We start from the raw sequence: 56,817 nt of genomic DNA, 5'->3' as shown, positions 1-56,817 counted from the left end.
CCGCGACGACGCGCATGGAGTCGCCGCTCGCCGCCGCCCCCGCCCCGGCGGCGCCGTTCGCCGCCGCCTCCTTGTCGTCGGCGGTCACCTGGAACGGCCCGGGGTCGCCGTCGTACCCGGGCCCGGGCTTCGCACCGCCCCGCAGGGAGACCCGCAGGGTCAGCGGCACGGTCCCGTCCCCGTACTCCTCGGCCAGCGCCGGGCTGAGCGTGGCCGACAGGTAGTACCAGCCGGCGAAGCGCATCCCGCTGGTGGCCTCGTCGTACGAGGTGCGGTTCTCGTGGGCCACCGGCCGCAGCGCGTCGAGCGCCAGCGTCGACTGCTTTCCGTCGTAGCTGAGGGTCTTCTCGTCGACGTGCCCCAGCGCGGGGTTCTCGAGGGAGAGGATCAGGGCGTTGCCGATGTACTCGTCGCTCGCGGCGCTGCTGCCGAGTTCGGCGCTGGCGAAGAGCTGCTGCCCCCAGTCGACGGGCACCCGGTAGAAGAGCGTCTGCCCCGGCCGGATGTCGGACCGCCACTCGCCCTGCTCCAGCGAGGTGGCGTCATGGACGCCGGAGCCGCCCTGCCGCGGCTTCGGGCCGCCCGTGGGCGGAGCGGGCGTGCCGGAGGCCCAGGCCTCGGGGAGTTCGGTCGGTCCGGCCTTCTTCAGGACCGGCTCCGTGACGTATCGGATCTCCAGGCCCCAGTCGTCCGGGCTGGAGGTCGCCTTCCCCTCCCGCTCGACGAGTACGTAGTGGGCGCCCGCGCGCTGGCAGGTGGAGCTGTCGGCGTTGATGACGCGCCGGGCGTAGGCGGCGAGCGGCCTCGTGTACTCGGCCGAGGTGAAGTTCACCTGCTGGTAGCCGCACTCGGTGCCGGAGCCGTCCTGGAGGCTCACCTTGAAGCCGTCGCCGTACTCGACCTTGCCGCCGGTCCTGGGAACCGCGACCACGGAGACGTACGCGTTCCGCTTGTCGTCCAGGTCGACCCGGTAGTAGACCTTGCCGTCCTTCTTGAGCGTGTCGCGGTAGGTCTGCCCGGTGTTCAGCTGCGCCGCGTCGGAGCTCGAAGCGGCCCCCGCGACCTGCTGGGCCGCGCTGTCGAAGGTGTAGGGCGGGAAAGTGCTCCCCTCGGCCGCGGGCGCCTGCCCCGGCATGCCCGCGAGGGCCCGCCCCGGCACGCCCGCCAAGGCCTGCCCCCGCACGCCGGCTCGCGCCTGCCCCGGTACACCCGCCGAGGCGTGTCCCGGAACGCCCGCCACGGCCTGCCCCGGCGCCATCGCCAGCGCCTGTCCGGGCACCGTCGCCATCGCTCCCACCGCCGCGGCCGCCGTGAACAGGGCCCCCGCCCTCCGGCCGATGCCGGCCTGCGTCTTCACGCGCTCCTCCTCTTCGCTCAAGCAAGTCGACAATGTGCTCAGGCAAAGCGAAGCCCCGGCCCGCTCACGCGCGGCCGGGGCTTCACCCACTGACGGTCTTCGTCTCACACACCCGAACCTGCGGGCACGGAGTCGGTCGCCTCCGTCCACAGATCCTGCTCGGCGCGATCCGCCTGGATCTGGCGGTACACGAGGAGCCCGCCGATGGCGGCCAGTGCGACCAGGAGAAGCTTCTTCACCGCGCGACCTCGTCTTTCGTTGACGTAGGAGACTTCTGACGCCCACTCTACACATCGACCGATACCGATCGGTGACCTGTACGAGCTTCAAACCTCTCTTCGTCCCGGGAAACGAAAATCGACCCGGACGGAGGAACCGTCCGGGTCGATCGACACTGTGGGGCTAACAGGATTTGAACCTGTGGCCTCATCCTTATCAGGGATGCGCTCTAACCAACTGAGCTATAGCCCCGCCGCGCTCTGCGGTGTATGTCCCGCGCGCTGACTCCTGAACATTAGCGCACGTGGGGGCCAGTCCCAAAATCCGTTCCCGGACCGGCCCCGCGCGTCCTACTCGTCCTCGGCGAGCGTGAGCTCGACACCGCCCACGAAGCCGGCCGAGAGGTTGTAGATGAACGCGCCCAGCGTCGCCAGCGCGGTCATCAGGACCACGTCGATCACGGCGATCACCGAGGTGAACATCAGCACCCGCGGCAGCGAAAGGAACGACTGCAGGTCGAAGCCGTTGGACTCGTTGGAGCCCGTGGCCTCGCTGATCGTGCCGCCGACCGTCGAGAAGACGCCCATGGCGTCCATGACCATCCACAGCACCGCAGCGGCGACGATCGTGCAGATGCCCAGCGCGATGGAGAGCAGGAAGCTCACCTTCATCACCGACCACGGGTCGGCCTTGGCCACCCGCAGCCGCGCCTTGCGCGTACGGGGCGTCGTGCGGGCCCCCGTACGCGGCCGGCGCACGGCACCGGTCTGCCCGCCCGCAGTGCCGCCCGACGCCGGAGCGCCGTACGCCTGCGGCGGGTGGTAGGGCCCGCCCGGCTGCTGCGCACCCGTGCGCTCGCCGGGCAGCGGCCCGTTGTAGCTCTCGTACGAGGACTGCTGCCCTCGAGTGTCCGTCACCGCAACCCCCTGGGAGTCCGTGGCGGGGCCACGGGCGCCGTTCGCTCCAGCACCAGCAGAAGCTCCGGCGGCCGCCGATCCGGCGCCCGTGGCTCCACTCACGCTCTTACTCCTCGTGCTCCCCGGCCGAGGGCTCCGTGCCCTCGACTGCCTCGGTCTCGACCACCACGGTCTCGACCACCGCGGCCTCGGACGCCTCCACGGCGTCGTCGGCGTCATCGACGTCGTCGTCGCTGCCTGCCTCGGCGTTCCGTGCGATGCCGACGACGGCATCGCGCTTGCCCAGGTTGATCAGCTGGACGCCCATGGTGTCACGGCCGGTCTCCCTGACTTCGTTGACTCGCGTGCGAATCACACCGCCGGACAGCGTGATGGCGAGGATCTCGTCCGTCTCCTCGACCACCAGCGCGCCCACGAGCGAGCCACGGTCCTCCACGATCTTGGCGGCCTTGATACCGAGGCCGCCACGACCCTGGACGCGGTACTCGTCGACGGGGGTGCGCTTCGCGTACCCGCCGTCGGTCGCGGTGAAGACGAACGTACCGGGCCGGACGACATTCATCGAGAGCAGTTCGTCGTCCGCGCGGAAACTCATCCCCTTGACGCCCGAAGTGGCGCGTCCCATCGGGCGCAGCGCGTCGTCCGTGGCGGTGAAGCGGATCGACTGCGCCTTCCTGCTGATGAGCAGCAGATCGTCCTCGGCCGAGACCAGCTCGGCCCCGATCAGCTCGTCGGCGACGCCCTCGGCGCCGTTGTCGGTCTCCCGGAGGTTGATCGCGATGACACCACCGGAGCGCGGCGAGTCGTAGTCCTTCAGCGCGGTCTTCTTGACCAGACCGGCCTTGGTGGCGAGCACCAGGTACGGCGCGGCCTCGTAGTCGCGGATCGCCAGGATCTGGGCGATCTGCTCGTCCGGCTGGAAGGCGAGCAGGTTGGCCACGTGCTGGCCGCGCGCGTCCCGCCCCGCGTCGGGCAGCTCGTACGCCTTGACCCGGTAGACCCGGCCCTTGTTCGTGAAGAAGAGGAGCCAGTGGTGGGTCGTGGAGACGAAGAAGTGGTCGACGATGTCGTCCTGCTTCAGCTTCGTGCCGCGCACGCCCTTGCCACCGCGCTTCTGCGAGCGGTAGTCCTCGGTCTTCGTCCGCTTCACGTAGCCACCGCGCGAGATGGTGACGACGATGTCCTCCTCGGCGATCAGGTCCTCGATGGACATGTCACCGTCGAAGGGCACGAGCTTGGAGCGGCGGTCGTCACCGAACTTCTCGACGAGCGCGGCCAGCTCCTCGCTGACGATCGCGCGCTGGCGCTCCGGCGAGGCCAGGATCGCGTTGTACTCGTTGATCTTCGCCTGGAGCTCGTCGTGCTCGGCGACGATCTTCTGGCGCTCCAGGGCGGCGAGCCGGCGGAGCTGCATCTCCAGGATCGCGTTGGCCTGGATCTCGTCGATCTGGAGGAGGTCCATCAGGCCCCCGCGCGCGACCTCGACCGTGTCGCTGCGCCGGATGAGCGCGATGACCTCGTCGATCGCGTCGAGGGCCTTGAGCAGACCGCGCAGGATGTGGGCGCGCTCCTCGGCCTTCCGCAGCCGGAACTTCGTCCGGCGGACGATGACCTCGATCTGGTGCGTCACCCAGTGGCGGATGAACGCGTCGAGCGAGAGCGTGCGGGGCACGCCGTCGACGAGCGCCAGCATGTTGGCGCCGAAGTTCGTCTGCAGGTCGGTGTGCTTGTAGAGGTTGTTCAGCACGACCTTGGCGACGGCGTCGCGCTTGAGCACGATGACCAGGCGCTGACCGGTACGGGACGAGGTCTCGTCGCGGACGTCGGCGATGCCGCCGACCTTGCCGTCCTTCACCAGGTCGGCGATCTTCTGCGCGAGGTTGTCCGGGTTGGTCTGGTACGGAAGCTCCGTGACCACCAGGCACTGGCGGTTCTGGATCTCCTCGACCTCGACGACCGCGCGCATCGTGATCGAGCCACGGCCGGTGCGGTACGCCTCCTCGATGCCCTTGCGGCCGACGACGAGCGCGCCGGTGGGGAAGTCAGGGCCCTTGATCCGCTCGATCAGCGCGTCGAGGAGCTCCTCGTGGCTGGCGTCGGGGTGCTCCAGCGCCCACTGGGCGCCGGCCGCGACCTCGCGGAGGTTGTGCGGCGGGATGTTGGTCGCCATGCCGACCGCGATGCCGGCGCTGCCGTTGATCAGCAGGTTCGGGAAGCGGGCCGGCAGGACCGTCGGCTCCTGGTTGCGGCCGTCGTAGTTGTCCTGGAAGTCGACGGTCTCCTCGTCGATGTCCCGGAGCATCTCCATCGACAGCGTCATGAGCTTGCACTCGGTGTACCGCATGGCGGCGGCCGGGTCGTTGCCCGGGGAACCGAAGTTGCCGTTGGAGTCGACGAGCGGCATGCGCATCGACCAGGGCTGGGCGAGGCGGACGAGCGCGTCGTAGATCGAGGAGTCGCCGTGCGGGTGGTACGTACCCATGACGTCACCGACGACGCGGGCGCACTTGTAGAAGCCCTTCTCGGGCCGGTAGCCGCCGTCGTACATCGCGTACAGCACGCGACGGTGGACGGGCTTGAGGCCGTCCCGTACGTCGGGCAGCGCGCGGGACACGATGACGGACATCGCGTAGTCGAGGTACGAGCGCTGCATCTCGGTCTCGAGCCCGACGGGCTCGATCCGCAGTACGGGCTCCTGGTCTTCGGTGGTGCCGGGAGTGATTTCGTCGGCCATTGCTGGTCGTCAGTCCTTTCGTACGGTCAGCTGAGACCGACTCAGATGTCGAGGAAGCGAACGTCCTTGGCGTTCCGCTGGATGAACGAACGGCGTGCCTCGACGTCCTCGCCCATCAGCACCGAGAACAGGTCGTCGGCCTGCGCGGCGTCGTCCAGGGTGACCTGGCCGAGTACGCGGTGATCGACGTCCATGGTGGTGATGCGCAGCTCCTCGGCGTTCATCTCGCCGAGACCCTTGAAGCGCTGGATCGAGTCCTCCCTGATCCGCTTGCCGCTCTGCTTGCCCAGCTCGACGAGCGCGTCCCGCTCGCGGTCCGAGTACGCGTACTCGAAGTCGTCCCGGCCCCACTTGATCTTGTAGAGCGGCGGGCGGGAGAGGTAGACGTGACCGGCCTCGACCAGCGGCCGCATGAAGCGGAAGAGGAAGGTCAGCAGCAGGGTGTTGATGTGCTGACCGTCGACGTCGGCGTCCGCCATCAGGATGATCTTGTGATAGCGGAGCTTCTCGATGTCGAAGTCCTCGTGCACGCCGGTGCCGAAGGCCGAGATCAGGGCCTGGACCTCGGTGTTCTGCAGGATCTTGTCGATCCGGGCCTTCTCGACGTTCAGGATCTTGCCGCGGATCGGCAGGATGGCCTGGTACATCGGGTTGCGGCCGGACTTGGCCGAGCCGCCGGCGGAGTCACCCTCGACGATGAAGATCTCGCACTTGGCCGGGTCGTTCGACTGGCAGTCGGAGAGCTTGCCCGGCAGCGACGCCGACTCCAGGAGGCCCTTGCGACGGGTCAGGTCGCGCGCCTTGCGGGCGGCCACGCGCGCGGTGGCGGCCTGGATCGACTTGCGGATGATGTCCGCGGCCTCGACCGGGTTGCGGTCGAGCCAGTCGTTGAGGTGCTCGTAGACCGCCTTCTGGACGAAGGTCTTGGCCTCCGTGTTGCCCAGCTTGGTCTTGGTCTGGCCCTCGAACTGCGGCTCGCTCAGCTTGAGCGAGATGATCGCGGTCAGACCCTCGCGGATGTCGTCGCCCGTGAGGTTGTCGTCCTTCTCGCGGAGCAGCTTCTTGTCGCGCGCGTACTTGTTGATCAACGAGGTCAGCGCCGCACGGAAGCCCTCCTCGTGCGTGCCGCCCTCGTGGGTGTGGATGATGTTGGCGAAGGAGTAGACGCCCTCGCTGTAGCCGCTGTTCCACTGCATCGCGACCTCGAGGGACAGGCTCTTGTCCTTGTCCTCCGCCTCCAGGTCGATGACGGTCGGGTGGACCAGCTCGCCCTTGCGCGAGTTGAGGTACGTCACGAAGTCGACGATGCCGCCCTCGTAGTGGTACTTCACCGTGCGCGCGGTGGGCTCGGCGGCCTCCGCCTCCGGGTCGTCGGCTCCGACCGTGGCCTTCGCCGAGTCGCGCTCGTCCGTGAGCGTCAGGGTGAGGCCCTTGTTGAGGAAGGCCATCTCCTGGAAGCGGCGCGCGAGCGTCTCGAAGGAGTACTCGGTGGTCTCGAAGATGTCGGGGTCGGCCCAGAACGTGACCGAGGTACCGGTCTCGTCGGTCGCCTCGTGCTGCGCCAGGGGCGCGGTCGGGGCGCCCATCTTGTAGTCCTGGGTCCAGCGGTGGCCGTCCGTCCTGATCTCGACGGAGACCTTGGTGGACAGGGCGTTCACGACCGACACGCCGACACCGTGCAGACCGCCGGAGACGGCGTAGCCGCCGCCGCCGAACTTGCCGCCCGCGTGCAGCACGGTGAGCACGACCTCGACGGCCGGCTTGCCCTCGGAGGCCACGATGCCCACGGGGATGCCACGGCCGTTGTCGACGACGCGCACGGCGCCGTCGGCCAGGATCGTCACGTCGATGGTGTCCGCGTGCCCGGCCAGGGCCTCGTCGACGGAGTTGTCGACGACCTCCTGCACCATGTGGTGCAGACCGCGCTCACCGGTCGAGCCGATGTACATGCCAGGGCGCTTGCGCACGGCATCCAGGCCTTCGAGGACCTGGATATTGCTGGCGGTGTACTGGTTGTTCTCGTTGGGGTCGCCGGAATCGGCCACGAAGCGCCCTTTCTGGCACAGCACAGGCCGTTCTCCGGGCATGCGGGAGCGGCTGCGTCATTCGACTTGTTCCGCAGGGTGGCGGGATTGTCTCCCAGTCTACCGGTAGCGCCGACAGTCATGGGGGTTTGCCGGTGCCTGAGTCCGCATGTGCCGCCCTGGGCGGGAGCGAGACGACTCCCCATATCCGGATAGGGGCTTCAGAGCCCCCTGACGGCCACCCAGCGCTTCGACCCGTAGCGCGGCGTGGACACATCTCCCGCCCTTGTCGCGGGCATGCCAAAGTCTCGGTCGAGGGCCTGTGATCGGCAGGCCGGAACGGGTGGGCACGACGCCACCGGGCCCCTTGGCTGAACCCGCGCCGACGCGACCCGCTCGCCGGCGGCCGGGCCGACCGGCGCTCTAGCCGTACGTGTCTCCCGGGCCCACGGACCCCGGCGCCCGCAGCGGCCCGTACCCGCGCCGCGGCGCCCCCGGCCCGAGCACCTTGATCACGCGCACCGTCCCGTGCCCGAGGTCCTCGTTGAGACGGGCCACCAGGCGGGGCGCGAGCAGCCGCAGCTGCGTCGCCCAGGCCGTCGAGTCGCACTGCACGGTGAGCACGCGCGCGTCCGGCTCGTCGTCGAACTTCAGCGGTACGCAGTGCTTGGCCAGGTCCTCGCCGACGATCTGCGGCCAGCGGCCCATGACTCCGCCGACCGCGGCCGGCGTCTCCCAGCCCCGCTCGGTGATCAGCCGGTTGATCGCCGCGCCGAGCGCCATCGGGTCGCGTCCGTCGGCGCGTGCGCCGGAGCGCAGTCCGCCCCCGCGCCGGGCCTGCTTCTTCTGCTGGGCGGCCGCGCCCTTGGCCTTGGCCTGCTCCTTGGCGGCCCGCAGCGCGACCCGCGCGAGGTCGACACCCGAGGACTCGGGCACCGAAGGCTTGTCCACAGGCTGGGGAAGGTTTTCGTCGCTCATACGCGCTCCACCGTCCCTCCGGCCACCTCGTACCGCGTCCCCGCGAGGACCCCCGGCACGTCGTCGTCCACCGCGGCCGTCACCAGGACCTGCTCGCCGCCCGCCACCAGCTCCGCCAACCGCTCGCGCCGCCGCGCGTCCAGCTCGGCGAAGACGTCGTCGAGGACGAGGACGGGCTCGTTGCCCTCGGACCGCAGCAGGTCGTAGGAGGCCAGCCGCAGCGCCAGCGCGTACGACCAGGACTCGCCGTGGCTCGCGTACCCCTTGGCGGGCAGGTCTCCGAGCTTGAGGAGCAGTTCGTCGCGGTGCGGTCCGACCAGCGTGACGCCCCGCTCGATCTCCTGCTTGCGCACCTCGGCGAGCGCGGCGAGCAGCTGTCCGTACAGCTCCTCGCGGGTGTGTCCGGTGCCCGGTGCCGACGGCCGGTACTCCAGCAGAATCGGTCCGCCGCCGGGTGCGAGCTGCTCGTACGCCTTGTCGGCCAGCGGCTGCAGTACGGCGATCAGGTCGAGCCGCTGCGCGAGCAGCTCGGCCCCGGCCCGCGCCAGGTGCTGGTCCCAGACGTCGATCGTGGACAGGTCCATGCCGCGGCCGCCGTGCCGCCGGGCCATCGCGGCCGACTTCAGGAGGGTGTTGCGCTGCTTGAGCACGCGCTCGTAGTCGGAGCGCACCCCCGCCATGCGCGGCGTACGCGCCGTGATCAGCTCGTCGAGGAAGCGCCGGCGCTCGCCGGGGTCGCCCTTCACCAGGGCGAGGTCCTCGGGCGCGAACAGCACGGTCCGTACGATCCCGAGCACGTCACGCGGCCTGACCTGCGACGACCTGTTGATACGGGCACGGTTGGCCCGGCCGGGATTGAGCTCGAGCTCGATCAGCTGGGAGCGCTCGCCCTGGGTGACCGCGGCGCGGACGACCGCGCGCTCCGCCCCCATCCGCACCAGCGGGGCGTCGGAGGCGACGCGGTGGCTGGAGAGGGTGGCGAGATAGCCGACGGCCTCGACCAGGTTGGTCTTTCCCTGGCCGTTGGCGCCGACGAAAGCGGTGACGCCCGGGTCGAGCGGGACCTCGACCCGGGCGTAGGAGCGGAAGTCGGCCAGCGACAGATGCGTGACGTGCATGGTGGAACGCCGACCTTCTCCCGGCGGGCTGTGCACCGCCGGGTGCACAGCCTGTGGATTACTTCTTGGACTCGACCGCGTGGCCACCGAACTGGTTGCGCAGCGCGGCGATCATCTTCATCTGCGGGGAGTCGTCCTGCCGCGAGGCGAACCGCGCGAACAGCGACGCGGTGATCGCCGGCAGCGGTACGGCGTTGTCGATGGCGGCCTCGACGGTCCACCGGCCCTCGCCGGAGTCCTGGGCGAAGCCGCGGAGCTGGTCCAGGTGCTCGTCCTCGTCCAGCGCGTTCACCGCGAGGTCCAGCAGCCAGGAACGGATGACCGTGCCCTCCTGCCAGGAGCGGAAGACCTCACGCACGTCGGTGACGGAGTCGACCTTCTCCAGGAGCTCCCAGCCCTCGGCGTAGGCCTGCATCATCGCGTACTCGATGCCGTTGTGAACCATCTTCGCGAAGTGGCCTGCGCCGACCTTGCCCGCGTGGACCGAGCCGAACTCGCCCTCGGGCTTGAGCGCGTCGAAGATCGGCTGGACCCTCGCCACGTCCTCGGCCGAACCGCCGTACATCAGCGCGTAGCCGTTCTCCAGGCCCCAGACGCCGCCGGAGACGCCGCAGTCGACGAAGCCGATGCCCTTGGCCGCCAGCTCCTCGGCGTGCTTCTCGTCGTCCGTCCAGCGCGAGTTGCCGCCGTCCACGACGATGTCGCCGGGGGAGAGCAGTTCGGCCAGCTCGTCGATGGTGGACTGGGTCGCGGCACCGGCCGGAACCATGACCCACACGACGCGGGGCCCCTTGAGCTTGCCCACAAGCTCTTCGAGGCTGTGGACATCGGCGAGGTCCGGGTTGCGGTCGTATCCGATGACGGTGTGGCCTGCGCGGCGGATGCGCTCACGCATGTTGCCGCCCATCTTGCCGAGACCGACGAGACCGAGCTCCATCAGAGATTCCTTAAGCGTCGTGTGCGGTTTACCCGGGTCCGAGCCTACGCCCGGACCCGGGTGCACACCTGTGGGGTCAGCCGCTCAGGCGACGCCCCCGATCAAGGCGTCAGCCGCTCAGACGCACCGGCATGATCAGGTACTTGTAGGCCTCGTCCGCCTCGGCGTCCACAGCGGGCTTGCCGCTCAGCAGCGCCGGCTTCGTGGAGGTCGTGAAGGAGAGCTGGGCGACCGGGGAGTCGATCGCGCTCAGACCGTCCAGAAGGAAGGTCGGGTTGAAGGCGATCGAGATGTCGTCGCCCTCAAGCTGCGCGTCGACCCGCTCCACAGCCTGTGCGTCGTCGCTGGAACCGGCCTCCAGGATGAGCACGCCCTGCTCGAAACTGAGGCGGACCGGGGTGTTGCGCTCGGCGACCAGGGCCACGCGCTTGACGGCCTCCACGAAGGGGGCGGTCTCGATCACCGCCACCGAGTTGAACTCGGTGGGGAAGAGCGTCCGGTACTTCGGCAGATCGCCTTCGAGCAGCCGGGTGGTGGTGCGACGGCCCGCGCCCTCGAAGCCGATGAGGCCCTCGCCCTTGCCGGAGCCGGAGAGCGCCAGGGTGACCGTGTCGCCACTGGTGAGCGCCTTGGCGGTGTCCAGGAGGGTCTTCGCGGGCACCAGGGCGACCGCGGAGGCGTCGGGGGACTCCGGCTTCCACAGGAACTCGCGGACCGCGAAGCGGTAGCGGTCGGTGGAGGCGAGGGTGACCGTGTCGCCCTCGATCTCAATGCGCACACCGGTGAGGACGGGCAGCGTGTCGTCACGGCCCGCGGCGATCGCCACCTGCGCGGCGGCGGAGGCGAAGACCTCACCGGGGACGGTGCCGGTCGCGGTGGGCATCTCCGGCAGCGCCGGGTACTCCTCCACCGGCAGGGTGTGGAGGGTGAAGCGGGAGGAGCCGCAGACCACGGTCGCCCGTACACCGTCTGTGGAAATCTCCACCGGACGGTTGGGGAGGGCGCGGCAGATGTCGGCGAGCAGCCGGCCGGAGACCAGGACGGTGCCGTCCTCCTCGACCTCGGCCTCGACGGAGACCCGTGCCGAGACCTCGTAGTCGAAGCTCGAGAAGCTCAGCGCGCCGTTCTCGGCCTTCAGCAGAAGGCCCGCGAGAACGGGAGCCGGCGGACGGGCCGGGAGGCTGCGGGCCACCCAGGCCACCGCCTCGGCAAGTACGTCGCGCTCCACCCGGATCTTCACCGGAACCGCCTCCTGCTTGTTGCTGGCTCTTCGTCGACTGCGGGAACCAGTCTGACGTACGCCGCAGACACTCGGTGCTGCTCGGGGTCAAGTCGCGACGAGAGCGCGTCGGAGCTCCGGCGCCGAGTTGTGCACAGGCCCCACTTCGAAGCGGATTCCTAGCTAACTCTAAGTGGGAGTAGTAGTAGGGCCTGTGGAAACGGTGGATAACGTCGTTTTCGCAGGTCAGACCCGATTTTTTGTCCACTGCGCCTGTGGGCGGAGCCGGTGGACAACTGGGGTTCTCTGTGGACACCCGAAAGTTCTGCACACCCGGTACACAGGCCATGGGGAGTTCTCCCCAGCGCTGTCCCCAGCTTTACCCACGTTCCCCACAGCCCAATCGTCCTCCTTGGTGTGACGGCTTTCACTCGACGCGGTGAGAGGGGGTGATTCGTTGCCGAACAGTGGACAGGGGTGTGGAGAAGCTGTGGGCAACGGACCCCTCCCTGTGGGCGGCCGGTGGACAACCGGCAGGGCCCCCTGTGGACGAAAGATTCATCCACAGCCTGTGGAGATCTTTTACCAACAATTCCACAAGGGTCTGACCTGGGGTGATGACCTGTCACCAGGTCGGCCTGTGGACACAATCCGGATAACTCGACAGTCCCCACCCTGTGGACGGGAGATCATCCCCCAATCTGTGGAGAACCCGCCACCGGAACGGCGTAATCGAACACTTCCGTCGGCGTACAGGTCCCCGGGACGCTTCCCGAACGTCTCCGGAGTGCCTCTCGGACCCCTTCTGGGAGGTTCCGGGAGCGCCTTCCGGAGGTCTCGCAACGGCTCCTGGGGTCCCTCGGGGCGCCACAGGGGACCTCAGGAGCACCTTCCAGAGGGCTCTCGGAAGCACCCGGGAACGACTGAGGGCGCCCCGGGAGGTGTCCCGGGGCGCCCTTGGCCGGCCGTTGCGGCGTGGCTCGGAAGCAGGAGGAGCGGGCTCGCGGAAGAGCCCGCCGAGCTCGTTCCGTCAGCCGTTCTTGATGCGGTTGGTGAGTTCGGTGACCTGGTTGTAGATGGAGCGCCGCTCGGCCATCAGCGCGCGGATCTTCCGGTCCGCGTGCATCACCGTCGTATGGTCACGGCCGCCGAACTGCGCGCCGATCTTCGGCAGCGACAGGTCCGTGAGCTCGCGGCACAGGTACATGGCGATCTGCCGGGCCGTCACCAGGACGCGGCTGCGCGAGGATCCGCAGAGGTCCTCCACCGTCAGCCCGAAGTAGTCGGCCGTGGCCGCCATGATCGCCGGCGCGGTGATCTCCGGCGACGAGTCCTCGCCACCCGGGATCAGGTCCTTGAGGACGATCTCGGTCAGCCCCAGGTCCACCGGCTGCCGGTTGAGGCTCGCGAAGGCCGTCACCCGGATCAGCGCGCCCTCCAGCTCACGGATGTTCCGCGAGATCCGGGAGGCGATGAACTCCAGCACCTCCGGCGGGGCGTTGAGCTGCTCCTGCACCGCCTTCTTGCGGAGGATCGCGATGCGCGTCTCCAGCTCGGGCGGTTGCACATCGGTGGTGAGGCCCCACTCGAAGCGGTTGCGGAGCCGGTCCTCCAGGGTAACCAGCTGCTTGGGCGGCCGGTCCGAGGAGAGCACGATCTGCTTGTTCGCGTTGTGCAGGGTGTTGAAGGTGTGGAAGAACTCCTCCTGCGTCGACTCCTTGCTCGCGAGGAACTGGATGTCGTCGACGAGCAGGATGTCCACATCGCGGTAGCGCTTGCGGAACGCGTCGCCCTTGCCGTCGCGGATCGAGTTGATGAACTCGTTCGTGAACTCCTCGGAGCTCACGTACCGCACGCGCGTGCCCGGGTAGAGGCTCCGCGCGTAGTGACCGATCGCGTGCAGCAGGTGGGTCTTGCCGAGGCCCGACTCCCCGTAGATGAAGAGGGGGTTGTACGCCTTCGCCGGCGCCTCGGCCACCGCGACGGCGGCCGCGTGCGCGAAGCGGTTCGAGGAACCGATGACGAAGGTGTCGAAAAGGTACTTGGGGTTCAGCCGCGCGTGCTGCTCACCGGGGGCACCGGCGCCCTGCTGGGAGGAACCGTGGCCGCCGCCCGGTCCGCCCCCGGGACCGCCCGGCCGGGGACCGGGACGGGCACCGTGGTTCTGCGGGTCGGGCAGCTCGGCGCGCCCGGGCCGCTGCTGCTCGTAGCCGCGGGGCGGCTCGTCGTAGCGCGACTGCCGGGACTGGTCGGGACCGGTGTACGGAGCGCGCTCCTGGTAGCCGCCCATCCGGGGCTGCTGCCAGGACAGGTCCTCCTGGGTGCGCGGCCACGCGCCGGGGTCGGGGCGCTGCTGCGAGTAGTCCGGGTAGGCCGGGCGAGCGGTGGGCAGGCCGTCGTCGGACATCGGCCGGTGGCCGTAGCCGTCGTACTTCTCGTACTGCTCGGGCTGGGAGCGCTCGTCGTAGCGGGACTGCTGCGACTGCTGCGACTGCTGCACGGGCGGCGCCGGCGGAGTCGGCTCACCGACGGAGTCGTCGACGGTGATCGCGATCCGGATCGGGCGGCCGCACTCCCGGCTGAGGGTCTCGCTGATCAGCGGGGCGAGCCGGCCCTCCAGGACCCGCTTGCCCCACTCGTTCGGCACGGCGAGGAGCGCCGTGTCCGCGACGAGGGCGAGGGGCTGGCAGCGCTCGATCCACTGCTTGTCCTTGGGCTCGATCCCCTGCTGGCCCTCTGCGAGGAGGTGCTCCAGGACGCGTGGCCACACTGCGGCAAGATCGGCAGGTACGTCAGCCACAGGGCACGCTTTCTCGCAGGTCCCCCGATGGTGTGGATCTCGGGGAACGGTGGGTCGATGTCCGTGAGGACGGGTCCGGGCGGACAGGAGAGGACAGAACGGAAAAGAATGTGGAGTCCATCCACGGTAGTCGCGGCGGCTGACGTGGTTCAAGTTGTTGTCCACAGCCTGTGCACAATGGGGGGTGGCGACAAGTCGGTTTGACCGGATGGCGTAGCCGCGCGTACCGTAACCAGGTCGAGTTGTCGATGGCTGCTGCCGCCTGCCTCCGATGGGCAAAGATCACGGTCTGTGATCGTGAAGCGGTGCACTCGGGCGTATTGCGAGCTACTCGTGGGCGCACGGTGACAGCCAGGCGATGTCCCGCCATCTACGAATCATTTCTGGAGCCCCCGAGTGAGCAAGCGCACCTTCCAGCCGAACAACCGTCGTCGCGCCAAGACCCACGGCTTCCGCCTGCGGATGCGTACGCGTGCCGGCCGAGCCATCCTTGCGAACCGTCGTTCCAAGGGTCGCTCTGAGCTGTCCGCCTGATCTGCCTTAACAGGTCATGACGTGCTGCCTACCGAGAATCGGCTGAGGCGGCGCGAGGACTTCGCAACCGCGGTACGCCGAGGTCGCCGGGCCGGTCGCCCGCTCCTCGTCGTCCATCTACGCAGCGGTGCAACGGACCCGCACGCGCCTGGGGAGAGCGCTCCCCCGACGCGTGCGGGTTTCGTCGTGAGCAAGGCCGTAGGTGGTGCGGTCGTACGTACCCAGGTGAAGCGTCGTCTGCGGCATCTCGTCCGCGACCGCCTCACCGAGCTGCCCCCCGGTAGCCTGGTGGTCGTACGGGCGTTGCCCGGAGCCGGCGACGCCGATCACGCACAGCTGGCCCGAGACCTGGACGCCGCTCTCCAGCGGCTGCTGGGAGGGGGCGCGCGATGAAGTACCCGCTGCTGGCTCTCATCAAGCTGTACCAGTGGACGATCAGCCCTCTTCTGGGGCCCGTCTGCCGGTACTACCCGTCGTGTTCCCACTACGGATTCACGGCCATCGACCGGCATGGCGCGATCAAGGGCACGGCCCTGACCGCCTGGCGGATCCTGCGGTGCAACCCGTGGTCGCCCGGCGGTGTGGACCATGTCTCCCCGCGGAAGCGCCCTCGCTGGCACGAAATGCTGAGGAACGCGCTGCGTGGCGACAAGGGCGGGTCCACCGCCGAGACGAGCCCGGCCGCCGAGACCTCGCCCAATGCTCAAGGAGCCTGATTAGTGGACACGATTGCCAGTCTGTTCAGCTTCATCACCTGGCCCGTTTCCTGGGTCATCGTCCAGTTCCACAAGGTGTACGGGGCGATCTTCGGCCCAGACACGGGCTGGGCCTGGGGCCTGTCCATCGTGTCTCTCGTGGTGCTGATCCGTATCTGCCTGATCCCGCTGTTCGTCAAGCAGATCAAGTCGACGCGGAACATGCAGGCGCTCCAGCCGAAGATGAAGGCGATCCAGGAGCGCTACAAGAGCGACAAGCAGCGTCAGTCCGAAGAGATGATGAAGCTGTACAAGGAGACGGGTACCAACCCGCTCTCCTCGTGCCTTCCCATCCTGGCGCAGTCGCCGTTCTTCTTCGCCCTGTACCACGTGCTCTCCTCGATCGCCTCGGGCAAGGAGGTCGGCGTCATCGACGGACCGCTGCTCGCCAGCGCCCGTCAGGCCCACATCTTCGGTGCCCCGCTGGCCTCGAAGTTCACGGACAGCGCCGCTGAGGTCGCCGCTCTCGACGCCTCGCTGACCTCGGTCCGCATCGTCACCGCGATCATGATCGTCATGATGTCGGCCTCGCAGTTCTTCACCCAGCGTCAGCTGATGATGAAGAACGTCGACCTCTCGGTGAAGACCCCGTACATGCAGCAGCAGAAGATGCTCATGTACATCTTCCCGGTGATCTTCGCCGTCATGGGCATCAACTTCCCCGTCGGTGTCCTCGTCTACTGGCTGACCACCAACGTGTGGACCATGGGCCAGCAGATGTACGTGATCAACCAGAACCCGACCCCGGGCAGCAAGGCTCAGGACTCCTACCTCCAGCGCCTCCTGAAGAGCATCACGCAGCACGGTGAGGTCCGCGGTCGCCGTCGCAAGACCATCGTCAAGGTGATCGTCGCCAAGAGCACCGCCGACCGCAACGAGAACGAGCGCCGCTTCTTCTCCGGGCTGACCAAGGCCGGCTTCGCCGCTCAGGCCGACGGCACCGTGATCAAGAGCGACACGATCGAGGCCGAGGCCGAGGGCGGTGCCGCCGCCAGGCGCCAGCAGCCCAAGCGTCAGAGCAAGGCCCAGCGCCAGGCCGCCGCCGCTCAGCACACCCTGGCGAAGGACACCGAGGAAGACTCCGAGCCGGCCGTCGTAGAGGCGCCCACCACCTCGCTCGAGAAGAAGCCCCAGGGTCCGGCCAAGACCGCTGCGAAGGGTGAGTCGAAGGACGAGGAGGGCGACAAGCCCGCGCGTCCGAGCCGCGCCAACTCCGGAGGCTCCCGCCAGGGCAAGTCCGGTCAGCGCAAGGGCCAGCAGCGGCCCAAGCACCCGTCCTCCAAGAAGTAAGCCTCGCCGAAGCAAGAAGGAGTCCATCCGTGACGGAAGGCACCATCTCCGCCGCCGCCGAGGGTGGCGACACCCTGACCCGCCTGGAGCAGGAGGGTGAGATCGCGGCCGACTACCTCGAGGGTCTGCTCGACATCGCCGACCTCGACGGCGACATCGACATGGACGTCGAGGCGGACCGGGCCGCGGTCTCGATCATCAGCGACTCCAGCGGCCGTGAGCTGCAGAAGCTCGTGGGCCGCGACGGCGAGGTCCTGGAGGCGCTCCAGGAGCTGACCCGCCTGGCGGTGCACCGGGAGACCGGTGACCGCAGCCGTCTGATGCTCGACATCGCCGGCTTCCGTGCCCAGAAGCGCACCGAGCTCGCCGAGCTGGGCGCCAAGGCCGCGGTCGAGGTGAAGTCCAGCGGCCAGCCGGTCAAGCTGGACCCGATGACGCCGTTCGAGCGCAAGGTCGTGCACGACGCGATCGCCGCCGCCGGTCTGCGCAGCGAGTCCGAGGGCGAGGAGCCGCAGCGCTTCGTCGTCGTGCTCCCGGCCTGAAGCCTCACGTAGTGTCGGCCCCGTCTGTTCGCAGGCGGGGCCGATCTTTGTCAGCCTGATAGTCAGCCACCACAGTGCGCTTGCACGCGATGCGTGCGGTACGGAAGGACGGTTCCCGTGACGGAGGCAGCGGAGCTCCCCGAAGCTCCGGAGCAGGCGCGGACAGTCTTCGGTGAGTACTTCCCGGAGGCCGTGCGGTACGCCGAGCTCCTCGCGGACGCGGGTGTGAAGCGAGGCCTGATCGGCCCGCGCGAGGTCCCGCGACTGTGGGAGCGCCACCTGCTGAACTGTGCCGTCCTCTCGGAGGTCGTCCCCGAGGGCGTCACCGTCTGCGACGTGGGCTCGGGCGCCGGTCTTCCCGGTATCCCCCTGGCCCTGGTCAGGCGCGATCTGAAGATCACGCTCCTGGAGCCGCTCCTCCGCCGGACGAACTTCCTCCAGGAGGTCGTCGAACTGCTCGGCCTCGACCATGTGACCGTCGTCCGTGGACGCGCCGAGGAGATGCTCGGCAAGGTCCCGCCCGTGCATGTGGTCACCGCTCGCGCGGTGGCACCGCTCGACCGGCTGGCTGGCTGGGGAGTCCCCCTGCTCCGCCCGTACGGCGAGATGCTGGCGCTCAAGGGCGACACCGCGGAGGAGGAGATCACCGGTGCTCGCGCCGCCCTCTCCCGGCTCGGCGTGGTCGAGACCTCGGTGCTGCAGGTGGGCGAGGGGATCGTCGACCCGCTGTCCACCGTCGTACGGGTGGAGGTCGGTGAGAGCCCGGGTGGCGTGCGATTCGCCGCCAAGCGAGCCAAGGCCGCCCGGACGAGCAAGACCCGTCGACGCCGCTGAGCGTCGCATACGTACCATTTCGGAGTGTCGAACGGTCCCGGCTGGGCGGCGGGGGCATGGTGTTTCACGTGAAACGTCGCTCACTGCTGCAGGGGATCATCAGCCGCGGTCGCGCGGCTGCCGCGCCCCGGGACCGTCGACCCCGTGTGAATCCACCCGCGAGGGTTACGGAGATGTCCACAGAGGTGGATTCACCCACAGAACCACCGGCCTCGCTGGTTCACGACCCCGAAAGCATGGCAGGCTCTTCCCATCCCGAGCCTGAAGCCGAGGAGAGTGAATCCTTGCGGTCCGACGCCAACATCGCGGGACCGATGACCGATCCGGTCCCCGGTCCCCGAACCGAATCGGTCGGGGAGGATGTTTCACGTGAAACACCGCCCCCGATGGACGACACCCCCATTGGTCGTGCTGCCCAGCTGGCAGTAGAGGCCCTGGGTCGTGCCGGTGAGGGACTTCCCCGCCCGGCTCAGACTCGCGTGATGGTGGTTGCCAATCAGAAGGGCGGCGTGGGCAAGACGACCACGACGGTCAACCTCGCCGCCTCCCTCGCCCTGCACGGTGCTCGGGTCCTGGTCATCGACCTGGACCCACAGGGCAACGCCTCCACCGCGCTCGGCATCGACCACCACGCCGAGGTCCCCTCGATCTACGACGTCCTCGTGGACAGCCGGCCGCTCTCCGAAGTGGTGCAGCCCGTCATGGACGTCGAGGGCCTCTTCTGCGCCCCCGCCACCATCGACCTTGCCGGTGCGGAGATCGAGCTGGTCTCGCTGGTGGCCCGTGAGAGCCGCCTGCAGCGCGCGATCCAGGCCTACGAGCAGCCGCTCGACTACATCCTGATCGACTGCCCGCCCTCGCTGGGTCTCCTCACGGTCAACGCCATGGTGGCCGGAGCCGAGGTACTGATCCCGATCCAGTGCGAGTACTACGCGCTGGAGGGGCTCGGACAGCTTCTGCGGAACGTTGACCTGGTACGGGGACACCTCAACCCCGCGCTCCACGTTTCGACGATCCTGCTCACCATGTACGACGGACGGACGAGGCTCGCCTCGCAGGTCGCCGACGAGGTGCGCACCCACTTCGCCGAGGAGGTGCTGCGGACCAGCATTCCGAGGTCCGTCCGCATCTCCGAGGCGCCCAGCTACGGGCAGACGGTCCTCACCTACGACCCGGGCTCCAGTGGTGCGCTGTCGTATCTCGAAGCGGCCCGAGAGATCGCCCTGCGGGGGGCCGCCGTGCACTACGACCCGCAGCACGCCCATGTAGGGCACCCGAACAACCAGCACCAGCGCAGCATGTCGGAGGGGATCCAGTGAGCGAGCGACGTAGGGGACTGGGGCGTGGGCTCGGTGCGCTGATCCCCGCTGCTCCCCAGGAGCGGCAGGCCTCGGCGGCCGGCGTAGGGGCGGGCCTGGCCTCTTCCGGCGCGGTACCTCCCCGGGGCTCCGACCGTGGGGTGGCCGCAGCGAAGCTGGCGACGCTCCCGCAGAGCGCGCAGTCCCCGGAGTCCGCGCCGTCGCGGACCGAGGCCGCGATCCTGCCGGAGCCCCCGGTCGGGGCGTATTTCACGGAGCTTCCGCTCGCGGCCATCGTGCCCAACCGGCACCAGCCCCGTGAGATCTTCGACGAGGACGCCCTGGCGGAGCTTGTCGCCTCCATCAAGGAGGTCGGCCTGCTGCAGCCCGTGGTGGTGCGCAAGATCGATGACGAGCGCTACGAGCTCGTCATGGGCGAGCGTCGCCTGCGGGCCTCCAAGGAGGCAGGGCTCCAGCGGATCCCCGCGATCGTCCGGGAGACGGACGACGAGAAGATGCTCCTGGACGCGCTCCTGGAGAACCTCCACCGTGCCCAGCTGAACGCGATCGAAGAGGCTCACGCCTACGAGCAGCTGCTCAAGGACTTCGGCTGCACCCATGACCAGCTCGCGGAGCGGATCGGGCGTTCCCGCCCGCAGATCACCAACACGCTGCGTCTCCTGCACCTCTCGCCGTCCGTGCAGCAGCGGGTCGCCGCCGGAGTGCTGTCCGCCGGTCACGCCCGGGCCCTGCTCGGTGTGGACGACTCGGAGGCCCAGGACAAGCTGGCCTACCGGATCGTCTCGGAAGGCCTCTCGGTGCGTTCCGTCGAGGAGATCGTGAGGATCATGGGATCCGAGGAGCCCGCCGGTGCGGTCAAGCCGAAGGGCCCGCGTGCGGGCGGACGCGTCTCGCCCGCGCTCACGGACCTCGCCTCCCGGCTCTCCGACCGCTTCGAGACCCGGGTGAAGGTGGACCTGGGGCAGAAGAAGGGCAAGATCGTCGTCGAGTTCGCCTCGATGGAAGATCTGGAGCGGATCCTGTCGACCCTGGCTCCCGGCGAGGGACGGGTCATGGACCAGAAGAACGCCGAACAGGACACGGAAGCCTGACCCCTTCCGCTCCTGAGGCCGCCGAGGGCGGGCCGTGCTCCGGTTTTCACCGGAACGCGGTCCGCCCTTTGCCTGTGAGCGGTGTCGTCCCGATGGGCCGATCGATACGATTCCAGGAGGCGTATCCATGCTCGGTGGCGAGGGAAGTGAGGAGCGGCTGTGGGGCGTCGGCTCGTACCGCTCACGCTGGACAACCTGCCGGACCTGCCCAAGCGGTGTCGCTCCTGCGTCTTCTGGGAGCTGGACCCGGTCAGCGGAGAAGCCGCGGTGAAGGCAGGGCGTTCGGAGCCGGAGAAGGAGGCCTGGATCTCGGGCGTCCTTCTGGAGTGGGGTTCGTGCGGCCGGGTGGTCTATGTGGACGACGTGCCGGTCGGCTACGTTCTCTACGCTCCCCCGGCCTATGTACCGCGTTCGACGGCCTTCCCGACGAGCCCTGTGGCCGCCGACGCCGCGCAGTTGATGACGGCGTGGATCATGCCCGGCTATCAGGGGCAGGGGCTCGGCCGGATGGTCGTGCAGACCGTCGCCAAGGATCTGCTGCGGAGAGGCTTCAAGGCCATTGAGGCGTTCGGAGACGCCCGGTGGAAGGAGCCGGCCTGTGTGCTGCCGGCCGACCATCTGCTCGCGGTGGGCTTCAAGACGGTGCGCCCGCACCCGGCCTTTCCGCGGCTGCGCCTTGAGCTCCGGACGACGCTCTCCTGGAAGGAGGACGTCGAGCTGGCCCTGGACCGGCTCCTCGGCGCCGTACAGAAGGAGCCGGCCCTGAGGCCGCTCTGACGTCTGGACACAAGAACGGCCCGCCCCGTGGAGGGGCGGGCCGTTTCTGTTTCACGTGAAACGCTGCTGCTGTTTCACGTGAAACACGAGGCGATCGTCAGGCCTTGGTCGCCTCGACGAAGCCCTCCAGGTCGCGGAGGATGGCGGCCTTGGGCTTGGCGCCGACGATCGTCTTCACGACCTCGCCGCCCTGGTAGACGTTCAGCGTCGGGATGGACATGACGCCGTACTTGGCAGCCGTGGCCGGGTTCTCGTCGATGTTGAGCTTCACGACCTCGATCTCGCCGTGCTCCGCGGCAATGGCCTCGAGGGACGGGGCGATCTGGCGGCACGGGCCGCACCACGCCGCCCAGAAGTCCACCAGGACGGGCTTGTCGCTCTTGAGGACGTCGTCTTCGAAGGAAGCGTCGGTCACAGTCTTCAGGGCCACAGCGGCCTCCTTGATCTCGCGGGGTGTGGGGTGAGGAGAGACGTGGGTCAGACCGCGGGGGTCTCGGCCAGCTTCTCGCTGTCGGCGAGGGCGGCCAGGAAGCGCTCGGCGTCGAGCGCGGCGGAGCAGCCGGTACCGGCGGCCGTGATGGCCTGGCGGTAGGTGTGGTCGACGACGTCGCCGGCAGCGAAGACACCCGTGAGGTTGGTACGCGTCGACGGGGCGGCCACCTTGAGGTAGCCCTCCTCGTCGAGGTCCAGCTGCCCCTTGAAGAGCTCGGTCCGCGGGTCGTGGCCCACGGCGATGAAGAGGCCGGTGACGGGCAGCTGACGGGTCTCGCCGGTCTTCGTGTCGCGCAGGGTCAGGCCGCTGAGCTTCTGCTCACCGTGGATCTCGGTGACCTCGCTGTCCCAGGCGAAGGAGATCTTCGGGTCGGCGAAGGCGCGCTCCTGCATGGCCTTCGAGGCGCGGAGGCTGTCCCGGCGGTGGACGATCGTGACGGACTTGGCGAAGCGCGAGAGGAAGGTGGCCTCCTCGATCGCGGTGTCGCCGCCGCCGACGACGGCGATGTCCTGGTCCTTGAAGAAGAACCCGTCGCAGGTGGCGCACCAGGAGACACCGCGGCCGGAGAGCGTGTCCTCGTTCGGGAGGCCGAGCTTGCGGTGCTGGGAGCCGGTGGTGACGATGACGGCCTTGGCGCGGTGCACGGTGCCGGCGGTGTCGGTGACGGTCTTGATGTCGCCGGTCAGGTCCACCGAGATGACGTCGTCGGGGACCAGCTCGGCGCCGAAGCGCTCGGCCTGGGCACGCATGTTGTCCATCAGGTCCGGGCCCATGATGCCGTCACGGAAGCCGGGGAAGTTCTCGACCTCGGTCGTGTTCATCAGGGCGCCACCGGCGGTGACGGCACCTTCGAAGACCAGGGGGTTCAGCGACGCTCGGGCGGTGTAGAGCGCAGCGGTGTAACCCGCGGGCCCGGAGCCGATAATGATCACGTTACGGACGTCGCTCACGGGTTTCTTCCTCGTCTCTGCAGACTGCCACTGCCTACGGGGGCGGTCGTCTCGGTCACTCTCACCCCACCCAACGGATCCTAAGGGGCGTACATTCCCGAAACCGCCGCGCGGCGCCGTGGCCGGACGGGAAGGGGGTCAGGAGCGTGGGTAGGTCTCACTGAACAGGAGAGTGGCGGCCGGGCTTTCGCTGCCCGTGCCCTTGTCCGCGCAGGAGGCGTCGAGCACATAGGCCTGGACCCGGGTGCCGTCCGCCGGATCGGTCAGGACGAGCAGATAAGCGGGTGCTCCCCGGTACTCGCCGCGCTCGTGACCGAGCACCGCGTCGGTGCGGCCCGTACCGGCGAGGACACAGCTGGGGACGGCTGCCGCGTCTCTGCTCCGCTGGGTGGGCGTGCTCGCCTCGGCGGACATCGACTCCGGTCCGATTCCCCGGGGCGTTCTGGCGGTGCTTCCCTCGGTGAGGAGAGCCTGGACCCGGTCCTCGACCGGTGCACCGGAGAAGGGGCTGAGGGCCGCCCCGGCAGCGGTGTCGGCCTTCTGGGTCTCGGCAGTGCCACCGTCCGCGGTCAGGTTGCCCGCCTGGCTCAGGTAGAGGCTCGTTCCGAGGACCACCGCGCCGAAGGCGGCACCGAGAGTGGAGAGCAGAGCGATCCTGCGGCGGCGAGGCCTCCCGGCCCGGCCGGGGCCCGCAGTGGCGCTGGGCCGACCGGCAGGGCGATCCGCGACCTGCTTGGGCGGGGTGCGGGGAACCCTCTCGGACGGGGTGCGGGATGTTTCACGTGAAACAGGGGTGTCGCTCTCCGGCGTGGTGGCGGCGAGGAGGGCTTCGGCGGCGAGGGCGGCGTCGATCCGGCCGGCGATCTCCGCGGGCATGCGGGGCGGTCCGGGGAGGGTGCCGAGGAGGCCGCGGATCTCCTCCAGCGAGGACCGGACGTCCGCACAGAGGGAACAGCCGTCCACGTGCCGACGGACGTCGGCGGAGCGGGTCGGCGAGAGGAGCCCCTCGGTCAGATCGGAGATCTCCGAGACGTCCGGGTGCTGTGTGGTGTTGGCCTTGCCGGCCGTGGAAGTCACGTGCGCCCACCTCCGCCCTTCACAGCGGCTGGATCAGTCGGTCCGGTATCCGTCGGTCCCGGCACCGGTGGGACGGATGCCCCCGGCGTCCGGTTCCTTCCCCCGTCGGAGGCCTCGTTACCCGCGGTGTCGGCGCGCAGATGAGTGACCATCGGAAGCAGTCGTGCCCGCCCGCGCGCGCAGCGGCTCTTCACGGTGCCGGTGGGAACGCCGAGGATACGGGCCGCCTCCGCGACCCGGTATCCCTGCATGTCCACCAGGACGAGGGCGGCGCGCTGATCGGCGGGGATCTCGGCGAGGGCGGCGAGGACCTCGCGGTGGAGGTCCTGGCGCTCCACGGGTGCTTCGGCCGACTCGTGGGGATCGAGGAGCTGCTCGAAGCGGTCGGTGTCATCGACGGGCGAGGTCCTGCGGGAGGCCGTCTTGCGCGCACGGTCGAGGCAGGCGTTCACCGTGATGCGGTGAAGCCAGGTGGTGACGGCCGACTGACCGCGGAAGGTGTGGGCGGCCCGGAAGGCCGAGATGAGGGCGTCCTGGACGGCGTCAGCGGCCTCCTCGCGGTCCCCCAGGGTGCGCAGGGCCACGGCCCACAGCCGGTCGCGGTGGCGCCGCACGAGCTCACCGAAGGCGTCGGGGTCCCCGGCGACATGACGGGCCAGAAGGTCGTCGTCCGTCGCGGTCCGGGGATCGTCAGCCGCTGGTGCCACGGTTCCCCTCCTCGCTCGGCAGCCGTGCAGGCATTCAATCCGGTCCGTGCCCGGAAGTAAATGAGCGCCGAGCTGGGCTCGGCGCTCATCAACGGTGTGTTCGGTGGCTAGGGAGTGGTCCCCTGGAATGACAGGTTCGTGATGGCCTGCTTGAAGCCGGCCCCGAAGTACTGGTCACCGCTGGAGTACGGCACCGAGGTCATCCAGAGGAGCACGTAGCGGGTCTTGACCGGTGTCGTGGTCTCCGGCTTGGCCGTGGAGTCCGAGGTCTCGACCGTGGCGATCTTCTTCATGGAGTCCAGGCCACCGGAGGGCGACAACGAGTCCGCCGCGTACAGGGTGATCGCGGTGTTCGGCCCGCTGTAGCGGAGCCCTATGGAGGCGGACGAGACGTTCTGCTCGCTCCCGAGGTCGTAGACGATCCCGACGCCCTGCTTGTACGGCGCCAGGACAGGGCCGCCGACGAAGGTCTTGGTGCGCCAGTACGAGGAGCTGTCGCTGTCGTAGGTGTTGCCGACACCGTCGGGGTTCTGCGGCAGACCGTCGGGGGCGTACTCCTCGGCCGACCGGATCGTGAGCGGCTTGGGCGGCTCGGGCTTCTCGTCGTCGACTGTCGGTGCGATGTCGGTCGGCTTGGTCGTGTTGTCCTTGCCGAGGAGCCGGTCCGCGATCTGCCAGCTGCCGAGGCCGAGGGCGGCGATGAGGAGGGCCGAGACGGTCCACTTCAGCACCTTGCCGGTGCGACTCTGCAGCGGAGGCGGCGGGACGACCACCGGCTGGGTGACCGCCGGGTGCGACTGGGGACGCCCGTACGAGCCCTGCTGGTAGGTCGTGCGCTGGTACTCCGGCGGCGCGGCGAACTCCGGCTCAGGCGGCTTCACCCGGGGCATCGCGGCCACGGCCTTGGCCAGCTCGTCGGGAGTGGTGCAGGGCGGCTCCTGGCGCGACGCGGTGGCCCCGTCGTTCGCCAGGGCGCGCATGGCGATCTCCGAGAGGCCCCGGTGGACGCCGGCGCGTACCTGGTCGGGGGGGAGGAGTCCGACTCCCTTGGGGAGCCCGGAGAGGCCGTAGGCGTCGCTGTCGTACGGCCAGCGCTGGGTGAGCGAGGCGTACAGGAGGGCGCCGATGGCCTCGGTGTCGCTGCGCTGCGGACGTTCGGCGGTGATGCCGCGCAGGGCGGCGTTCACGGCCAGGCCGCGGATCCGGTACTGGCCGGTGGAGCTGCGCAGGACGGCGCTCGGCGTGAGCCGGAGATGGGCGAGGCCTTCGCGGTGCGCGGCGGCCATGGCCTGGGAGACCTGGCTGACGAGCTGATAGGCGTCGTGGGGCTCCAGCGGGCCGGCCGCGAGCAGCGTGGTCAGTTCGGTGGAGTCGGGCAGCCACTCGTGCACGACGTATACGAGGTCGTTCTCCTCGACGGCATCGAGGACCTGCACGAAGCGCGGGTCACCGAGGAGTGCCGAGGAGCGCGCCGCGGCCAGGACCGAACGGGCCCTGGGATGGTCGGCGGGCAGCAGGTGGACCCCGACGGCACGCCGAAGTTTCTCGTCGACGGCCCTCCAGCTGCTGAAGCCGTCCAGACGGGTGACGCACTCCTCCAGCCGGTACCGCCTGGCCAGCTTGTGGCCGCTGTGCAGCTCCGGAGCCGTGATGGAGGGCTGTTCGCCGCTCTGTCGTTCGACCGCCTTCTTCTCCGTGGCCTCGGCGGACGTGTCCGCCGCCTTCTGCTTGTCCGCCACCCCGTCGGTCGCGGCCGTACCCGCCTTGGCGGTCAGCGGGTCGCCACCGCTGTTGTCGGCCACGTCGACGGCAGCCGTGCTACGTTCCGCCACCGTCGTTCCTGCCTCCCCATCCGTTGCGCCACATCCAACAGCCAAGCCAATTGTGCCCACAGTCGGACGCTATGCACGACACGCGGTTCCCCCCGATGGTTGTGCGGGGCCCGTCGGTTCAGCGTCCCAGACGTCCGCGCACCATGCCGACCAGGGTGTTCAGCTCCGTGATCCGCATGCGCTTGGCCGCGACGAAGAAGACACCGAGGAGGGCCGCTCCGCCGACGAGCAGGGCGACGAGCGAGCCCAACGCCCCCTCGCCGAGGAGCTTCAGCAGGCCGAAGCCGACCGCGCCGGAGACGATCGCGGCAGGGACGGAGGCCATGCAGAGGCGCGCGTAGGTCCGCAGGACGTGGGTGCCGTCGAGGTCGCCGCCCAGCACCTTGCGGAGGCGGCGCCACGCGATGCCGACACCGACGGCGTAGGCGAGCCCGTACGAGGCGGCCATGCCGACGACGGCCCACTGGGCGGGCAGGACGATGTAACAGATCGTCGAGGCGGCCGCGTTGACGGCGGCGACGATGACGGTGTTGTAGAAGGGCGTCCGGGTGTCCTCGTAGGCGTAGAAGCCGCGGAGGACGACGTACTGGACGGAGTAGGGGATCAGTCCGAGGCCGAAGGCCATCAGGATGAAGCCCATGCCCTGGGCTGCTTCGATGCCGCTGGAGGCGTAGAGCAGAGTGCACATCGGTACGCCGAGCGCCAGGAAGGCGAAGGAGACCGGGACGATCGCGACCGCCGAGTTACGCAGCCCCTGCGAGATGTCGTCCCGGACGGCGCCCGGGTCGTTGTCGTGGGCGGCGCGGGAGATCCGCGGCAGCAGCGCGGCCATGACGGAGACCGTGATGATGGCCTGCGGCATGCCCCAGATCAGCTGGGCGTTCGAGTAGGCGAGGAAGCCGGCACCGTTCTTCCCGGACTCCTCACCGGCGGCCGTGGCGAGCTGGGTGACGACCAGGACGCCCGCCTGGTTGGCGAGGACGAAGAGAACGGTCCACTTGGCGAGCTTGACCGTCTTGCCGAGTCCGTGGCCCTTCCAGTCGAAGCGGGGGCGGAAGCGGAAGCCGGTCTCACGCAGGTACGGGATCATCGCCAGGGCCTGGACGACGAGTCCGAGCAGCGTGCCGATGCCGAGCAGGCGGATGCCGTCGTCCGGGATGGTCTGCACACCCATGTGGGACTCGGCGGAGGTGCCGTAGACCCAGATGAACAGGCCGAAGGTGACGATCATGACGATGTTGTTGAGGACCGGGGTCCACATCATCGCGCCGAACTTGCCGCGGGCGTTGAGGATCTGACCCATCACCACGTGCACACCCATGAAGAAGATCGTGGGCAGGCAGTAGCGGGCGAAGGTGACGGCCACGCTGTTGGCAGCGGCGTCGTCGGCGATGGTGTTCGACATCAGCCGGATCAGCACGGGCGCCGCGAAGACGGCGAGGACCACGATCGCGCCGAGCGCCACCATGACCAGGGTGAGCAGACGGTTGGCGTAGGCCTCGCCGCCGTCCTCGTCGTTCTTCATCGAGCGGACGAGCTGCGGGACGAAGACCGAGTTGAGGCCGCCGCCGACGGTGAGGATGTAGATCATCGTCGGCAGGGTGTAGGCGATGGTGAAGGTGTCACCGAGCAGCGCCGCACCGAGGGCGCCGGTGATCACCAGGCTGCGGACGAAGCCGGTGAGCCGGGAGACCAGGGTGCCGGCCGCCATCACCGCGCTCGACTTCAGGAGCCCGGAGGCGCGGCCGGACTTCTTCGGGGCGGGGGCGGGCATGGGGTCCGGCTCCGGAGCGGGCGGGGGTACCTGGCCGGGCGTCTGCTGGTCCCGGTAGAGGTGGGCGAAGGCGTCCGTCTCGGGCTGCTCCTCGCCGGCGCGGGTGACGAGGTCGTCGACGCCGGTGAACTGGACCGTGCGCGCGTCGTCGCCGTACGGCAGGTGGCGCGAGGGGCCGTCGGGCTCCGGCGCCGGGGTCTGGGCCCACACCCGCGGGTCGGGAGCGTGCTGGGGCGTCGCGGGCTGCTGGTAGAGCGGCTGCGGGTCCGGGTAGGTGCCGGGCGGGGGCGGCGGGTGCGCGGCGCGGTCGTAGAGCGCCTCGGTCACCGGGTCCTGCGCGGACAGGTCCTGGGCCCGGTACGGGTCATGGGTGTAGGCGTCCTGGACGTAGGGGTCCTGGACGTACGGGTTCTGCGTGTAGGGGTCCTGTGCGTAGGGGTCCTGGCCGTGCGTACCAGGGGCGCCCTGCTGCGGGGGCGGCACCGGCGGGTAGCCGGAGCCGGAGGGTGCCGCGGGCGTCCCACCGGACGGCGCGGTGCCGCCCGCACCCTGGCCGCGGTCACCGTCATACGGCGCGTTCATGGTTACCCCACCTCATCGTCCCCGGCCGACCGGCCACGACATCGCTCAACGGTCCACTTTCTCACCCGCGCCCGACGGGTCGCCGCTTCCGCGCCCGGTGTCCGGGGTCGGGTCACTCGGCTGCTCGGGTTCGCCCCCGTCGGGCTCCTCCGTGGGCACCTCGGCCTCCGTCCCCGGCTCCGCGTCCGTCTCCGCCGCGTCCGCCGCGTCCGCCGCGGTCTCCGCCTCCACCGCTTCGGCCTCGGCGTTCCGGGCGGCCACCCGCTTGCGAGCGCTGTACATCCGCACACCGGCCAGGACGAGGAGGAGGACTCCACCCGCGATCACGAGCATCACCGTGGCGGTGATCTCGGAGACCTTCACGGTGAAGGTCATCGGCTGACCGTACGGGGTGCCGTCCTCGGTGTAGAGCTGAGCCGTCATCGGCACCTGGCCGTTGACGCTGGCGGACGCGTTGAACTTCACCGACTGGCTGTGGCCGCCGCTGATCTTCACGGGCAGCTCGGCGCTCGCCTCGCCGTTCAGGTTCAGTCGGCTCTTGTTGCTGGAGGTGAGCCGCAGCACGAGGTGCACGTCCTGCAGCAGCTTGTTCTGGACGGTCACGGGGATCGTCGCGCTGCGGCCCGAGAGCGTGAGGTCGGACTTGTCGACCAGCTGGACGCCCTCGGTGAGAGTCTGCAGGTACTCCAGGACGTTGATCCGGTAGAGCGCGGCGGCTCTGGCCTGCCCCCGCCACGAGGTCGACATCTCACGGTTGATCGCGTTGCCGAACGGGGTGACGACCCGGTCCTCGGAGGAGAGGATGACCTTGAAGTCGTCCAGCTCGTCCCGGGTGGTCTTCATGTCGCGGAAGGCCTGGACCGGAAGTTCCCGGTCGCGCAGCTTCTTCGGGTAGCGCGAGCTGCTGGGCACCGCGGTGGAGGCGTCCGGGTCCGGCTTGGCCTTGGCGGCCGCCAGGAGGTCGATCGGCTGGCTCCAGCGACGTCCGGAAAGGCCGTGCAGGGCGGTCGCCATGGTCTGCGCCTGGGCGACGGTGGGCACGCGCTGGGGGGCCACCACGATGCTGCGCTGGTCCTCGGGCTGCTCCAGGGTGACCGCGAGCGACTGCGAGAGGAACTCCTGGACGGCGAGCGTGGAGTTCTCCGCGCGGACCATGTCGCCCTCGAAGGCGGTGGACAGAAGCGCGTCGCTCACCACGGCCGTGGTGTTGCCGTTCCCCAGCGGACGTGCCGCCGTGGGCGTGTAGGCGAGGTCGTCGCGGACGCTGTCGCTGCGGGCGATCACCTTGTCGGCACCGGCCGAGGTCGCCACCGCCACGATGGAGGGGTCGACGGCCCCGTCGGCGGGCCAGGCGAAGTCCGTGGCGGGCTGGACGTGCAGGACGGTCTCGACCGTCATCGCCGCGAGGGCGGTCGCCGACTGGAGGTGTCCGAGCGAGCCGGGAACGTCCTTGCCGCGGTGGGCGAGGGAGGCGACGTCGGGGTCCGCGAAGGGCAGGGCCACGATCTTGCGGCCCTCGATCGCCTTCATCAGCGAGTTCAGCCAGTTCTCGGCGACGACCTGGTGCGGTCCGGGGACGTGCAGGGTGCCGTCCTTGACGCGGTAGCCGTTCGCCATGGCGTCGACGGAGGCCAGCAGATCCGGGTCGACCACCCAGGTGACCGGAAGGTCCTTGCCCAGCGAGACCATCTGGTCGAGCCGTCCGCCCGGCTTCAGCTCGGCCGCCAGGGCGTCGTCCTCGAAGACCGGGGTCTGCTGGTCGTCGGTCGCCGTCTCCGCCGAGATGTGCGACGAGGAGATCAGCGGCCAGAGGTAGGTGAGCTGGGTCTTCTTCTCGGTGGCCTCGGGCTGGTACGGCACGAAGGTGCGCTCGATGCCGAGCACCCGGTCGTAGCGCCGGTCCGAGGTCTGCCCGGTCAGGGAGACGCCCAGCTGGTAGACGCCCGCCTCGTCGAGTCCGAGTTCGGAGACCGGCACGGAGAGGGAGAAGTCGGCACTGAGGCCGGCGCCGAGCCGGGGGATCTCGACGGCCGGGGCCTCGTCGAGGGGCGCCGGGTCGCTGTCGCTCCGGTAGCCGGTGCGGCCCGTCACCTGCTCGATCTCGCTGCGGCTCGTCATCCGCGGCCCGACGCGCAGATCCACGGTCGCGTCGGTGATGGTCTTCTTGCCGCGGTTGGTCACCGTCCCGGTGACGGTGACGGTGTCCCCCTCGACCGGTGCGCTCGGAGCCAGCGTGTCGAGAGACACATCGACGGTCTTCGATCCGGTGGCGTCCTCGGCGGCCGACGCCGGGGACGTGGCGGCCGGGGCCTGGAGAAGCCCGGCGAGGAGCGGCGCGCCGACGGCGATGGTGATCGTGCGCCGCAGCCATCGGCGGGCAGGTGAGGGACCGGTTCCCTGGATGTCTGCCGCCTCGGCCACGCGTTCGCCCGTCCTCGTCGTTGTCGGTGATGCCAGCGGGGTAGGTGCTTCCCGGTTGCTGTGTCCAGGCATGGTAACGAGGCACGCTGGGAGCAAGTGCCGGGGACTGCTCCAGGTGATCTTCGACCGGTGGTCCGGCGGCGGTTCCCGGCGCCTGGGCCACGGGGAAAAACGGGGACGTCGCCGCGAGCCGGGGCACGTACCCTTTTCTGTTGTGCCGAACGCCAACGAAGACACCCCGACTGCACTGAGCCAGGTGCAACGCCGCGCGGTCAGTGAACTGCTGCGCGTGTCCCCTGTCGCCGACGACCTCGCCCGCCGTTTCCAGGAGGCCGGGTTCAGCCTCGCGCTGGTCGGCGGCTCGGTACGGGACGCCTTGCTCGGCCGGCTCGGCAACGACCTGGACTTCACCACCGACGCCCGCCCCGAGGACGTACTGAAGATCGTCCGTCCGTGGGCCGACGCCGTGTGGGAGGTCGGCATCGCCTTCGGAACGGTCGGCTGCCAGAAGGACGCCCGCGTCGGAGACGTCGATCAGCGCTTCCAGGTCGAGGTCACCACGTACCGCTCGGAGGCGTACGACCGGACCTCTCGCAAGCCCGAGGTCTCCTATGGCGACTCCATCGACCAGGACCTCGTCCGGCGTGACTTCACCGTCAACGCCATGGCCGTGGCGCTCCCCGAGAAGGAGTTCATCGACCCGTACGGCGGTCTTGAAGACCTCGCCGCCCGGGTGCTGCGCACGCCGGGTACGCCGGAGGAGTCCTTCTCTGACGACCCGCTGCGCATGATGCGCGCCGCGCGTTTCGCCGCTCAGCTGGACTTCGAGGTCGCCCCCGAGGTCGTCACGGCGATGAAGGGGATGTCCGGGCGGATCGAGATCGTCTCCGCCGAGCGGGTCCGTGACGAGCTCAACAAGCTGCTTCTCTCGGCCCACCCGCGGAAGGGCCTCGGGCTCCTCGTGGACACCGGTCTCGCCGACCACGTGCTCCCCGAGCTGCCCGCGCTGCGCCTGGAGAGTGACGAGCACCACCGCCACAAGGACGTCTACGAACACTCGCTGACCGTGCTCGACCAGGCGATCGACCTGGAGGAGGACGGCCCGGACCTGGTTCTGCGCATCGCCGCCCTGCTCCATGACATCGGCAAGCCGCGGACCCGTCGCTTCGAGAAGGACGGCCGGGTCTCCTTCCACCATCACGAGGTGGTGGGCGCGAAGATGACCAAGAAGCGCATGACCGAGCTCAAGTACTCCAACGAGATGATCAAGGACGTCTCGCAACTCGTGGAACTGCACCTCCGCTTCCACGGCTACGGGACCGGGGAGTGGACCGACTCGGCCGTGCGCCGTTATGTCCGCGACGCCGGGCCGATGCTCTCGCGTCTGCACAAGCTGACCCGCTCCGACTGCACCACCCGCAACAAGCGCAAGGCGAGCGCGCTCTCCCGTGCCTACGACGGGCTGGAGGACCGCATCGCCCAGCTCCAGGAGCAGGAGGAGCTGGACTCGATCCGTCCCGACCTCGACGGCAACCAGATCCAGGAGATCCTGGGCATCGGTCCCGGCCCTGCTATCGGACAGGCGTACAAGTTCCTGCTGGAGCTCCGGCTGGAGAACGGGCCGATGGAGCACGATCAGGCCGTGGGTGCGCTCAAGGAATGGTGGGCCGCGCAGGGCTGAGACAGGTCCGGGCGCCGGTGTTTCACGTGAAACACCGGCGCCCGCGACAGCGACGAGGGGTGGTGTTTCACGTGAAACATCACCCCTCGGTGCGTTCGCCGCGCAGTGCCAGCGCGATCCCCGCGTAGATCACGGCGACCAGCACGATCAGCAGGGTGGAGCGGCCGTCGGGCGGCAGCATCAGCGCCGCGACCCCCGCCGCGGCCACGAAGGCGACGTTGAACAGCACGTCGTAGAGCGCGAAGACCCGGCCTCGGTAGGCATCGTCCACGGACGTCTGCACCACGGTGTCGGTCGCGATCTTGGCCCCCTGGGTGGTGAGGCCGAGAACGAAGGCGGCGACGAGGAAGGGAGTGGGGGCGAAGGTCAGCCCGAGCATCGGTTCGAGCACGGCCGCGGTGGCCGCGCACACGGTCATCCAGCCGAAGGGGCCGAACCGCGCCACCGCCCAGGGGGAGAGCAGGGCCGCGGCGAAGAAGCCCGCGCCCGACGCGGCGACGGCGAGCCCGAGGAGCCCGAGGCCTTCGGACTCCGTGGAGCTCCAGGCGTAGCGGCAGAGCATGAGCACGGTGACGAGCAGGGCGCCGTAACAGAAGCGCATGAGGCCCACGGCGGCGAGAGCGCGGGCGGCGGGCCGTCGCTCGGCGAGGTGGCGCACTCCTGCGGCCAGGCCCCGAGCCGTGGAGGCCAGGGTTGAGCGGAGGCGCTGCGGCACGAGTTCCGGATCGGGCCCGAGGAGCTCCCGGGCCATCCGGAGCGAGGCGAGGGCGGCGCAGAGGTAGAGCACGGCTCCGAAGGCCACCACGGCGGCGTCCGACGAGCCGGCGATCAGCTGGATGCCGAACGCGAGGCCGCCGCCCAGGGTCGCGGCGAGGGTGCCGGCGGTGGGGGAGAGTGAGTTCGCCACGACGAGCCGTTCGGCGTCGACGACCCGTGGGAGCGAGGCGGAGAGCCCCGCGAGGACGAAGCGGTTGACGGCCGTGACGGAGAGCGCGGAGGCGTAGAAGAGCCACTCGGGGACGGAGGCGAGGACGAGTGCGGCGGTCCCGCCTGCGAGCAGGGCGCGCAGGAGGTTGCCGTACAGGAAGACCTGGCGTCGCTGCCAGCGGTCCAGCAGCACGCCGGCGAACGGCCCGACGAGCGAGTACGGGAGCAGGAGGACCGCCATGGCGGAGGCGATGGCGGTGGGCGAGGTCTGTTTCTCGGGGGAGAAGACGACGTACGTGGCGAGGGCCACCTGGTAGACGCCGTCGGCGCACTGCGACAGCAGCCGGACGGCGAGCAGGCGGCGGAAGTTCGTCAGGCGCAGGAGTACGCGCAGATCACGTACGACGGACATGCCCGCAAGACTCACATACGAAGAGGGCCCCCGGGCAGCGGCTCGGGGACCCTCGATCGACAAGCGTGGTGAGCTTTAGCGCTCGACCTCACCCTTGATGAACTTCTCGACGTTGGCCAGGGCCTCGTCGTCGAAGTACTGCACCGGCGGGGACTTCATGAAGTACGAGGACGCGGAGAGGATCGGGCCGCCGATGCCGCGGTCCTTGGCGATCTTCGCGGCGCGCAGGGCGTCGATGATGACACCCGCCGAGTTCGGGGAGTCCCACACCTCGAGCTTGTACTCCAGGTTCAGCGGAACGTCGCCGAAGGCGCGGCCCTCGAGGCGCACGTACGCCCACTTGCGGTCGTCCAGCCAGGCCACATAGTCCGACGGACCGATGTGGACGTTCTTCTCGCCCAGCTCGCGGTCGGGGATCTGCGAGGTGACGGCCTGGGTCTTGGAGATCTTCTTGGACTCCAGGCGGTCGCGCTCCAGCATGTTCTTGAAGTCCATGTTGCCGCCGACGTTGAGCTGCATCGTGCGCTCAAGACGGACACCACGGTCCTCGAACAGCTTCGCCATCACACGGTGCGTGATGGTCGCGCCGACCTGCGACTTGATGTCGTCGCCGACGATCGGGACGCCCGCCTCGGTGAACTTGTCCGCCCACTCCTTGGTACCGGCGATGAAGACCGGGAGGGCGTTGACGAAGGCGACCTTGGCGTCGATGGCGGCCTGCGCGTAGAACTTCGCGGCAGCCTCGGAACCCACCGGCAGGTAGCAGACGAGGACGTCGACCTGGCGGTCCTTGAGGACCTGGACGACGTCGACCGGCTCCTCGGCGGACTCCTCGATGGTCTGGCGGTAGTACTTGCCGAGACCGTCGAGCGTGTGACCGCGCTGGACCGTGACGCCACTGTTCGGGACGTCGCAGATCTTGATGGTGTTGTTCTCGCTGGCGCCGATGGCGTCCGAGAGGTCGAGGCCGACCTTCTTCGCGTCGACGTCGAAGGCGGCGACGAACTCGACGTCACCGACGTGGTACTCGCCGAACTGGACGTGCATGAGGCCGGGCACCTTGGCCGCCGGGTCGGCGTCCTTGTAGTACTCGACGCCCTGAACCAGCGAGGCGGCGCAGTTGCCCACGCCGACGATGGCTACGCGAACCGAACCCATTCCGGGTGCTCCCTGTGTAATCGTGGAAGCCCTGCTGTGTGCAGGGATTCACTTGGCGGTGTCGTCGGACGGATCCGGCCGGGTACTGCCCCCGTGCCGGGGCAGGCCGCCCGTCTCTCCAGAATCGTTGTCGTGCAGAGCGGGGGCGTCGGGGCCGGATCGCTGATCCCGCCCTGCCCGCTCGCTCTCGATGAGCTCGTTCAGCCAGCGCACTTCGCGCTCCACGGACTCCATTCCGTGGCGCTGCAGCTCAAGCGTGTAGTCGTCGAGGCGCTCGCGGGTCCGAGCCAGGGAGGCGCGCATCTTCTCCAGACGCTCCTCCAGCCGGCTGCGGCGCCCTTCGAGGACGCGCATCCGCACCTCGCGCTCGGTCTGACCGAAGAAGGCGAAGCGTGCTGCGAAGTGCTCGTCCTCCCAGGCGTCCGGGCCGGTGTGGGAGAGGAGCTCCTCGAAGTGCTCCTTCCCCGCGGGTGTCAACCGGTAGACGATCTTGGCTCGGCGTCCCGCGAGTGAAGCGGCGAGGGCCTCCTCGGGTGCGCTGCCCGGCTCCTCGATCAACCAGCCGTTGGTGACCAGCGTCTTGAGGCAGGGGTACAGCGTTCCGTAGCTGAAGGCCCGGAAGACGCCCAGCGAGGTGTTGAGCCGTTTCCGCAGCTCGTACCCGTGCATCGGGGCCTCGCGCAGCAGGCCGAGAACGGCGAACTCGAGGATGCCGGAGCGTCTGCTCATTCGTCGCCTCCTCCTCCGCCTTCGGGGCCCTTATGCCGTGCTGATGTATCGACTCGATACATCAGCACGATAGAACGGCCCGAGTGTCTCGACAAGTGGGACCGCCGTGACCGGCGTCACATCGTCAATTCACAGTGATCGAGTTGCCTGATTTGGGGTGAAGTCCGGCCGTAGGCGGGTTTTGGCCGTGCGTAGGCTGTGCGGCATGCAGAAGACCGGGAACCGAGCGATGCCGTGGGGCGTCAGTGCTCCGGGTGACCGGCTGCGATACGGAAGGGCCTCCGATGGGGTTCCGGCCGTGCGCATTTCGGGGGGACCGGAACTCAACTGCCGCTTCCAGGCGTATGTGCCTGCCCGAGGAGTAGTCGTTCGATGAGCGAGCATCGTCGCAAAATGCCGCCGCAGCAGCCGCCGACGGGCGGTCGCGCGGCGGCACGGCGCGCTGCCCAACAGCCGGTGGGCCGCAGGTCGGCCCCGGCCCAGGACGTCGGTACGGGGGCCCCTGCGGCCTCGTACGGGCCCACTTCCTCCCACGGGGAGGAGCCGCGTCCCTACGGGGGTCGTGCGGAGGCCCGGAGGGCCGCCCAGCGCGGCAGCCGCCGGAAGGGGGCCGAGAACGGCCCCGGGGGCCCCGGCGGCCCCGGTGGCGGTCGCCGTGGAGGTGGCGGCGGAGGCCGCGGCGGCGGTGCGGGGCGCGGCCCCGGAGGCCGCCCGCCCGGCAAGAAGCGGATGATCGACTACCCGCGCTACGGCAAGTACGGCTGGCGCCGCTGGATGCCGTCGTGGCGGCTCGTGACGGGCACGTTCCTGTTCTTCGCCGCCAGCCTGATGGGCGCGGCCGCGATCGCGTACTCGCAGGTCGAGATCCCCAACGAGGCGCTGACCGCGAAGTCGCAGAACAACATCTACTACTGGGCCGACGGCTCGCGCATGGTCGCGACGGGCAGCGGTACGAACCGCCAGATCGTCCCGTTCGCGAAGATCCCGAAGTCCATGCAGAACGCGGTGATCTCGGCGGAGAACAAGACCTTCTGGGACGACTCCGGAATCGACCCCATGGGTATCGGCCGCGCCGTGTGGAACATGGCGAAGGGCGGCGAGACCCAGGGTGGTTCGACGATCACCCAGCAGTACGTGAAGAACAACCGTCTTGACGACCAGTCGCAGACCGTCAGCCGGAAGGTGAAGGAACTCTTCATCTCCATGAAGGTCGGCAGCGAGGTCGACAAAGACGTGATCATGGCCGGCTACCTGAACACCTCGTACTACGGCCGCGGCGCGTACGGCATCCAGGCGGCGGCCCGCGCCTACTTCAACAAGGACGCGGAACAGCTCGACCCCAGTCAGTCGGCACTGCTTGCCGCGGTGCTGAAGGGCGCGACCTACTACGACCCCGCCGGCTACCCCGAGATCGACTCCGAGGCCACACCGGAGAAGAACACGGAGCGGGCCACCAAGCGGTGGAAGTGGATCCTCGACGAGATGCAGAACGACGGGCATCTCCCGGCCGCGGAGCGCGCGAAGTACCAGACCTTCCCCAAGGTCGAGAAGCCGAAGAAGAGCGCCAACCTGGGCGGTCAGATCGGCTATCTGGTCAGCACCGCCAAGGCGAACATCAACGCGCAGTTCGGTATCACCGAGCAGGACCTGGAGCGCGGCGGCTACGAGATCTACACCACCTTCGACAAGACGAAGGTGGCCACGCTCGAGAAGTCGGTCAACAAGATCCTGGACGAGTACATCGATCCGAAGAAGCGTCCGAAGACGGACACGCACGTCCAGTTCGGCGGCGCCTCCGTCGACACGGAGACCGGCAAGATCGTCGCCATCTACGGCGGCGTCGACGCGACCAAGCACTTCCGGAGCAACGCCGACAACACCGGAGCCCAGGTCGGATCGACGTTCAAGCCCTTCGTGCTCGCCGCCGCGATGAAGGACGGGGTCCGCGACCCCGAGCTGGGACCGGTCCAGGACAGGGCCACGCGGAGGATCGTCGACCCGGACAAGAGCCGCTACTCCGGCAAGAACAAGCTGGCGGTCCGGAAGTACAACGGCGAGATCTGGCACAACGAGAAGGGCGAGGAGTGGCGCCAGGCCAATGACGACAACGCGAGCTACGGGGACATCACCCTGCGCCGCGCCATGGTCCGGTCCGCCAACTCGCCGTTCGTGCAGCTCGGCATGGACGTGGGCATCGACAAGGTCCGCGAGGCCGCCGTCGCCTCGGGCCTGCGTCCCGACTCCCTCGTGCAGGGCGAGGTGCCCTCGTTCTCGCTCGGTGTCTCCAGCCCGAGCGCCATCCGTATGGCCGGTGCCTACGCGACCTTCGCCAACGAGGGCAAGCAGAACGACCCCTACTCGGTGCAGTCCGTCAAGAAGGACGGCGTCGTCATCGAGGAGCACGAGTCGAAGGAGAAGGCCCCCTTCTCTCCCGCCATCGCCAACAACGTCACCGACGTCCTCCGGTCCGTCGTGGACGACGACGAGGGCACCGGCAGGAAGGCGCGGATCCCGGGTCGGGCCGTGGCCGGCAAGACCGGTACGACCGACGACAACAAGTCGGCCTGGTTCGTCGGCTACACCCCGCAGCTGGCGACCGCGATCGACATGTACCGCTTCGACGACGACGAGTCGAAGAAGGGCCGCGAGTTCCTGAAGATGTACGGCACGGGTGACCAGCCGACGATCCACGGCTCGTCGTTCCCGTCCCGGATCTGGCACGACTACATGACCCAGGCCGTGGCGGAGTACCCGAAGAAGGACTTCCCGAAGCCGGAGAAGCTGGAGGGCGCCGAGCCCGTCTTCGGCGGTGGGGCCACCAGCCCGACGCCGAGCCCGACGGCCACGCCCACGCCCACCGAGACCACGATGCCCCCGACGACTCCCCCGGCCACGACGACGGCGCCGCCGACGACGACTCCCCCGCCGACCAGGACGACGAAGCCGGGCAAGCCGACGTGTGACGTCTGGGACTGGGACTGCAACAACACCGGGGACCCGGGCGACCCCGGCGGCAACACGGGGCAACCCACCACCACACCGCCCACCACGCCCACGTCGCCGACCGGCACACCGACGGACGACGACAACGGAAACGGAAACGGCAACAGACCCGATGGCGGGGCCTGGAACCCCTGATCCTCCGCCGGGGCACATTTCGAGGGCCGCCGCGTCCGCCCGTACCTTCCGTACGGGCCGGCCGCGGCGGCCCTCGCCGTTTTCCCGGAGACGTACGGCAGGATGTCCCCCATGCCGAGCCTCCAGAAGACGAGCGCGCCGCGGGACCGGCCGCAGGGCCGCGCGCGGACGGTCATCCCCACCCACCGGGACAAGGTGGCCGCAGCGGGCAGCGAACTGATCGGCGGCCCCTACGGTCGCCGGGCGCTGACCGGCACCGGGCAGCTGACGCCGGTGCGGGTGATCGCCCTCGTGGCCATCGGCATGTTCGCGCTCGGCATGGTGCAGAAGCTGCCCTGTTACAACTGGGCCTGGTTCCGGGGCACGACCTCCCAGTACACCCACGCCTGTTACTCGGACATCCCGCACCTCTTCTCGGGGCGGGGCTTCGCGGACGGCCTGGTGCCCTACTTCGACCGGCTGGGCGGCGACATACCGTTCCTTGAGTACCCCGTCCTGACGGGTCTGTTCATGGAGGTCGCGGCCTGGCTGACGCCGGGCGGCGGCGACACGATGCAGCGCGAGCAGTCGTACTGGCTGGCCAACGCGGGTCTGCTGATGGTCTGCGCGGCCGTGCTCGCGGTCTGTGTGAGCCGCACGCACCGCCTCCGTCCCTGGGACGGGCTGCTCGTCGCCCTGGCGCCGTCGGTCGCGCTCACCGCCACGATCAACTGGGACATACTGGCCGTCGCGCTGACCGGCGCCGCGGTGCTGATGTGGTCGCGCGGCCGTCCGCTGGCCTTCGGCATCCTGCTCGGCCTCGCCACCGCCGCCAAGTTCTACCCGATACTGCTCCTCTGCCCGCTGCTGCTGCTCTGCTGGCGGGCCGGGAAGTGGCGGCAGTACGGGGCCGCGGTGCTCGGCGCGGGCGGCGCGTGGCTGGTGGTGAACCTGCCCGTGATGGTGCTGGCCCCCGAGGGCTGGAAGCAGTTCTACCTCTTCAGCCGGCACCGCAACGTCGACTTCGGCTCGGTCTGGCTGCTGGTCAGCCAGCGCACGGGCGTCACGATCACGCCGGACCGGGCCAACCTGTACGCGCTGCTCCTGATGCTGGCGGCGGTCGCGGGTCTCGCCTACCTGGCGTTCACGGCGCCCCGCAGGCCCCGCTTCGCCCAGCTGGCCTTCCTGATCGTCGCCGCGTTCGTCCTGACCAACAAGGTCTACTCACCGCAGTACGTCCTGTGGCTGGTCCCGCTGGCGGCGCTCGCCCTGCCGCGCTGGCGCGACTTCCTGATCTGGCAGGCGTGCGAGGTCGTGTACTTCGCGGGCGTCTGGATGTACCTGGCGTTCACCGCCAGCGGCAACAAGCAGGGACTGCCGGTCGACGGCTACCAGTTCGCGATCGTCCTGCACCTGGCCGGCACCCTGTACCTGTGCGCCGTGGTCGTACGCGACATCCTGAGGCCCGAGAAGGACCCGGTCCGGCAGGACGGCTCGGACGACCCCTCCGGAGGCGTCCTGGACGGCGCGGAGGACGTCTTCGTCGCGGGCAGGGCCGCCCACCCGGTCCGCCACGCGGCACCGGCCGCGGACGACGGGCGGCGGGTGGAATGGGGCACCCCCGGAGAGCAGGGCTTCCGGGGGTGAGACGGGTCCGGCCGGCTCAGCGCTCGACGAGCCGGTCGAACTGCGTCGTGGTGTGGCGCAGATGGGCCACGAGCTCGTCGCCGACCCGGGGCTCCTGGGCGTCGGCCGGCACGAACAGGATCGACACCTGCATGTGTGGCGGCTCGGCGAACCAGCGCTGCTTCCCGGCCCAGACGAACGGCGACAGGTTCCGGTTGACGGTGGCGAGACCGGCCCGCGCGACGCCCTTGGCGCGCGGCATGACACCGTGCATCGCCTTGGGGGCCTCCAGGCCCACGCCGTGCGAGGTGCCGCCGGCGACGACGACCAGCCAGCCGTCCGACGCGGCCTTCTGCTGGCGGTAGCCGAACCGGTCGCCCTTGGAGACGCGGGTCACGTCGAGGACCGCGCCCCGGTACTCCGTGGCGTCGTGGTCGCCCAGCCACAGCCGGGTGCCGATCCGGGCGCGGAAGCGGGTCTGGGGGAACTGCTGCTGGAGCCGCGCCTGTTCCTCGGCCCGCAGGTGGCTGACGAACATGGTGTGCAGCGGCAGCCGGGCGGCCCGCAGCCGGTCCATCCAGCCGATGACCTCCTCGACGGCGTCGGTGCCGTCCTGGCGGTCCAGGGGCAGGTGGAGCGCGAAGCCCTCGAGCCGTACGTCCTCGATGGCGGAGTGGAGCTGCGGGAGCTCCTCCTCGCGGACGCCGTGGCGCTTCATGGAGCTCATGCACTCGATGACGACGCGGGCGCCCACGAGGGCGTGGACGCCGTCCACGGACGACACGGAGCGGATGACCCGGTCGGGCAGCGGAACCGGTTCCTCACCCCGGCGGAACGGGGTGAGGACCAACAGGTCGCCGCTGAACCAGTCCTTGATCTTCGCGGCCTCGTACGTGGTGCCCACGGCGAGCATGTCGGCGCCGAACCGGGCCGCCTCGTCCGCGAGGCGCTCGTGGCCGAAGCCGTAGCCGTTGCCCTTGCAGACCGGGATCACACCGGGGAACTGATCGATGACGGTCTTCTGGTGCGCGCGCCAGCGAGCGGTGTCGACGTAGAGGGAGAGCGCCATGGCCGGCCCGGAACCTTTCTGATGGCAGCGGTGTATCAAAGATATGTACGAGACTACGGAAACGTCAGCGACACGGCACGGCTCAGCGGCGGGACATGTAGATGTCGAGCGCCTTGTGCAGCAGCTTGTTGAGCGGGAAGTCCCACTCGCCGACGTACTCGACGGCCTCGCCGCCCGTGCCCACCTTGAACTGGATGAGCCCGAAGAGGTGGTCGGTCTCGTCGAGCGAGTCCGAGATGCCGCGCAGGTCGTAGACGGTCGCGCCCATCGCGTAGGCGTCGCGCAGCATCCGCCACTGCATCGCGTTCGAGGGCCGGACCTCACGGCCGATGTTGTCGGAGGCGCCGTAGGAGTACCAGACGTGCCCACCGACGACGAGCATCGTGGCCGCGGAGAGGTTCACACCGTTGTGGCGGGCGAAGTAGAGCCGCATGCGGTTGGGGTCCTCGCTGTTGAGGACGGTCCACATGCGCTGGAAGTACGAGAGAGGGCGCGGCCGGAAGTGGTCACGGACGGCCGTGATCTCGTACAGCCGCTGCCACTCGGCCAGGTCCTCGTAGCCGCCCTGGACGACCTCGACGCCGGCCTTCTCGGCCTTCTTGATGTTGCGGCGCCACAGCTGGTTGAAGCCCTTGAGGACATCGTCGAGCGAGCGGTTCGCGAGCGGGACCTGGAAGACGTAGCGGGGCTGCACGTCGCCGAAGCCGGCGCCGCCGTCCTCGGCCTGCTGCCAGCCCATCTTCCGCAGCCGGTCCGCGACTTCGAAGGCGCGCGGCTCGATGTGCGTGGCCTCGACGTCCTTGAGGCGCTTGACGTCCGGGTCCTGGATGCCGGCCTTGATGGCGGCCGAGTCCCAGCGCCGGATGACGACCGGCGGACCCATCTTCACCGAGAAGGCGCCCTGCTGCTTGAGGTGCGCCAGCATCGGCTGCAGCCAGTCGTCGAGGTTGGGCGCGTGCCAGTTGATGACCGGGCCCTCGGGGAGGTAGGCGAGGTAGCGCTTGATCTTGGGGAGCTGGCGGTAGAGCACCAGACCGGCACCGACGAGATCGCCGTTCCTGTCGAACCAGCCGAGGTTCTCCGAGCGCCACTCGGTCTTCACATCAGCCCATGCCGGGACCTGGCAGTGGCTCGCCGAGGGCTGGCTCTGGATGAAACCCAGATGCTGCTCACGGCTGATGGTCCTCAGGGTCAGGCTCATGCGGGGCGCTCCTCGGCAGGTGTGTCCCCATCGGTCAGGGGCTCCGGCTCTCGCGCCGAAGCCTACTGTGACCGGGGAGCGCCCTGGAGGGGCGTGTACGCCCTGACGTGCCGCTGGGTGCGCCCGGACGTGCCGCTGGGCCCGCCCGCCCGAGCCTGCTTGAGCCCGCCCGGGCGCGCCCGCTTGGGCCCGCCCGCGCGTGCCGACCGGGTCAGCCGCTGATGACGCCGCCGAAGAGGCCGCCGTGCGCCATACCCAGGTAGAAGCCGAACGCCGAGGCGCCGAGTCCGAGGATCAGCAGGAAGCGTTCGCGGGTCGTCACGGAGATGAACTGGCCGTAGGCACCGGTCAGGATGCCGATCAGGCCTGCCCAGGAACTCAGCAGATGCAGGTTGTGGAACTGCGCGGTGACGAAGGCGAGGACGCCCAGCACCAGTGTCACTCCGACCAGGGTGTCCTGGAGCGGATGGGGCTTGCCGTCGGTTGCGAAGAGGGAGTGGCCGGGGTCGGGTCGCATTACCTGTGCCATGGGGCACCTCCTGGCGTGCCTGGCGGAAGGCGGCGCATCGTAGCGCCGCCGACATCCGTTGTGTACAGATTGCGTCCCCTCACCAGTGAATTTCAACCGGAGGGCGATGTCCGGGTACGCTGTACGGTCTGCACCGGTGTCTGCCCTGGTCCGTCCTGGATCCGATGGTGTCCCTCGTTCGCCGAGGGGGACTGTCAGTGGTGGCCGATACCGTTGCGTACGCATCACGACCCTCCTGCCACGGAACGACCGTGGCCGCTGAGTCCAAAGGAGGTGGGTTCCACATGCGTCACTACGAAGTGATGGTCATCCTCGACCCCGATCTCGAGGAGCGCGCTGTCTCCCCGCTGATCGAGAACTTCCTCTCCGTCGTCCGTGAGGGCAACGGAAAGGTCGAGAAGGTCGACACCTGGGGCCGTCGTCGTCTGGCCTACGAGATCAAGAAGAAGCCCGAGGGCATCTACTCGGTCATCGACCTGCAGGCCGAGCCTGCGGTCGTCAAGGAGCTCGACCGACAGCTCAACCTGAACGAGTCGGTCCTCCGGACCAAGGTCCTCCGTCCCGAGACCCACTGAGCGTCTAGCTCAGTGGTCATCGGGTCCGAGTAGCAACAAAGCAGCCAGAAGCAATCCCGCCGAGAGGTACCCCCATGGCAGGCGAGACCGTCATCACGGTCGTCGGCAATCTTGTCGACGACCCCGAGCTGCGCTTCACCCCGTCCGGTGCGGCGGTCGCGAAGTTCCGTATCGCGTCCACCCCCCGCACCTTCGACCGTCAGACCAATGAGTGGAAGGACGGCGACAGCCTCTTCCTCACCTGCTCGGTCTGGCGTCAGGCGGCGGAGAACGTCGCCGAGTCGCTTCAGCGAGGCATGCGCGTCGTCGTGCAGGGCCGGCTGAAGCAGCGGTCCTACGAGGACCGTGAGGGCGTCAAGCGCACGGTCTACGAGCTGGACGTCGAGGAAGTCGGCCCCAGCCTCAAGAGCGCCACGGCCAAGGTCACCAAGACCACCGGTCGAGGCGGCCAGGGCGGCTACGGCGGCGGGGGCGGCGGCGGCCAGCAGGCCGGCGGCGGTGGCAGCTGGGGTGGAAACTCCGGCGGTGGCCAGCAGGGTGGTGGCGGTGCTCCCGCCGACGACCCGTGGGCGACCGGCGGTGCCTCCTCCTCTTCCGGCGGCGGCCAGCAGGCCGGCGGCGGTGGCAGCTGGGGTGGAAACTCCGGCGGCGGCTACTCGGACGAGCCCCCCTTCTAGGGCGCGAGCCCTCGAAGCAGCTCGTACCCCCACTTCTTGATCACACAGGAGAAACACCATGGCGAAGCCGCCTGTGCGCAAGCCTAAGAAGAAGGTCTGCGCGTTCTGCAAGGACAAGACCGTGTACGTGGACTACAAGGACACGAACATGCTGCGGAAGTTCATTTCCGACCGCGGCAAGATCCGTGCCCGCCGCGTCACCGGCAACTGCACGCAGCACCAGCGTGACGTCGCCACGGCCGTCAAGAACAGCCGTGAGATGGCGCTGCTGCCCTACACGTCCACCGCGCGATAAGGAAAGGGTGACCGACTAATGAAGATCATCCTGACCCACGAGGTTTCTGGCCTCGGTGCCGCTGGCGACGTCGTCGACGTCAAGGACGGCTACGCCCGCAACTACCTGGTCCCGCGTGGTTTCGCGATCCGCTGGACCAAGGGTGGCGAGCAGGACGTGGCGCAGATCCGCCGCGCCCGCAAGATCCACGAGATCGCGACCATCGAGCAGGCCAACGAGATCAAGGCCCAGCTCGAGGGTACGAAGGTCCGTCTGGCCGTTCGCTCCGGCGACGCCGGCCGTCTCTTCGGCTCCGTGACCCCGGCCGACATCGCCTCGGCGATCAAGGCCGCGGGTGGCCCCGACGTCGACAAGCGTCGCGTCGAGCTCGGTTCGCCGATCAAGACCCTGGGCTCGCACCAGGTCTCCGTGCGTCTGCACGCCGACGTGGCCGCGAAGCTCGGCGTCGAGATCGTCGCCGCGTAACGCTGCCCTCGGCAGTCTGCGCTCAGCAGTGAGGAAGGGCCGCACCCCTCGGGGTGCGGCCCTTCCGCTGTTTCACGTGAAACGTCGATCGCCTTGATGTTCCACGTGGAACATCAGCGTGTGGCGCCTGTCACGATCCATCTGCCGGAGCGGGAACGCAGCCAGAGCGTCGCCATCCGGACCGACATCATCAGCGTCATCGCCCACCAGAGCGCCGTCAGCCCGCCGCCGAGAACCGGGATCAGGAGGGCGACCGGGGCGAAGACGGCGAGGGTCAGCAGCATCGCCCAGGCCAGGTAGGGGCCGTCGCCGGCTCCCATCAGGACGCCGTCGAGGACGAAGACGACCCCGGAGATCGGTTGCGAGACCGCGACGACCAGCAAGGCCGGAAGCAGGGTGTCCTGGACGGTGGTGTCGCCGGTGAAGAGCGGGACGAACAAGGGGCGGGCGATGATCAGCAACGCGCCGAGCACCACACCGGAGACCACGCCCCACTGGACCATGCGCCGGCAGACCTGGCGTGCGCCCTCGGCGTCGTCCGCGCCGAGATAGCGGCCGATGATCGCTTGGCCCGCGATGGCGATCGCGTCGAGAGCGAAGGCCATCAGGCTCCAGAGGGACAGGATGATCTGGTGCGCTGCGACTTCCGCGTCGCCCATGCGGGCCGCGACGGCTGTGGCGATCATCAGGACGGCTCGGAGCGAGAGCGTACGGACGAGGAGCGGGACGCCGGCCTGCGCGGAGGCACGGATGCCGGTCGCGTCGGGGCGGAGAGAGGCTCCGTGGCGGCGGGCGCCCCGCACGACCACGACGAGGTAGGCGGCGGCCATGCCGAACTGGGCGATGACCGTGCCCCAGGCGGAGCCCGCGATACCGAGACCGGCTCCGTAGACCAGCCCGATGTTGAGTGCGCCGTTGGTCGCGAAGCCGGCGATGGCCACGTAGAGCGGTGTACGGGTGTCCTGGAGGCCGCGCAGGACCCCGGTGGCGGCCAGGACCACCAGCATCGCCGGAATGCCGAGGACGGAAATCCGGAGGTAGGTCACGGCGTAGGGTGCGGCGGTGTCGGAGGCGCCGAAGACGTCGATGAGCCAGGGCGCGGTGGGCAGGGTGAGGGCGACGACGGCGACGCCGAGGAGCAGGGCGAGCCAGATGCCGTCCATGCCCTGCCGGATGGCGGCCTGGAGATCTCCGGCGCCGACACGGCGGGAGACGGCGGCCGTGGTGGCGTAGGCGAGGAAGACGAAGACGCTGACCGCTGTGGTCAGCAGGGCCGCGGCGATCGCGAGACCCGCGAGTTGGGGGGTGCCGAGATGGCCGACGATGGCACTGTCGACGATGAGGAAGAGCGGCTCGGCGACGAGAGCACCGAAGGCCGGCAGGGCGAGGGAGACGATCTCTCGGTCGTGCTGTCGGCGGACGGCCTTGGAGGTCGCGGGGGCCTGGGTCATGAGGGTCAATCTAATCTTCCACAGGTAAGAGATGCAATGAGTTGGTGATCCTTACTTGAAGGGGGTAAGCGGCTTCGGGTGGGGGTCGTTTGTTCTGATCTTGGTCCGGGGGGAAAAGTTTTTCTCCCCCACAGCCCGTGGATGGAAAAAGCGCAGGTCAAATGCGTGAACCCGAGGGGCTTATGAGTTTGTCCACATGGCTGTCCCCCGCTCCGTGCACAGGTTCTGGGGAGTTCTCCACAGCATCTGGCCCTTCACCCACAGGGCCTGTGGATAACCAGATTGGCTGACGCCCCTCGCGGGCCTACCGTGGTCCGGCGCCCGACGCGCCAGAAGCGGTCGCAAAGCCACTCGTTGATCAGGGCCGTGGCGTAGGAAAGAGTGGCAGGGCGAGGTCCGCGCAGCGGACGGGAGGAGGTGCTTGGTGAGCGTTCCCGAGCCCATGGACGACCCTTGGGCCGACAGCGGACCGAGCGACCGACTGCCCACCCGTACCCGGGGCGAAGGGCGCGGCCGTGGCCGCGGGCGGGACGACCAGCACGAGCGGGGCAGCGAAGGCCCGTGGGACGGCGGACTCTCCGGCTTCGAACGCGTTCCGCCGCAGGACCTCGACGCCGAGCAGTCCGTCCTCGGCGGCATGCTGCTCTCCAAGGACGCCATCGCGGACGTCGTGGAGATCATCAAGGGCAACGACTTCTACAAGCCCGCGCACGAGACCGTCTACGCCGCGATCCTCGACCTCTACGCCAAGGGCGAGCCGGCCGACCCGATCACGGTCGGCGCCGAGCTCACCAAGCGCGGCGAGATCACCCGCGTCGGCGGCGCCTCCTACCTCCACACCCTGGTCCAGTCGGTCCCGACGGCCGCCAACGCCTCGTACTACGCGGAGATCGTCCACGAGCGGGCCGTCCTGCGCCGACTCGTCGAGGCGGGCACCAAGATCACGCAGATGGGCTACGCGGCCGACGGAGACGTCGACGAGATCGTGAACTCGGCCCAGGCCGAGATCTACGCGGTCACCGAGCAGCGCACCACCGAGGACTACCTGCCGCTCGGCGACATCATGGAGGGCGCGCTCGACGAGATCGAGGCCATCGGCTCCCGCAGCGGTGAGATGACCGGTGTGCCCACCGGCTTCACCGATCTCGACTCGCTGACCAACGGCCTGCACCCCGGCCAGATGATCATCATCGCGGCTCGCCCCGCCATGGGTAAGTCGACCCTCGCCCTGGACTTCGCCCGGGCGGCGTCCATCAAGCACAACCTGCCCAGCGTCATCTTCTCCCTCGAAATGGGCCGCAACGAGATCGCTATGCGACTGCTCTCGGCCGAGGCCCGGGTCGCGCTGCACCACATGCGCTCGGGCACGATGACCGACGAGGACTGGACCCGTCTCGCCCGCCGGATGCCTGATGTCTCGCAGGCCCCGCTCTACATCGACGACTCCCCGAACCTGTCGATGATGGAGATCCGCGCGAAGTGCCGCCGGCTCAAGCAGCGCAACGGCCTCAAGCTCGTCATCATCGACTATCTGCAGCTCATGCAGTCGGGCGGGTCGAAGAGGCAGGAGAGCCGACAGCAAGAGGTCTCCGACATGTCGCGAAACCTGAAGCTCCTCGCCAAGGAGCTGGAGCTGCCCGTGATCGCGCTCTCCCAGCTGAACCGTGGTCCCGAGCAGCGCACCGACAAGAAGCCGATGGTCTCCGACCTGCGCGAGTCCGGCTCGATCGAGCAGGACGCCGACATGGTGATCCTGCTCCACCGCGAGGACGCCTACGAGAAGGAGTCCCCGCGAGCGGGCGAGGCCGACATCATCGTGGGCAAGCACCGTAACGGCCCCACGGCCACGATCACCGTGGCCTTCCAGGGCCACTACTCGCGCTTCGTGGACATGGCCCAGACCTGACGGGGTCCGGTGTAGGGTCTCGAAATTCGCGGCACGATCTCAGCCCCGATGGCACACCGGTGGCACTTGTGCCGTCTTCGTGAGACTCCCTGCCGTCCTGTCGCAGTGCAGCTGGCGGATTCCTACTTGGTCTCATCCGAGCCGCCGGATTCTCACCGCGTCGCGGTGGGCCGCCGGTTCGTCTCGCCGAACACGGGGCGTGCCACCCCACCTACCATGTGGACATGAGTTCGAATACGGGTCTTGAGGCGCGACCAGAACTGAGTGCGGCGTTGAGTGGGGATGAGTTGTCCCGCTGGTACTGGACGCTGGCTGAACTGACCGTGCTTGCCCGCGAGCTCGGGGTGTCGCGGGGCGGCGGGAAGGCGGCGCTGACGGAGCGGCTACAGGCCGCATTGGACGGCGTCGCCCCGCCGGACGCGCCGCCTCGGACGCGCAGCACCGGCCGCCAGCTCGCCGCGCCAGTGAACGGGTTCACCGTGATTCCCGCGGGTCAGCGGTGCAGTCAGGTGCTGCGCGAGTACTTCCGCCGCGAGATCGGCAAGGGCTTCCATTTTGACGCCTATATGCGGACATTCGTAGCCGAAGGTGCAGGGCGCACCCTGGCCGATGCCCTCGCCCACTGGCACGCCACGCGCCAGGCCGCTGCCCAGCCCCAGGAGATCGGCTCGCAGTTCGAGCTCAACCGCTTTCTGCGTGACTGGTGTGCCGAGCATCCGGCCGGCAGCCGTGCCGAAGCGCTCGCCGCCTGGCGCGCTCAGCGTGACCGGCCTCGCCGCCCGGCCACGGGGTGACCGGTCCACAGCGCCTGGGCGCCGAGTGCCTGGGAATCGGATCCCCGCCGCGCGATTCCTTCCCAGAAGGCCAACTCGTCCGAGAACGACACCGGACCGTACTACCTGGCCATCTGGCCGCCCTGCAGGTCAGAACCGCACCACCTGACAACTGGAATGCGACAGGACACCTGCCGCAGGGAAGGGAGATGTGATCTCGTCTTCCTGCTCCGGCGCGGTGCGGGTTCTTCAGCCCTGGGCAGGGATGTCCAGGGCGGTCCCGTACAGGCGGGAGACCCGGAGCAGGATGGTCACGCGCCGGTCAGGCAGCGGCTGCTCTCCGGGGGTCGCCCCGTCGGCCGGGTCCGCTATCTCCGCCTCTCCCTCCGCGACGGCGAACGACCAGATGTCCGGGCCGCTGACGTGCAGTGAGGCGTGCGGGTCGCTGCGCAATTGGCGCACCTTGAGGCGGTTGGCGGTGGAGGAGACCCGCAGTACACGTTCCCCGGCGTTCCAGTCGTAGAGGCGAGCAGTGAGACCCCGCATCCGGGTCACCAGGACGGGTGCTCAGCGCCTCGTCTGGTACCTGGTCAGGACCACGCCGCAGGGAAGCGTCCGCGTCTCCAGCAGGTCGAGGTTCACCCAGTTGTCCAGCGCGGTGAAGAAGGGCGTGCCGCTGCCCACCAGGACCGGCGCGGTGGCCAGCACGTACTCGTCGATCAGGCCGGCCCGCATGGCCGCCCCGGCGAGCGTCGCTCCGCCGATGTCCATGGGGCCACCGTCCTCGGCCTTGAGCCGGGTGATCTCGGCGACCGCGTCACCGGTGACCAGGCGGGTGTTCCAGTCGACCTGGTCGATCGTCGAGGAGAACACCACCTTCGGCATGTCCCGCCAGCGGCGCGCGAACTCGCTCTCCGCCGGAGTGGCGTCGGGCTGCTGGTCGCCGGTCGGCCAGTAGGAGCTCATCGTCTGCCACAGCTTGCGTCCGTACAGCGTCAGGTCGGTCGCCTGCAACTGGTCTGACCAGAACTGGAACAGCTCGTCGCTCGGCACGCTCCAGCCGATGTCGTCGCCGGGCGCGGTGATGTAGCCGTCCAGGGTCAGATTCATGCCGTAGATCAGTTTCCTCATGGCGCCAGCCTTCCGTGAGTCGCCCTCATGCGTACGGACCGGCGCGGTGCGGGAAACTCATCGGTGCGCGACCTGAGCCCGATCTTGGGTGCCACCGTGGTGGGACGACGGAGAACCGGCCGGCCACAGGAGAATCCCGGTCACCGGCGCTCACGTGCTCACAGCCCCGGATGCGGGGGCCTTGTGTTGGATGGGTTCCATGACGTCATCTTTCGAAGCTCTTCTGCCCGGTACCGAACGGGCTCTGCTCCACCGTGTCGCGGTCGCCCAGTCCGACGGGCGGGCGCCGTCCTTCGTGGGGGCGGTGGTGCGCGACGGCGAGCTCGTGTGGAGCGGTTCGCGCAGCTGTGTGGACGGACACGCGCCCGACACCGACACGCAGTTCAGGATCGGATCCCTCACCAAGGTGTTCACGGCCGTGCTGGTGATGCGGCTGCGGGACGAGGGGCTCCTCGGGCTCGACGATCCGCTGGAGAGGCACCTCAAGGCCACGGGCGCCGGTGAGGTGACGGTCGCTCAACTCCTCGGTCACAGCGGCGGTCTCGCGGCCGAGACGCCCGGCCCGTGGTGGGAGCGTTCGTCCGCCGACCTACGGCCGGAGCTCTCCGACGTCCTGGGCGAGCGTCCCTTCGTCCAGGCGCCGGGGCGCCGCCACCACTACTCCAACCCCGGGTACACGCTGCTCGGTTCGCTCGTCGAGACGGTGCGGGGGGTGCCCTGGGAGGAAGCGCTGCGGCGCGAGATCCTGGAGCCGCTCGGGATGGGTCGTACGACGCTGGATCCGGTCGCCCCGCACGCCGGCGGCTGGGCGGTGCACCCGTGGGCCGATGTGATGCTGCCGGAGCCGTCGGAGGATCTGGGGCTGATGGCACCGGCCGGACAGCTCTGGTCGACGGCGGCGGACCTTGCCCGGTTCGCGGCCTTCCTCGCGGCGGGTGACGACCGGGTGCTCGTCGCGTCCTCCGTAGCGGAGATGAGGGCTCCGGCCTCCGCGACCGGCGAGGGGGAGTGGGAGGGGAGCTACGGACTCGGTCTCCAGCTGCTGCGCAGCGACGGCCGGACCCTGATCGGCCACACCGGCTCCCTCCCCGGCTTCGTCGCCGCCCTCTGGGTGAGCGTGGAGGACGGACTGGCGGCGATCGCCCTGGCGAATGCCACCTCGGGGCCTCTGGCGGCGGCCGTGGCGGCCGATCTCGTGCGGATCGTGGCGGAGGCGGAGCCGAAGTTCCCGGAGCCGTGGCGCCCGCTTCCGGAGGCCGACGTCGACGAGGAGCTGCTCGCCCTGACGGGCCCCTGGTACTGGGGCACGTACCCCTACGGGCTCCGGCTCGGCCCCGACCGGGGTGTGGTGCTCGAACCTCTGAGGGGTGCCGGGCGCCGGGCCCGCTTCCGGGCGCTGCCTGAGGGCGGTTGGGTCGGGCTGAACGGCTACTACGCGGGGGAGACGCTTCGGGCGGTGCGGCGGGCCGACGGGAGTGTGAGCCATCTCGATCTCGGCTCGTTCGTCTTCACCAGGGAGCCGTACGCGCCTGCGGACGCGGTGCCGGGCGGAGTGGACGAGGCGGGCTGGCGCGGTCTCTGAGCCGCTCCGGGTTGTTTCACGTGAAACGGCGCGCCGGGCTGCGGCCCGGCGCGCCGCGTTCCGCCTCAGAGGTTCTTCTTGAAGCCCACATGGGAGGCCTCGAAGCCGAGGCGCTCGTAGAAGCGGTGGGCATCGGTGCGGGTGACATCGGAGGTCAGCTGGACGAGGCGGCAGCCCTGGCGCCCGGACTCTTCGACGGCCCACTCGATGAGCTGTGTCCCGAGGCCGCTGCCGCGCTCCTCGGCGTGGATACGGACCCCCTCGACGATCGAGCGGGTGGCGCCTCGGCGGGAGAGCCCCGGGACGATCGTCAGCTGGAGGGTGCCGACGACCTTGTCCCCACGGACGGCCACGACGACATGCTGATGAGGGTCGTTCGCGAGGCGCTCGAAGGCGCTGAGGTACGGACCGAGATCGTCCGGGGATTCACGCTGCGCGCCCAGGGGGTCGTCGGCAAGCATCGCGACGATGGCTTCGATGTCCCCCGCGACGGCTGGACGTATCTCGAGATCGCTCATGTCCCGCAGCGTACGCCGGGCCGTTTCCGCCCTCGCGTCAGGCGGGAACGCCGGTGCCGACGCCCTCCACGACCTGGACCAGAGGGGCCAGCTCGGGGTTCCTCGCGGCCTCGTCGAGGGCCTCGCGCAGCGCGCTGTCGTTGGTGGGGCGGGCCTCTTCCAGGAGCTTCAGCCCGGCTTCGGTGACATCGGTGTAGATGCCGCGTCGGTCGGTGGCGCAGAGGTACCGGGTGAGCAGGCCGCGGTCTTCGAGCCGGGTGACGAGCCGGGTGGTGGCGCTCTGGCTGAGCACGACGGCGTCGGCGACCTGCTTCATCTGGAGGTGGCCGCCCGGGCCGCTGTGCTGGCGGCTGAGGACGTCCAGGAGCGAGTACTCTCGCACGCTCAGACCGTGCCGGCTCTCCAGGGCGCGCTCGATGTGGGACTCGATCCTGCCGTGCAGCAGGGAGAGCGCGCACCAGCGCTGGGAGAGTGCGGTGAGTGCCGGGTCCGTCGCGGTCATGGTCTCGTCTCTCCTCGGTCTCCGCTCGGCAGTGGAGTGGCTCTCGACCCAGGGTAGACGATGCAACGCAATAATGCGCGTGTGCAAGTAAATCTTCGCGAGGGTCGTGGGCTGTGTGCTATCCGGCCGCGACCGTCAGCGGAGCGAAACGGCGGCGCCAGTCACCCGGAAGGTCGGGGAGGGAGCGGACCATCACCGAGTTGGAGGCGATCGAGTCGATGCCGTTCTCCTTCATCCATCCCAACAGCGCCGTGTGACGCACGTCGATGTCCGTGCGCAGCGGTCGGTCGGTGGCGGCGGCCAGCGAGGCGATCAGGGCCTGGGCGGTGCCCGCGTCCCGGGCGATCAGCGGTCCGACGACATGGGTGTCCATGTTGGGCCAGGCCGCCGCGAAGCCCGTGATCTCGCCGTCCACCTCCGCTACCCGCAGGTGGTCCGCGAACGCGGGGAGGCGCGTGATGATGTGGGTGCGGTCGAGGCCGAAGACCTCGTGATCCAGACGCAGGATCGCCTGGAGGTCCTCCGCGGCCGCCGGCCGCACCGGAACGGCCGGGGCGGGCGTGGTGAAGGTGAAGCGCCCGCTCACCATCTCCGCCCGGCTCGTCTCCGTGAAGCCCAGCTGCTCATAGAGGGGCCGACCGTTCGAGGTGGCGTGCAGGGTGAGCGGGGTGTCCCCGGCCTCCGTCAGGACGTGCCGCATGAGTCGGCGTCCCACCCCTTGGCGTGCGTACCGCTCGGCGACGAGCACCATGCCGATCGCGGCGAGCCCCGGGCCGTAGGACGTGACCACGGAACAGGCGATCAGTCCGGACCCGGAGGGGTCGTCGATGCCGTAGCCGGTGCCGGCGATGAGCAGCAGCCCCCATTTGTGTTCCTCGCGCGGCCAGCCCCGGTTCTCGGAGAGGTCGGAGCAGGCGAGAAGGTCCTCCGAGGTGAGGCGCCGGATGGGGAGCTGTGCGAGGGGAGAGGGGGAAGTCGGCATGCAGTCAGGCTGTCCGACCCGGTGATCGTCCGTCCACCGCTTTACCGGATCTGGCCGATACGCGAGGCGGCGTTGATTCCACCCCGTGGCATGGGGACGATGTTTCACGTGAAACACCACAAACAGCGACTGCACCTCTTCGATCTCGACGGCACCCTGATCCGGGGCTCGGCCGCGGCGGTGGAGATCTCCCGGCAACTGGGTCTCGTCGAGGAGATCGCCGCCCTGGAAGTGGGATTCCTCCAGGGCCTCGCCCCGGACGAGTTCGCCGTCCGGGCCCGGGAGCTGTGGTCCGGGCTCACCCTGGACCATGTCGCGGCGGCTTTCGAAGAGGCGCCCTGGCTGGCGGGTATCCAGGAGGTCTGGGCCGACATCCGGGACCGGGGCGACCGCTGTGCGGTCATCTCCCTCTCTCCCGACTTCTTCGTCGAGCGGCTCCTCGACTGGGGTGCCGACGCGGCGCACGGTTCACGCTGGCCGGCCGTCCCCTTCAGCGAGCCGATCCACCGGCCGGACATCCTCGACGCGCGGGCGAAGGTACGGATCGCGGGACGGCTCTGCGCGGAGTACGGGGTGGACCCGGCCGACTGCGTCGCCTACGGAGATTCGATGTCCGACGCGGAACTCTTCGCGATCGTGCCGCAGACCGTGGCGGTGAACGCGGACCACCATCTCGCCGGGCTCTCCCGCCACAGCTACACCGGAGGAGACCTGCGCGAGGCCTACGCCCTCGTCCGAAACAGCGCAGCTTAGTCAGAAACCCTGCCCTATGGCCCGAGAACGCCGCTTTCCGTCGTGAGCGGCGGTCGCGAGGGTCATGCTGCGACCACGGAAGCCGGCCAGCGCGAGGGCGAGGCACATGATGGATGCTCCGACCACCGGGCAGGAGTCCCCGACGGAGGGCGGGAACGAGCCGCGCATAGCCGGTGGACCCTCCGCCGACGCGGTACTCGTCCGCCGCACCATGGCGGAGATCGCACCGGTCGCCGACCGGGTGACCTCGTACTTCTACGCCCTGCTCTTCATCCGGAACCCCGAGCTGCGCGAGATGTTCCCCGTGGCCATGGACACCCAGCGCGACCGGCTCCTCAAGGCCCTGCTCACCGCGGCGGAGCACATGGACGACGCGCCGACGCTCACCGCGTACCTGGAGCACCTGGGCCGGGGCCATCGCAAGTACGGCACCCACTCCACCCACTACCCGGCCGTCGGCGAGGCCCTCATCGGCGCGCTCGGCCGGTACGCGACGACGAGCTGGGACGAGGAGACCGAAGCGGCCTGGGTCCGTACGTACACGACGATCTCCCAGATCATGATCGACGCGGCGGCGGAGGACGAACGCTCGGCGCCCGCCTGGTGGCAGGCCGAGGTCGTCTCGCACGATCTGCGCACCCCGGACATCGCCGTCGTCACGCTCCGGCCGGACCAGCCGTATCCGTTCCTGGCGGGCCAGTACACGACACTGGAGACTCCGTGGTGGCCGAGGATCTGGCGCCACTACTCCTTCGCGTCGGCCCCCCGGCCCGACGGCCTGCTCTCCCTCCACGTCAAGGCGGTTCCGGCGGGCTGGGTGTCCAACGCCCTCGTTCACCGGGCACGCCCCGGAGACCTCCTGCGACTGGGCCCGCCGGCCGGCTCCATGACGGTGGACCACGCCACGGACACCGGTCTGCTCTGCCTCGGCGGAGGCACCGGGATAGCGCCGATCAAGGCCCTGGTGGAGGACGTCGCCGAGCATGGGGACCGACGCCCGGTCGATGTCTTCTACGGAGCCCGCAGCGGCCACGACCTCTACGACATCGACACGATGCTGCGGCTCCAGAAGACCTTTCCGTGGCTCTCCGTCCATCCGGTCACCGAGGAGCAGGGGAGGCTCCCGGAGGCGGTGTGCCGCTACGGCCCCTGGAGCGAACGCGACGCCTATCTCTCGGGTCCGCTCGGCATGGTCCGCCGCGGGGTGGACGCGCTGCGGGGCGCGGGGGTCCCCGCCGAGCGCATCCGGCACGACTTCCTTGCCGAGCTGGCCCCGGTGGCTGCCGATCAGCCCAGGTCGGGGGCGTGCATCGCGCGGACGCCCTCGATGTTGCCGTCGAGGTAGTGGCGCAGCGAGAGCGGGACGAGATGCACGGCGGCGATACCGACCCGGTTGAAGGGAATCCGGACGATCTCGTACTCGCCGACCGGCTCGTCCATCTCGGGGCCGTGCCGCAACGAGGTGTCCATGGAACCG

General features: G+C 69.3%; 51 protein-coding genes and 1 tRNA gene (2 of these 52 running past the window's edge). 21 read left to right on the top strand and 31 right to left on the bottom strand.

What is annotated here, in order from left to right:
• From ACRRSS_RS35550 to dnaA, 11 genes are all read right to left on the bottom strand, one after another.
• Positions 1 to 1,357: the 5' portion of a hypothetical protein gene (locus ACRRSS_RS35550; RefSeq protein ID WP_435975064.1), read on the bottom strand. 80 nt of this gene lie to the left of the window's left edge; the window shows 1,357 of its 1,437 coding nt (coding positions 1–1,357); its start codon is at positions 1,355 to 1,357; the stop codon falls past the left edge of the window.
• A gap of 104 nt (positions 1,358 to 1,461) precedes the next feature.
• Positions 1,462 to 1,596 (bottom strand): DLW-39 family protein, encoded by a 135-nt coding sequence (locus tag ACRRSS_RS35545; protein WP_003958712.1) that lies wholly within the window; start codon positions 1,594 to 1,596, stop codon positions 1,462 to 1,464.
• Between the two features lie 158 nt (positions 1,597 to 1,754).
• Positions 1,755 to 1,828, bottom strand: a tRNA-Ile gene (locus ACRRSS_RS35540).
• A 98-nt stretch (positions 1,829 to 1,926) separates the two neighbouring features.
• Positions 1,927 to 2,493, bottom strand: a complete 567-nt coding sequence (locus ACRRSS_RS35535) for a DUF3566 domain-containing protein (RefSeq protein WP_351894772.1) — start codon at positions 2,491 to 2,493, stop codon at positions 1,927 to 1,929.
• Positions 2,494 to 2,599: 106 nt separating this feature from the next.
• A complete protein-coding gene (gene gyrA, locus ACRRSS_RS35530; RefSeq protein ID WP_435975063.1) occupies positions 2,600 to 5,227 on the bottom strand; it encodes a DNA gyrase subunit A in 2,628 nt (875 codons plus the stop codon).
• Between the two features lie 41 nt (positions 5,228 to 5,268).
• Positions 5,269 to 7,296, bottom strand: a complete 2,028-nt coding sequence (gene gyrB / locus ACRRSS_RS35525) for a DNA topoisomerase (ATP-hydrolyzing) subunit B (protein WP_435975062.1) — start codon at positions 7,294 to 7,296, stop codon at positions 5,269 to 5,271.
• Positions 7,297 to 7,674: 378 nt separating this feature from the next.
• Complete coding sequence (locus tag ACRRSS_RS35520; protein WP_435975061.1) at positions 7,675 to 8,229, bottom strand: DUF721 domain-containing protein; 555 nt, start codon at positions 8,227 to 8,229, stop codon at positions 7,675 to 7,677.
• Positions 8,226 to 9,347 carry a DNA replication/repair protein RecF gene (gene recF / locus ACRRSS_RS35515; RefSeq protein WP_351894763.1) on the bottom strand — a complete coding sequence of 374 codons (1,122 nt, stop codon included), beginning with the start codon at positions 9,345 to 9,347 and terminating at the stop codon, positions 8,226 to 8,228. Before recF ends, ACRRSS_RS35520 begins: the two co-directional genes overlap by 4 nt.
• A gap of 58 nt (positions 9,348 to 9,405) precedes the next feature.
• Positions 9,406 to 10,284, bottom strand: coding sequence for a phosphogluconate dehydrogenase (NAD(+)-dependent, decarboxylating) (gene gnd, locus ACRRSS_RS35510; RefSeq protein WP_351894760.1), 879 nt, complete (start codon positions 10,282 to 10,284; stop codon positions 9,406 to 9,408).
• 109 nt (positions 10,285 to 10,393) lie between these two features.
• Positions 10,394 to 11,524 (bottom strand): DNA polymerase III subunit beta, encoded by a 1,131-nt coding sequence (gene dnaN / locus ACRRSS_RS35505; RefSeq protein ID WP_351210952.1) that lies wholly within the window; start codon positions 11,522 to 11,524, stop codon positions 10,394 to 10,396.
• 1,009 nt (positions 11,525 to 12,533) lie between these two features.
• Entirely contained in the window at positions 12,534 to 14,303 is a 1,770-nt protein-coding gene (gene dnaA / locus ACRRSS_RS35500; protein WP_435975060.1) for a chromosomal replication initiator protein DnaA, read from the bottom strand.
• 396 nt (positions 14,304 to 14,699) lie between these two features.
• Between dnaA and rpmH the strand changes: the two genes are divergently transcribed.
• From rpmH to ACRRSS_RS35455, 9 genes are all read left to right on the top strand, one after another.
• Complete coding sequence (gene rpmH, locus ACRRSS_RS35495) at positions 14,700 to 14,837, top strand: 50S ribosomal protein L34 (RefSeq protein ID WP_030205020.1); 138 nt, start codon at positions 14,700 to 14,702, stop codon at positions 14,835 to 14,837.
• Between the two features lie 21 nt (positions 14,838 to 14,858).
• Complete coding sequence (gene rnpA, locus ACRRSS_RS35490) at positions 14,859 to 15,230, top strand: ribonuclease P protein component (protein WP_351894753.1); 372 nt, start codon at positions 14,859 to 14,861, stop codon at positions 15,228 to 15,230.
• Complete coding sequence (yidD, locus tag ACRRSS_RS35485; protein WP_435975059.1) at positions 15,227 to 15,553, top strand: membrane protein insertion efficiency factor YidD; 327 nt, start codon at positions 15,227 to 15,229, stop codon at positions 15,551 to 15,553. The genes rnpA and yidD overlap by 4 nt, the downstream gene beginning before the upstream one ends.
• A 3-nt stretch (positions 15,554 to 15,556) precedes the next feature.
• Positions 15,557 to 16,882, top strand: coding sequence for a membrane protein insertase YidC (gene yidC / locus ACRRSS_RS35480; RefSeq protein WP_435975058.1), 1,326 nt, complete (start codon positions 15,557 to 15,559; stop codon positions 16,880 to 16,882).
• 29 nt (positions 16,883 to 16,911) lie between these two features.
• Positions 16,912 to 17,424: a protein jag gene (locus tag ACRRSS_RS35475; protein WP_435975057.1), complete on the top strand. Its 513-nt coding sequence runs from the start codon at positions 16,912 to 16,914 to the stop codon at positions 17,422 to 17,424.
• Positions 17,425 to 17,541: 117 nt separating this feature from the next.
• Positions 17,542 to 18,258 (top strand): 16S rRNA (guanine(527)-N(7))-methyltransferase RsmG, encoded by a 717-nt coding sequence (rsmG, locus tag ACRRSS_RS35470; protein WP_435975056.1) that lies wholly within the window; start codon positions 17,542 to 17,544, stop codon positions 18,256 to 18,258.
• 236 nt (positions 18,259 to 18,494) lie between these two features.
• A complete protein-coding gene (locus tag ACRRSS_RS35465) occupies positions 18,495 to 19,577 on the top strand; it encodes a ParA family protein (RefSeq protein ID WP_435975508.1) in 1,083 nt (360 codons plus the stop codon).
• Positions 19,574 to 20,668 carry a ParB/RepB/Spo0J family partition protein gene (locus tag ACRRSS_RS35460; RefSeq protein ID WP_435975055.1) on the top strand — a complete coding sequence of 365 codons (1,095 nt, stop codon included), beginning with the start codon at positions 19,574 to 19,576 and terminating at the stop codon, positions 20,666 to 20,668. The genes ACRRSS_RS35465 and ACRRSS_RS35460 overlap by 4 nt, the downstream gene beginning before the upstream one ends.
• Positions 20,669 to 20,827: 159 nt before the next feature.
• Positions 20,828 to 21,445 carry a GNAT family N-acetyltransferase gene (locus ACRRSS_RS35455; RefSeq protein WP_435975054.1) on the top strand — a complete coding sequence of 206 codons (618 nt, stop codon included), beginning with the start codon at positions 20,828 to 20,830 and terminating at the stop codon, positions 21,443 to 21,445.
• A 97-nt stretch (positions 21,446 to 21,542) separates the two neighbouring features.
• Here ACRRSS_RS35455 and trxA read toward each other — a convergent pair whose 3' ends face one another.
• The 7 genes from trxA to ACRRSS_RS35420 all read right to left on the bottom strand — a co-directional run bounded on the left by trxA (position 21,543) and on the right by ACRRSS_RS35420 (position 31,281).
• Positions 21,543 to 21,875 (bottom strand): thioredoxin, encoded by a 333-nt coding sequence (gene trxA, locus ACRRSS_RS35450; RefSeq protein ID WP_435975053.1) that lies wholly within the window; start codon positions 21,873 to 21,875, stop codon positions 21,543 to 21,545.
• Positions 21,876 to 21,922: 47 nt separating this feature from the next.
• A complete protein-coding gene (gene trxB, locus ACRRSS_RS35445) occupies positions 21,923 to 22,888 on the bottom strand; it encodes a thioredoxin-disulfide reductase (RefSeq protein ID WP_435975052.1) in 966 nt (321 codons plus the stop codon).
• 138 nt (positions 22,889 to 23,026) lie between these two features.
• Positions 23,027 to 23,965 (bottom strand): hypothetical protein, encoded by a 939-nt coding sequence (locus tag ACRRSS_RS35440; protein ID WP_435975051.1) that lies wholly within the window; start codon positions 23,963 to 23,965, stop codon positions 23,027 to 23,029.
• Positions 23,962 to 24,672 (bottom strand): RNA polymerase sigma factor SigM, encoded by a 711-nt coding sequence (sigM, locus tag ACRRSS_RS35435; protein ID WP_435975050.1) that lies wholly within the window; start codon positions 24,670 to 24,672, stop codon positions 23,962 to 23,964. Before sigM ends, ACRRSS_RS35440 begins: the two co-directional genes overlap by 4 nt.
• Before the next feature lie 107 nt (positions 24,673 to 24,779).
• Positions 24,780 to 26,504 (bottom strand): protein kinase family protein, encoded by a 1,725-nt coding sequence (locus ACRRSS_RS35430; protein WP_435975049.1) that lies wholly within the window; start codon positions 26,502 to 26,504, stop codon positions 24,780 to 24,782.
• Positions 26,505 to 26,622: 118 nt separating this feature from the next.
• Entirely contained in the window at positions 26,623 to 28,860 is a 2,238-nt protein-coding gene (murJ, locus tag ACRRSS_RS35425; protein ID WP_435975048.1) for a murein biosynthesis integral membrane protein MurJ, read from the bottom strand.
• A gap of 45 nt (positions 28,861 to 28,905) precedes the next feature.
• Positions 28,906 to 31,281 (bottom strand): DUF6049 family protein, encoded by a 2,376-nt coding sequence (locus ACRRSS_RS35420; protein ID WP_435975047.1) that lies wholly within the window; start codon positions 31,279 to 31,281, stop codon positions 28,906 to 28,908.
• A gap of 214 nt (positions 31,282 to 31,495) precedes the next feature.
• Between ACRRSS_RS35420 and ACRRSS_RS35415 the strand changes: the two genes are divergently transcribed.
• Entirely contained in the window at positions 31,496 to 32,962 is a 1,467-nt protein-coding gene (locus ACRRSS_RS35415) for a CCA tRNA nucleotidyltransferase (RefSeq protein ID WP_435975046.1), read from the top strand.
• 79 nt (positions 32,963 to 33,041) lie between these two features.
• On the opposite strand, the gene ACRRSS_RS35410 is transcribed toward ACRRSS_RS35415, so the two are convergent.
• The 3 genes from ACRRSS_RS35410 to ACRRSS_RS35400 form a co-directional block, all read right to left on the bottom strand.
• Complete coding sequence (locus ACRRSS_RS35410; protein WP_435975045.1) at positions 33,042 to 34,301, bottom strand: MFS transporter; 1,260 nt, start codon at positions 34,299 to 34,301, stop codon at positions 33,042 to 33,044.
• Between the two features lie 75 nt (positions 34,302 to 34,376).
• Positions 34,377 to 35,459, bottom strand: coding sequence for an inositol-3-phosphate synthase (locus ACRRSS_RS35405; RefSeq protein WP_351894717.1), 1,083 nt, complete (start codon positions 35,457 to 35,459; stop codon positions 34,377 to 34,379).
• A 48-nt stretch (positions 35,460 to 35,507) separates the two neighbouring features.
• Positions 35,508 to 36,188 carry a PadR family transcriptional regulator gene (locus ACRRSS_RS35400; RefSeq protein ID WP_033201442.1) on the bottom strand — a complete coding sequence of 227 codons (681 nt, stop codon included), beginning with the start codon at positions 36,186 to 36,188 and terminating at the stop codon, positions 35,508 to 35,510.
• Positions 36,189 to 36,560: 372 nt separating this feature from the next.
• Here ACRRSS_RS35400 and ACRRSS_RS35395 point away from each other — a divergent pair, with 372 nt between their 5' ends.
• On the top strand, positions 36,561 to 39,326 hold the full coding sequence (locus ACRRSS_RS35395) for a transglycosylase domain-containing protein (RefSeq protein WP_435975044.1): 2,766 nt from the start codon (positions 36,561 to 36,563) through the stop codon (positions 39,324 to 39,326).
• A gap of 111 nt (positions 39,327 to 39,437) precedes the next feature.
• Complete coding sequence (locus tag ACRRSS_RS35390) at positions 39,438 to 40,952, top strand: glycosyltransferase family 87 protein (protein ID WP_435975043.1); 1,515 nt, start codon at positions 39,438 to 39,440, stop codon at positions 40,950 to 40,952.
• A gap of 16 nt (positions 40,953 to 40,968) precedes the next feature.
• Here the strand turns inward: ACRRSS_RS35390 and ACRRSS_RS35385 are convergent, their stop codons facing one another.
• The 3 genes from ACRRSS_RS35385 to ACRRSS_RS35375 all read right to left on the bottom strand — a co-directional run bounded on the left by ACRRSS_RS35385 (position 40,969) and on the right by ACRRSS_RS35375 (position 43,730).
• Positions 40,969 to 42,000 carry an alanine racemase gene (locus ACRRSS_RS35385; protein WP_435975042.1) on the bottom strand — a complete coding sequence of 344 codons (1,032 nt, stop codon included), beginning with the start codon at positions 41,998 to 42,000 and terminating at the stop codon, positions 40,969 to 40,971.
• Between the two features lie 82 nt (positions 42,001 to 42,082).
• A complete protein-coding gene (locus tag ACRRSS_RS35380) occupies positions 42,083 to 43,201 on the bottom strand; it encodes a lipid II:glycine glycyltransferase FemX (protein WP_435975041.1) in 1,119 nt (372 codons plus the stop codon).
• A 211-nt stretch (positions 43,202 to 43,412) separates the two neighbouring features.
• Positions 43,413 to 43,730: a hypothetical protein gene (locus ACRRSS_RS35375; protein ID WP_351894706.1), complete on the bottom strand. Its 318-nt coding sequence runs from the start codon at positions 43,728 to 43,730 to the stop codon at positions 43,413 to 43,415.
• Positions 43,731 to 44,014: 284 nt separating this feature from the next.
• Between ACRRSS_RS35375 and rpsF the strand changes: the two genes are divergently transcribed.
• From rpsF to rplI, 4 genes are all read left to right on the top strand, one after another.
• Positions 44,015 to 44,305 carry a 30S ribosomal protein S6 gene (gene rpsF / locus ACRRSS_RS35370; RefSeq protein ID WP_015034882.1) on the top strand — a complete coding sequence of 97 codons (291 nt, stop codon included), beginning with the start codon at positions 44,015 to 44,017 and terminating at the stop codon, positions 44,303 to 44,305.
• A gap of 74 nt (positions 44,306 to 44,379) precedes the next feature.
• Positions 44,380 to 44,982, top strand: coding sequence for a single-stranded DNA-binding protein (locus ACRRSS_RS35365; RefSeq protein WP_435975040.1), 603 nt, complete (start codon positions 44,380 to 44,382; stop codon positions 44,980 to 44,982).
• A gap of 58 nt (positions 44,983 to 45,040) precedes the next feature.
• The gene (rpsR, locus tag ACRRSS_RS35360; protein ID WP_003956534.1) at positions 45,041 to 45,277 is read left to right on the top strand and encodes a 30S ribosomal protein S18; all 237 of its coding nucleotides are present in this window, start codon (positions 45,041 to 45,043) and stop codon (positions 45,275 to 45,277) included.
• An 18-nt stretch (positions 45,278 to 45,295) separates the two neighbouring features.
• A complete protein-coding gene (rplI, locus tag ACRRSS_RS35355) occupies positions 45,296 to 45,742 on the top strand; it encodes a 50S ribosomal protein L9 (protein WP_351894701.1) in 447 nt (148 codons plus the stop codon).
• 113 nt (positions 45,743 to 45,855) lie between these two features.
• On the opposite strand, the gene ACRRSS_RS35350 is transcribed toward rplI, so the two are convergent.
• Positions 45,856 to 47,193 (bottom strand): MATE family efflux transporter, encoded by a 1,338-nt coding sequence (locus ACRRSS_RS35350; RefSeq protein WP_435975039.1) that lies wholly within the window; start codon positions 47,191 to 47,193, stop codon positions 45,856 to 45,858.
• 424 nt (positions 47,194 to 47,617) lie between these two features.
• Between ACRRSS_RS35350 and dnaB the strand changes: the two genes are divergently transcribed.
• Both dnaB and ACRRSS_RS35340 read left to right on the top strand, forming a co-directional pair.
• Positions 47,618 to 49,099 (top strand): replicative DNA helicase, encoded by a 1,482-nt coding sequence (gene dnaB / locus ACRRSS_RS35345; protein ID WP_116159964.1) that lies wholly within the window; start codon positions 47,618 to 47,620, stop codon positions 49,097 to 49,099.
• Between the two features lie 224 nt (positions 49,100 to 49,323).
• Positions 49,324 to 49,893 (top strand): DUF6434 domain-containing protein, encoded by a 570-nt coding sequence (locus ACRRSS_RS35340; RefSeq protein WP_435975038.1) that lies wholly within the window; start codon positions 49,324 to 49,326, stop codon positions 49,891 to 49,893.
• Positions 49,894 to 50,121: 228 nt separating this feature from the next.
• Here ACRRSS_RS35340 and ACRRSS_RS35335 read toward each other — a convergent pair whose 3' ends face one another.
• Both ACRRSS_RS35335 and ACRRSS_RS35330 read right to left on the bottom strand, forming a co-directional pair.
• Positions 50,122 to 50,418 (bottom strand): hypothetical protein, encoded by a 297-nt coding sequence (locus ACRRSS_RS35335; RefSeq protein ID WP_435975037.1) that lies wholly within the window; start codon positions 50,416 to 50,418, stop codon positions 50,122 to 50,124.
• Between the two features lie 21 nt (positions 50,419 to 50,439).
• The gene (locus ACRRSS_RS35330) at positions 50,440 to 51,003 is read right to left on the bottom strand and encodes a dihydrofolate reductase family protein (protein ID WP_435975036.1); all 564 of its coding nucleotides are present in this window, start codon (positions 51,001 to 51,003) and stop codon (positions 50,440 to 50,442) included.
• Positions 51,004 to 51,202: 199 nt separating this feature from the next.
• Here ACRRSS_RS35330 and ACRRSS_RS35325 point away from each other — a divergent pair, with 199 nt between their 5' ends.
• A complete protein-coding gene (locus ACRRSS_RS35325) occupies positions 51,203 to 52,585 on the top strand; it encodes a serine hydrolase domain-containing protein (protein ID WP_435975035.1) in 1,383 nt (460 codons plus the stop codon).
• 65 nt (positions 52,586 to 52,650) lie between these two features.
• Here ACRRSS_RS35325 and ACRRSS_RS35320 read toward each other — a convergent pair whose 3' ends face one another.
• The 3 genes from ACRRSS_RS35320 to ACRRSS_RS35310 all read right to left on the bottom strand — a co-directional run bounded on the left by ACRRSS_RS35320 (position 52,651) and on the right by ACRRSS_RS35310 (position 54,587).
• Positions 52,651 to 53,103 carry an N-acetyltransferase family protein gene (locus tag ACRRSS_RS35320; protein ID WP_435975034.1) on the bottom strand — a complete coding sequence of 151 codons (453 nt, stop codon included), beginning with the start codon at positions 53,101 to 53,103 and terminating at the stop codon, positions 52,651 to 52,653.
• 37 nt (positions 53,104 to 53,140) lie between these two features.
• Positions 53,141 to 53,605 (bottom strand): MarR family winged helix-turn-helix transcriptional regulator, encoded by a 465-nt coding sequence (locus ACRRSS_RS35315; RefSeq protein WP_435975033.1) that lies wholly within the window; start codon positions 53,603 to 53,605, stop codon positions 53,141 to 53,143.
• A gap of 118 nt (positions 53,606 to 53,723) precedes the next feature.
• The gene (locus tag ACRRSS_RS35310; RefSeq protein WP_435975032.1) at positions 53,724 to 54,587 is read right to left on the bottom strand and encodes a GNAT family N-acetyltransferase; all 864 of its coding nucleotides are present in this window, start codon (positions 54,585 to 54,587) and stop codon (positions 53,724 to 53,726) included.
• 99 nt (positions 54,588 to 54,686) lie between these two features.
• On the opposite strand from ACRRSS_RS35310, the gene ACRRSS_RS35305 reads away from it, so the two are divergent.
• The gene (locus tag ACRRSS_RS35305) at positions 54,687 to 55,340 is read left to right on the top strand and encodes an HAD family hydrolase (RefSeq protein ID WP_435975031.1); all 654 of its coding nucleotides are present in this window, start codon (positions 54,687 to 54,689) and stop codon (positions 55,338 to 55,340) included.
• A 106-nt stretch (positions 55,341 to 55,446) separates the two neighbouring features.
• Positions 55,447 to 56,685: a globin domain-containing protein gene (locus ACRRSS_RS35300; RefSeq protein WP_435975030.1), complete on the top strand. Its 1,239-nt coding sequence runs from the start codon at positions 55,447 to 55,449 to the stop codon at positions 56,683 to 56,685.
• On the opposite strand, the gene ACRRSS_RS35295 is transcribed toward ACRRSS_RS35300, so the two are convergent.
• Positions 56,628 to 56,817, bottom strand: partial view of an NUDIX domain-containing protein gene (locus ACRRSS_RS35295; protein WP_435975507.1) — the 3' end only. Its footprint extends 290 nt past the window's final position; only the last 190 of its 480 coding nucleotides appear in the window; its start codon lies off the right edge, out of view; it ends in the stop codon at positions 56,628 to 56,630. The genes ACRRSS_RS35300 and ACRRSS_RS35295 overlap by 58 nt on opposite strands.

Source organism: Streptomyces sp. Qhu_M48 (genome assembly GCF_051305195.1).
Classification (GTDB): domain Bacteria; phylum Actinomycetota; class Actinomycetes; order Streptomycetales; family Streptomycetaceae; genus Streptomyces.
Note: the sequence above shows the minus strand (reverse complement) of the source record. Positions and strands in the feature narration are given on the sequence as shown.

What these genes read in the sequence shown, in the direction of transcription:
- gyrA (WP_435975063.1), bottom strand. Translation starts at nt 5,227, where the DNA reads ATGGCCGACGAAATCACTCCCGGCACCACCGAAGACCAGGAGCCCGTA.
- ACRRSS_RS35520 (WP_435975061.1), bottom strand. Translation starts at nt 8,229, where the DNA reads ATGAGCGACGAAAACCTTCCCCAGCCTGTGGACAAGCCTTCGGTGCCC.
- recF (WP_351894763.1), bottom strand. Translation starts at nt 9,347, where the DNA reads ATGCACGTCACGCATCTGTCGCTGGCCGACTTCCGCTCCTACGCCCGG.
- gnd (WP_351894760.1), bottom strand. Translation starts at nt 10,284, where the DNA reads ATGGAGCTCGGTCTCGTCGGTCTCGGCAAGATGGGCGGCAACATGCGT.
- yidD (WP_435975059.1), top strand. Translation starts at nt 15,227, where the DNA reads ATGAAGTACCCGCTGCTGGCTCTCATCAAGCTGTACCAGTGGACGATC.
- ACRRSS_RS35465 (WP_435975508.1), top strand. Translation starts at nt 18,495, where the DNA reads ATGGCAGGCTCTTCCCATCCCGAGCCTGAAGCCGAGGAGAGTGAATCC.
- murJ (WP_435975048.1), bottom strand. Translation starts at nt 28,860, where the DNA reads ATGAACGCGCCGTATGACGGTGACCGCGGCCAGGGTGCGGGCGGCACC.
- ACRRSS_RS35410 (WP_435975045.1), bottom strand. Translation starts at nt 34,301, where the DNA reads ATGTCCGTCGTACGTGATCTGCGCGTACTCCTGCGCCTGACGAACTTC.
- ACRRSS_RS35405 (WP_351894717.1), bottom strand. Translation starts at nt 35,459, where the DNA reads ATGGGTTCGGTTCGCGTAGCCATCGTCGGCGTGGGCAACTGCGCCGCC.
- ACRRSS_RS35400 (WP_033201442.1), bottom strand. Translation starts at nt 36,188, where the DNA reads ATGAGCAGACGCTCCGGCATCCTCGAGTTCGCCGTTCTCGGCCTGCTG.
- ACRRSS_RS35395 (WP_435975044.1), top strand. Translation starts at nt 36,561, where the DNA reads ATGAGCGAGCATCGTCGCAAAATGCCGCCGCAGCAGCCGCCGACGGGC.
- ACRRSS_RS35390 (WP_435975043.1), top strand. Translation starts at nt 39,438, where the DNA reads ATGCCGAGCCTCCAGAAGACGAGCGCGCCGCGGGACCGGCCGCAGGGC.
- ACRRSS_RS35385 (WP_435975042.1), bottom strand. Translation starts at nt 42,000, where the DNA reads ATGGCGCTCTCCCTCTACGTCGACACCGCTCGCTGGCGCGCGCACCAG.
- ACRRSS_RS35380 (WP_435975041.1), bottom strand. Translation starts at nt 43,201, where the DNA reads ATGAGCCTGACCCTGAGGACCATCAGCCGTGAGCAGCATCTGGGTTTC.
- ACRRSS_RS35375 (WP_351894706.1), bottom strand. Translation starts at nt 43,730, where the DNA reads ATGGCACAGGTAATGCGACCCGACCCCGGCCACTCCCTCTTCGCAACC.
- rpsF (WP_015034882.1), top strand. Translation starts at nt 44,015, where the DNA reads ATGCGTCACTACGAAGTGATGGTCATCCTCGACCCCGATCTCGAGGAG.
- ACRRSS_RS35365 (WP_435975040.1), top strand. Translation starts at nt 44,380, where the DNA reads ATGGCAGGCGAGACCGTCATCACGGTCGTCGGCAATCTTGTCGACGAC.
- rpsR (WP_003956534.1), top strand. Translation starts at nt 45,041, where the DNA reads ATGGCGAAGCCGCCTGTGCGCAAGCCTAAGAAGAAGGTCTGCGCGTTC.
- rplI (WP_351894701.1), top strand. Translation starts at nt 45,296, where the DNA reads ATGAAGATCATCCTGACCCACGAGGTTTCTGGCCTCGGTGCCGCTGGC.
- ACRRSS_RS35350 (WP_435975039.1), bottom strand. Translation starts at nt 47,193, where the DNA reads ATGACCCAGGCCCCCGCGACCTCCAAGGCCGTCCGCCGACAGCACGAC.
- ACRRSS_RS35340 (WP_435975038.1), top strand. Translation starts at nt 49,324, where the DNA reads ATGAGTTCGAATACGGGTCTTGAGGCGCGACCAGAACTGAGTGCGGCG.
- ACRRSS_RS35335 (WP_435975037.1), bottom strand. Translation starts at nt 50,418, where the DNA reads ATGCGGGGTCTCACTGCTCGCCTCTACGACTGGAACGCCGGGGAACGT.
- ACRRSS_RS35330 (WP_435975036.1), bottom strand. Translation starts at nt 51,003, where the DNA reads ATGAGGAAACTGATCTACGGCATGAATCTGACCCTGGACGGCTACATC.
- ACRRSS_RS35325 (WP_435975035.1), top strand. Translation starts at nt 51,203, where the DNA reads ATGACGTCATCTTTCGAAGCTCTTCTGCCCGGTACCGAACGGGCTCTG.
- ACRRSS_RS35320 (WP_435975034.1), bottom strand. Translation starts at nt 53,103, where the DNA reads ATGAGCGATCTCGAGATACGTCCAGCCGTCGCGGGGGACATCGAAGCC.
- ACRRSS_RS35315 (WP_435975033.1), bottom strand. Translation starts at nt 53,605, where the DNA reads ATGACCGCGACGGACCCGGCACTCACCGCACTCTCCCAGCGCTGGTGC.
- ACRRSS_RS35310 (WP_435975032.1), bottom strand. Translation starts at nt 54,587, where the DNA reads ATGCCGACTTCCCCCTCTCCCCTCGCACAGCTCCCCATCCGGCGCCTC.
- ACRRSS_RS35305 (WP_435975031.1), top strand. Translation starts at nt 54,687, where the DNA reads ATGTTTCACGTGAAACACCACAAACAGCGACTGCACCTCTTCGATCTC.
- ACRRSS_RS35300 (WP_435975030.1), top strand. Translation starts at nt 55,447, where the DNA reads ATGATGGATGCTCCGACCACCGGGCAGGAGTCCCCGACGGAGGGCGGG.